This window comes from Nesterenkonia muleiensis (genome assembly GCF_003600155.1).
Lineage (GTDB): Bacteria > Actinomycetota > Actinomycetes > Actinomycetales > Micrococcaceae > Nesterenkonia > Nesterenkonia muleiensis.
On record NZ_QWLD01000012.1, the window covers coordinates 1 to 57671 of the forward strand.

The following is a 57671-nucleotide window of genomic DNA, read 5'->3' on the forward strand; positions in this document are numbered from 1 at the left end:
TACCTCCCCACCCCGGTCAGAGAACCACCCCACCACCACCAGCACTACGGACCAGCAGCCTGAAAGCTCCGGCAGACCCTCGCTGTCTAGCCGACAACCAAACGGTGGGCTGGATGATCCGCCGCCAGACGGGGGCCAGCACCCAACAGGGACTCCCGCAGAGTCACCGGGGTTTGCGGACGCTCGGGAAGCAGACCACGGCGACCCAGCTCCGGAGTGATGTAATGCTCGAAACGCTCGAAATCGGCCGGACGCACTGCCGCTGAGACGTTGAACCCATCCACACCGGAGATTTCCTGGTAGCGGACAAGCTCGTCGACCACCTGGACGGGGTCGCCGACGATGGTGGGACCGCGCCCGCCGATGGAGATGAACTCAGCGACATCGCGCACTGTCCATTTCTTGCTGGGATCCTTGGTGAAGATTGCCAGGGCCGACTGGTTGGCCTCAGTCTGCACATCGGCCACATAGGCGTCCTCATCCAGTCCGGAGAGGTCCACACCGGTCCAACCGCCGAACAGGGTCAGCGCCGCTTCGGTGTCCACGTATTGCCTGTAGCCCTGGAGGCGGGCCTGCGCCTCCTGCTCCGTTTCGCCCACGATGATCGTGACCATGGCGGAGAACTTCACCGAATAAGGGTCCCGGCCGGCCTCGGCGAGCGCGGCCCTGGTGGAGGCTACCTGATCGGCCAGCTTATCCGGCTTGGCGTTGATCACGAAGATCGCCTCCCCATGGTCGACGGCGAACTTCTGCCCGCGCGCCGAAGAGCCGGCCTGGAACAGCAGCGGAGTGCGCTGCGGCCCAGGGTGGGTGAGCATCTCACCGGGCACGGAGAACCACTTGCCGTGATGCTCAATGCCGCGAACCCTCTCTGGATCCACGAACACCCCGGTTTCCCGGTCGGCAACGACTGCCTGGTCATCCACCGAATGCTCGAAGAGCTTGTACATGACCTCCAAGAACTCATCGGCCCGGTCATAGCGCTCATCATGAGGGATCTGCCCGGCAAGCCCCAGGTTGCGCGCTGCAGAGTCCTGGTAACTGGTGACAATGTTCCAAGCGATCCGGCCCTTGGTGAGATGATCCAGTGTCGCAAAACGCCGGGCCAGCAGGTACGGCTGCTCATAGGTGACCGAAGCGGTGATGCCGAAGCCCAGATGCTCTGTGGCGGCCGCCAGTGCCGGGACCATCACCTGCAGATCCAGCAGGGGATACTGCACTCCCCCGCGGGCAGCCGCATGATGGCTGCCGCCGTAGACATCGTAGATGCCCGGGATGTCTGCCAGAAAGAGACTGGTGAACCCGGCGCGCTCCAGTGTCTGGGAGAGTCCGGTCCAGTACTCGAGCTGGTCGAACCGGTCGATCTGGGACTCCGGGTGCCGCCACAGCCCGGGGGTCTGGTGGACCGGCACCAGCATGTCGAAGGCGTTGAAATGCATACTCACTTCTTCGCCTCGCCGATGGCGTTAAGCCCTTCGGGCAGGGTGCCGTTGATCTCATAGTCTCCGATGGCGCGGGCGCGGAAGACAATCGGGTTGTGGGTGGCGATGGTCTGTGCATTGCGCCAGTGCCGGTCCAGCGCCTTGGTGCGCAGAGTCGCCGAGGCCCCCACCGTCTGGAACAGCTCCTGGGTGACCTGCAGGACCAGGTCAGGCACAGTGATCTGGGCTTTCTCCACCGCAATTTCTGAGGCGTAGATTCCCTCCCCTGTTGCCTCCAACGCCTGATCATGAATCCTGGCAACCTCCAAGACCGCCGACTCAGCCACGAAAGTCTTCGAGGACATGCGGCCGATGATCTGTTGGATCAGCGGATCCTGCTTGAACGCCGCGCCGGAGGCGGAGGTGTTGAAAGTGCGGGTGCGCTTGGCCAAGGTAGCCGAAGCATCGCGCACCGCAGCCTTGGCAATGCCCACCTGGGCCGCCAGCAGGTAAAGCTGGAAGAAGGCCGCCTCATGGACCGCCTCATGGGAGCCGGCCACACGGTCGAAGACTGAGATTTCATCCACCGCAACATCATTGAACTCGGTGGTTCCGGTTCCGGTCAGTTTCTGACCGAATCCATCCCAATCGTCGTGGACGGTCACACCACTCCCGTCGGTGGGCACCACGGCAAAGCAGCGGCCGTCCTCACCCTTGATCGAAGCGGAGGCTCGAGTGTAATCGGAGAAGATAGTGCCGGTGGAGTAAAACTTCTCTCCGTTGAGCAGCCACTTGCCAGCATCATTCCGGTGCAGCACAGTATTGAGCGTGCCAAGGGCGTTACCCCCCTTCTCGGTTGACGCGTTGCCGACTGTCTTACCTTCCAGCACCTTGGCATACCAGTACTTCTTCTGCTCGTCGGATTTGAAAGCAAGCGCATCGACGAACCCAAAGTGTCCCCGGTAGAGGTGGGCAATGTTGGAGTCCGCTTCAGCCAGCCGGATCACTTCCTTGACGAGATCCTCCACTGTGCCGCCCGGACCACCGTATTCCCGAGGAACTCTGATGGCGCCGAAACGAGCCTCATCCAGCCATGCGATCTGTTCGAAGGGTAACGTCCTCGTCAGATCGCGCTCCACTGAGCCTTGGGCAATCCTATCGATCAGCTCCTGCGGCAGGGCTGTGGCGCTCACGGGTTCATGAGCTGTGATAGCAGGTTCAGCAGCGGTGCTCATCAATATTCCTTCGTGTATCTGGGCATTGGGCAATGTGGGCAGGAGAGATGACGCTATTTGAGTCCAAGTCCGGCATCCCGGTAGTAACCGCTCTGTAGGTGGCGGCGGGTGGCGGTGGCTGTGCTCTGGCTCAGGCGCTCCACGGTGCGGGCGGCCCACCGGGGATCAAGCCCGTAGCTGCGGTAGTAGTCGCCAATGACCTCCTCGTAATCATCGAGCTCAGCAGCGGTATTTTTGCTGTTGTACTTCTCGTGGTGCAGAACCGCCTCCTGCCGGAGGCGCGGTTTAGTCGACGCAGGCTCCTCGGGGTCAGGATGACCTAGGGCCATGCCGAGGAAAGGGATCACATCCACAGGTAGCTCCAACAGCTCGGCGACGCGGTGTACGTCATTGCGCAAAGAGCCCAACAGTACAGTGCCTAAGCCCATAGACTCCGCGGCGGTCGCCGCATTCTGGGCGGCGATTCCAGCGTCAGTGGCACCGATCAGCAGCGCATCAAGATAGTCCAAGCCGCCCAGCGGCACCTGTGCCCGGCCAGCGATAGTATGGACTCTGCGGAAGTCAATCAGCCAGACCAGGACCACCGGCGCCTGCACAATGTGCTTCTGCTTGGGTCCGCCCACCTCGAACAGCGCCTGTTTGGTGTCCTGGGAACGCACAGCGACGACGCTGATGATCTGATGGTTCGAGGACGTCGGACCGGACTGGGCTGCCGCTATAAGTGTGCGGATGGTCTCATCGTGGATGTCGACATCCAGGAATCGACGCACAGAACGGTGTGCCAGGAGCAGGTCAAGAGTCTCGTTCCACTCTGGGGGCGCCCAGGAAACCTCGTGACCGTAACGCGCCTGCAGACGAAGCCGGGAGTCTTGCAGAGACATGGAGGCGGGATTCTCCTTATTCTTGTGTGGCAGCTGGGAGGTCATAACTGATCAAGAACTCCTCCAGGTCGGAGAGGAGCTCCTCGTAGCCGAAATGGTTGTAGGTGTAGGCGCTTTTCACCAGGGCAGACGATCCGGCGTAGAAGATTTCATACTGCTGATGCCGACCACCGAACTCTGACCCGATGACGTCCCAGGCCAGGCGGAAGAGCTTGATCCGTTCCTTGCTCTCCACGTTGCGTGAGCGGATGTAACGCTCCACGTCCGGGCGGGTCACCGAGCTGACCATATCTGCGACGCTGGAGGGCAGCTGCATGACCCCGCCGCTGGCGATCTCGCGCAGCAGCTGAATGACGCGTGGGTACGTCTCACCCTGCAGACCCATGGCACCGTATATGTACTTGCGCGCGGGCACGTAGGTGCCGTGTTCATCGGGGCCGGCCTCAGCCTGGGCTGCCAGCACAGCGGCCTCCACGGAAGTCACCAAGGCAGCCAGCTCGCCGAGCTTCTCCACCGTTCCGGGAGCTTGATCGGTTTCATTCACCTGAGTGATTCTCCGAGCCACCGAAGCGATGAACTTCAGCTTCTCCACGAAACGAATCTGCGCCTGCCAGTTCATCAGCGGGTGCGCAGGTGTCCTGAAGAAGGGCTCCCGAACGCGCTCCACATCACGGTCCACAAACACCCGATCCCAAGGCACCAGAACGTCGTCGAAGACCACGAACCCATCCGGTTCGTCATAGCGTGAGGTCAGCGGGTAATCGAATTCACTGGTTGCACCGATCGCATAGGGCCGGCGCGATATGAGCTTCAGGCCTGGAGTGCCCAGAGGGATCGCAAAGCTTATCGCGAAGTCTGAGTCCTCTGGCTTCAGCGGCTTCAAGCAGGTCACGAAGAGTTCATCGGCGATTGCCCCACTGGTGGCCAGCATCTGCGAACCCCGAACGATCAGTCCCTCCTCTGTTTCCCGAACCACGCCGACCTGAATAAAGTCATCCCCCCACTGTGAGGCGGTAGAGGCCCGGGAGTACTGGGGCGGGATGATCGCATAAGAGACGAAAAGGCTGTTCCGAGCGATGTGCTCATAGAAGTTCCGAACGTTCTGTGAGAACTTCTTCTTCGGGGTGTCAAAGACCTCCGCGTTGGCGGCGAACCCGGCGAAAGCAGAGGCTAGATGGTCCGGACTGCGGCCGAGCCAGCCATGTGTCCGTTTGGCCCATGCAGCGATCGCGCGGCGGCGGGCATGCAGGTCTTCTGAGGACCTGGGGATGCTATACACCACGTTGATGGTGCTCCCCAACTCCTCAGCGTGGCTCTGCATGCCGTTGGCGGGGTCGGCGGCAAAGTCGAAAAGCTGCCCAACCGTCCCGGCGACGGAGGAAAAAGCAGGGTGTTCTGCGACATTGCCGACGACTTCACCGTCCACAAACACGGTACGGCCGTCATCGAGGCTCTTCAGGTATTCGGCACCGGTACGCATCAATCTGTGGCGAACCCTTCGGAGGTGACGTCTTCCCAGGCCCCATCAATGTCGACGTCGAAAGATGTCTCCATCACACCACCCAGGTAATCGTCATACCACTCCTGCACCTCAGGCGACTGGTATGCACGCTCCAGAGCCTCTGCCTTATCGGTTCCGCGGAACTCGGCCGGTGCGGCCACGACGATGGTGATGGGCAGTGCGAGCTCGTCCTCCTCCAGCACCAGCGCGGAGTTGATGTCAATGTCGTTCTCGGCGGCCAGGCGGACCAGCAGCCAGCCAGCATCAACGCTGCTCATGCTTTGCGGAATCTGCTGAGCCTCCATCTCCACGAAGCTGAAGTTCTGCGGGTTCTCCGTGATGCTGTCCTGAGAGAGCTGGGTATACGGCACCTCAGGGTCGATCTCGATCAACCCTTCATTGGCCAGCAGGCGAATGCCCCGCCAGTTGTTGCCCGGATCCACCGGCAGAGCGATCTCCGCACCGTCCGGCAGCTCGTCTAAGGAGTCATACTCGGCGCTGAAGATGCCGGAGGGTGCCACGTGGACAGCGAACATCGGCTCCAGATCGAGGTCGTTGTCTTGATTGAACTGATTGAGATAGACCAAGTGCTGGAAGTAGTTGGCATCAAATTCGCCGTCAGAGACCGCGTGGTTCGGGCGTACCCAGTCATCCACATAGGTGGCTTCGACGTTCCACCCCTCCTCCTCCAGCAATTCTTGGACGATCTCGGTGGGGTCCTGGAAAGCTGCAGACTCTGTGACGATCAGGGTAATGGTGTCATCGTCGCTGTCTCCTCCGCCTACCAGTCCGCAGGCAGTCAGTGCCAGAGCAGAGGCGGAAAGGATGGCGGTACTGGCAAGGAGCCGACGTCGTGCATTCATATGAGCGCTCTTTCATGAGGGTGCGAGTGTGATGTTTTCTGCATGCAAGGCAGCCCCGTAGCTGCCTGTGCTCAGCGGTAGGCCGCCGAAACTTCAAGGGGTCTAAGCCGTGACGCGCTTGTCCGTGAAACGGGAGGCCCTCGTGCCGCCCCACTGGACCGCAGTCACCAGCAAGATCATGACCAGGATGGATGCCAGCATCACCGGCGTCTCATACCGGTAGTAGCCGTAACGGATGGCGAATTCGCCGATGCCCCCGCCGCCGACGATACCGACCATGGCCGAGTAGGAGATAAAGCTCACCGTGGTGATGGTGACAGAACCGATGATCGCTGGCCTGGCGTCCACCAGCAACACATTGCGGATGATCTGCCCCCTGGTAGCGCCCATCGCCCTCGAGGCCTCGACCGCGCCGGTACCCAGCTGGGTGATGTTCTGCTCTACCAGGCGGGCAAAATAAGGGATCGCATTGACTGTCAGCGGCACGATCGCAGCAGCGGTGCCGACCGTGGTGCCGACCACAAACTGGGTGAATGGAAGGATGGCGATCAGCAGAATCAGGAACGGGAAGGATCGAATCATATTGACGATCCCAGAAACCACCGCATGACTCTTCGGCGTCGGCCTAATGCCCCCGGGAGCGTGTGTGAAGAGCCAAATACCGATCGGTGTGCCGATGAGCACGGCCAGAGGAATGGACACGCCGACCATTGCCAAAGTCTCCACCAGGGCCTGCACCATGTCGGGGAAGCGTTGGACCACCAGTTCCATCAGCGCACACCGCCTTCCACTGCGGCGAAGATCTTTGACTCCCGGTGCTCCGTCCCACTGTGGTGGGGAGGCTGAGTGTGGTCGTCATAGTTCTCCACGCCTTCGGCGGCGACGACGAAAGCCTCCTCCGGGACCGGGGCGCCCTGGCGCTGGACGCTGATCCCGTCGGAGACCAGGTACCGGCCGATCGAGGTGCCGGGGGTGAATCCTTCCCTGCGCAGATCTGTGGCCGGGAACTTCTCCACCACCTGGCCGTTCTCCATCACCGCCACATGGTCGGCCAGTGCTTTGATGACCTCCATCTCGTGGGTGACGATCACCACGGTGATGCCGAACTCGCGGTTGATATCGGCCAGGTACTGCAGCACGGTGGCGGTGGTGAAGGGGTCCAGGGCTGAGGTGGGCTCATCGCAGAGCAGCACTTCGGGCTTGGTGGCCAGTGCCCGGGCGATGGCCACCCGCTGCTTCTGGCCGCCGGAGAGCTGGGCCGGGTAGTTTTTGGTCTTGTCGGTGATGTCGACGATCTCAAGTGCTTCGGCGGCGCGGCGGCGTCGTTCTGCTTTGTCCTTGACCCCGGAGAACTTCAGCGACAGTTCGACGTTTTGCAGCACGGTGAGGTTGTTGACCAGGTTGAAGCCCTGGAAGATCATGCCGATCTGGTGGCGGGCCTGGCGCAGCCGCTCCTGGTTCAGGCCGGTCAGTTCGGTCTCGCCGACCCAGACCTCCCCTGAGGTGGGCCGCTCCAGCAGGTTGATGTTGCGCAGCAGGGTGGATTTTCCGGCCCCGGAGAAGCCGATGATGCCCTGGATGGACCCGCGCGGGATGTCCAAGGACACCTCATTGACCGCAGTGATCGGTTCCTTGCCGCGGGCAGCGAAGGTGGTGGACACACGTCGGAGTGAAATCATGGGGCCTTCTCCATCGGTACTGGCGTTAGCACCTTGTCCTTCTCGGACTGGTTGCTGCGACGTCATCGGGCCAGATCCCTCAGTCGCTCTGGATGGTTGGTATTGCGAGACCTTACTCTACGCTGTGAACATATCCAGTCGTCAAACTGAGTTCACAAATCGTCACGCCCCCAGCAGTGCGAACAGCACCACGGCGACTCCGTCTCGCCTCCGGTAGGCCTGCTGCCCGGTGTTGATCGCCGGTATTTCACACTTTCACATCTACCGTATGAACACTACGAACTCTACCGTTTGAACACCATCTAGTCGCCCGTTCGAACATAGAATCCGGGCTATCCACTGACGGGACATAAAGGGCGCTCTGAGCGCAGGTGCCCTGCAGAGCACCGAGAAGCGGTGAGCGCCGGAAGCCTGCCATGCTGTCAGGTATGAACCACATCGCGATCTCAGTCACCCTTGATGGAATCGACCCCGAGCTGTCGCGGACCGTTCTTGTCCCGGCCACCGCGTCGCTGTAAGAACTGCACCTCATCATCCAGCGGTTGATGGGGTGGGAGGGCGCACATATGCACCAGTTCGCCCGCGGCAAGAATCCTTATCGGGCGAAAACAGTGTATGTCGATCCCATGGCCGCGCAGTTCGACCTGGGTATGGGAACGTTCAGCACAACACGGGAGATACCCGGCGATCAGGTGCCTGTCACTGAACTGCTGCCTTCGGCCACGGCTTCCAAGGCAGCGGGCTGGAGCCCTAGGGACGCCTCGTATCTCTATGACTTCGGCGATGACTGGCTACACCGCCTGCGCCGGATTCCGGTGCCCGACGATGTGCCGATCCTGGAGGCTCACCAAGTGGCCCTACTGACGTCCTCCGGCGGGACGGCAATTGAGGACTGCGGCGGGGTGCCCGGCCGCTTCCAGCTGCTCGACGAGTTCCGCGCACGCGAGCGCGGGGAGACCAGCCAGGACAGGTGGGCGCGCGAACTGTTCGACGACTGGTTCGAAGGAGTCAGCCTTGAGGAGGTACGCGAGGTCCTCGTTGACGTTCCCTTCGCCAAGGTCGCCCGAGCCCTCACGGGACTCTCCGTCGGCGGTGTGGAAGGCGGGGCCGCAAGCGCTGCAGGTGGCCAGGTACGCCCGGAGCTCGCCGAAGTTTTGCGGGCCACCGATGCCACTGGGCAGGGCGTACTGGCACAGGCGGTGAGGGCGCTCGACCTCGACTCGGTTCCTGCACCGGATCATGATGACGCGCTGGCGCTGACCGCAGACATCCGGATATTTATGGAGGCGGTCGGAGACGGACTGGAGCTCACGAAAACCGGGTATCTCAAGCCAAAGGATGCCGAACCGCTGGCGGAGAGACTCCGCCTGGGAGAGGAGTGGGTCGGCAGCCTCAAGCGGGAGAGCGATGTCCATCCGCTGTGGGAATTCCGGCAGGCCCTGAGGCAGCTCAGACTGGTCAGAGTGCAGAAGGAGATGCTGCTGCCGGTGAAGTCGCAGGCCAAGACGGTCACGGATCCGGAGAAACTCGTTGTTTTCCTAGTGGAGCACTTACTCCGCCTCGGCGATGAGGATCTCTCCCTGCAGACCGTTCTGTGGACGGTCGACCGCCTGCTGGCACCGCAGCAGGAGTCGCTTGGCTGGGACTTCAATGCAGTGGTGGGGTCATTGCTAGTCGACGTTCTCGGGGAGTCTGCCACGGCGAAGGCGGTGGTCTCTGACCTCGCGCCGCTCATCTGGTTCCTTGAGCGCATGGGCGTCTTTGAGGAATCTCGGGGGCAGCCTCACTCCGGGCGGGAACTCACCACACCGGGACGCAGGTTCCTTGCTGCCATGCTGCGAGGATGACGGAATGTGACGGCACAGAGCCCATCTGGATGGGTGGTGTTTTCACGCCCAGGTCTTCAGGGCTTTGCGCTCCACGACTCCGAGCAGGGCGTCGGTGAGCTTGCCGAGGATGGCCAGCAGCACGATGGCCAGCAGCAGCCGGTCGGTGCGCCCGTTGTTCTGCGACTCGGTCAGCAGGAAGCCCAGACCCATCGAAGAGGCGATCAGCTCCGCGGCCACCAGGAACAGCCACGCCTGGGCCAGGGCCAGCCGCAGTCCGGAGAAGACACTGGGCACCACCGCCGGCAGCTGCACTGTCCGCAGCAGCCGGAACCCGTGGAATCCGAAGGCCCGCCCGGCCTCCACCAGCTGCGGATCCACATGGCGCAGGGCCGCGTGGACTGAGGTGAACACCGGGAAGAACGCGCCGATGGCGATCAGGGTGACCTTGGAGTCCTCGTAGATGCCCATCCAGAGGATCAGCAGCGGGACCCAGGCCAGCGAGGGCACCGCCCGGAAGGCGCCGATGGTCGGATGCAGCAGCGCATCGGCGATTCTGGACAGACCCAGCACCGAACCGAGCACCAGGCCGACGCCGGCACCGATCGCGAAACCGGTGAGCACCCGCTGCACGGAGATGGCGATGTGCTGATACAGCTCCCCACGGCTGAACAGTTCGGCTCCGGCGCTGAAGACCGACTGCGGGGTGGGAAGCTGCACCGGGCGGAAGAGCCCGAAGACGTCGGTGACCAGCCACCACACCAGCAGAAGCAGCAGCGGAACGACCGCGCCGATCAGGATCTTGCCACCGGGTATCCGCTTGACCGCCCGGGGGCGGGCGATCCTGGCTGGGGTGAACTTCCCGGTGGCCTGCTGCTCCGCAGCGATCGAGACTGCTGTGCCGCTGGCTGCTTCATGCGGGGTGTACAACGGTGCCTGGCTCATCAGTCTTCGTCCTCCTGGATGGTGGCCTCATCGGCGGCACCCTCGGAGCCCTCGGCGTCGGTGGCCTCTCGGTTCTCGGCGAACTCCGGGTAGAAGAGTGAGTCCAAGGCCTCATCGATGCTGTCCTGTGAGGACACATCGCCGGTGTCGATGAAGATCGGCCCGACCTCGCTCAGCACCTGGTACTGGGCGTCACCGGGGACCGGGTCGACGTCGAAGTTCGACCGTTCCTGGATCACAGTCTCGGCGACTTCGAGATCGATGCTGGCGTAGTCGGCCAGGATCTCTGCGGTTCCCTCCGAATTCTCCTGTGCCCACTGGCGTGCCTGCTCGTAGACGTTGACCACCACCTGGGCCACATCGGGGTGATTCTCAATGAAGTCCTCGGTGGCGTTGATCACGCTGTAGGTGTTGAAGTCCACATTGCGGTGGAACAGCTCGGCACCGTCTGCTTCGGCAGCGGCCATGATGGGGTCCAGCCCGGCCCAGGCCACCACGTCGTCGTTGGCCAGAGCGGTCCGGCCGTCAGCGTGCTGGAGGTTCTGCACTTCCACGTCAGAGGGTTCCAGGCCGGCTCCCTGCAGGGACTGGATGAGGAAGAAATAGGGGTCGGTGCCCAGGGTTGCTGCCACCGACTCCCCTTCCAGATCCTCCACTGAGGTCACCCCAGAGTCTGGATTGGTGACCAGTGCGGCCCATTCGGGCTGGTTCTCCACCAGGATGGTGTGGATCGCTGAGTCGTTGGACCGTGCCAGCAGCGCAGCTGAGCCGGCGGTGGAGCCAACGTGAATCGCATCAGCGCGCAGTTTCTCATTGGCATCGTTGGAGCCCTGCGACTGGATCCATTCGACCTCCGTGCCCAGCTCCTCCAGCTCCTCTTCGAGCCAGCCGTGCTCCAAGATCACCAGGCTCAGCGGGTTGTAGGTGGCGAAGTCGATGGTCAGCGTCCCCAGCTCACCGCCTTCACCGGTGCCGGAGCCTTCTCCCTCCACGCATGCACTGGTGAGAAGCAGCGCAGCGGCTGCGGGAACAGCCAGGGCGGGCGTGAGCTTGGCAAAGGGCGAGGAGGACATCAGTGGGCCTTTCGTGTGGTGCAGCAGGACGAGTGTGATGAAGGCGTAGAGGGTCAGTGGGAGTCCACACCGAGGCCGGTGTAGAGCTCTCCGCGCAGCCGTGCCAGCTCAGCGGAGCTACGGTCACGGGGCCGCTGGCCCGGTACGCGCAGCAGCTGCTTGACGGTGGCGCCCTCGGCGACGGATGAGTCCTTGGGGCCCAGAAGCAGGATCCGGTCGGCAAGCTGCAGGGCCTCGTCGACGTCGTGGGTCACCAGCAGAACTGTGGTGCCGGTCTGGGCGTGGAGGTCCAGGAGCAGGTCCTGCATCTTCAGCCGGGTCAGCGCGTCGAGTGCGCCGAAGGGCTCGTCGAGCAGCAACACGCCCGGGCGTCGGGCCAGGGCTCTGGCCAGCGAAGCACGCTGGGCCATGCCCCCGGAGATCTCCCGCGGTCGCAGGTGAGCGCGTTCGGCCAGTCCGACGAGGTCCAGGAGCTCATCGACTCGGGCTGTGCCCTCTGCCTTGCCGATGCCGCGCGGCAGACCCAGTTCGATGTTCTTCCGCACCGAACGCCACGGAAGCAGCCGTGGTTCTTGGAACCCGACAGCAGTGCGTTCGTCATAGGTGGTGACTGCGGTTCCACCGATCAGGATCTCACCGGTGAAGCCGCCGTCGAGACCTCCGACGGCGCGCAGGAGGGTCGACTTCCCACAGCCGGAGGCACCGAGGATCGCCACCACCTCACCTGGTTGAACCTCCAGGCTGACGCCTTTGAGCACGTGGCGGCCGTCGAAGGCCCGGCCGACGTCGCCGAAGGTGACGTTCAGCGATCCCGGGGATGCCGTCACGGGACCGGGGCGGTTGGGCGTGGGCTCAGCAGGCGCAGAGGGCTGCTCAAGCGTCGGTGCAGAAGTCATCAGAAAGTCTCATCTTCCATCGGCACTGGCGTTAGCACCTTGTCCTTCTCGGACTGGTTGCTGCGACGTCGTCGGGCCAGATCCCTCAGTCGCTCTGGATGGGTGGTGTTGCGGGATCAACTGTACCCCTCGAACATATCCACTCGTCAAGCTGGTTTCATAAAACGTCATGCCGATGGGCCGCCGGCCCGGCTCAGGTGTACCAGGTCGGCTCGGGAAGCTGATTCAGCAGCGCGTACTCACCGACTTCCCGCTTCTTGTAGGGAACCGGGTCGTGCAGGGTGTGGGTGCGCAGATTGCGCCAGTAGATGTCCAGGCCCACGGAGTTCGACGACGCCCGGGCGCCGGTGAGCTCGTAGACCTTGGTGGTGGCCTCCAGCCCGTCCTCGGCGATCCGGAGCTTGGCAGCGGCCACCTCCACGGCGATCTCCCCGCGCTGCTGAGGGGTCAGCTCCTGGCGGGGAGCATGCAGGATATGGCTGATCCGCTCTCCGGTCCGGTCGATCAGCGCCTCGGCTGCCCAGACCTTGGACTGCAGCTGGCCATAGCCCTCCAGGATGTACCACTCCTCCCGCGCGTGGTCCTTGTTGTCCCCGCCGTAGGGCCAGGCCCGGGTGAAGTCTCTGGTGTAGGTGGTGGCCTTCTCCAGTGCGCCCTGGACGATGCCCAGGTAGAAGTTGGTGAAGACCAGCTGGATGGCCGGCACGTTCAGCGTGGCGTAGACCAGCGGCTGGAAGACCTTGTCCTGATAGCCCAGCGCGTCCTTCCAGGGAACCCGGACGCCACGGATCTCCACCCCGCCGGATTCGGTGAGGCGCTGCCCCAGGTTGTCCCAGTCGTGGGCGAAGAGGATGCCTTCCTGATGTGTGGGCACCGCGGCGAACACATGGTTCTCGGTCCCCTCCAGCACCCCTTCCAGAATGGTGATGTCGGAGACCACCCCGCCGGTGGAGAAGGACTTCCGGCCGGTGAAGATCAGCTCCTCGCCGTCATCGGTGACGCTCAGATCCGCGTCCCGGGGGTTGACCGCCCCGCCGATCAGCCAGTTGTTCTGGGTGTAGGCCCTGGCGAAGTCTGCCCGTTGTTCATCGGTGCCGACCAGCTCAGCGGTCCAGGACCACAGATAGTGGTATCCCAGCAGCTGGCCGATGGAGCCGTCGCCGCGGGCGACGGTGCGGATCACCTTGTAGGCAGTGTCCCAGGTTTGGCCTCCGCCGCCGTGCTCGGCCGGGCCGAGCAGGGTGACCAGCCCGGAGTTCTTCAGCAGCGCGACCTCCTGGTGGGGACTGCTGTTGGCCCGGTCGCGCTCCACCGCATCAGCGGCGAGGATGTCGGCGACCTCCTGGGCGCGGGCCAGCCAGCCGGCGGCGTCGTCGGGAGTGGGCTGGTGGGTCCAGCGGTTGGTCAGGTCGATCTCGGAGGCAGCGGTGGTGGCAGTCATGATGAGGTTCCTTAATGGGTCAGTGGTGTTTTCGGGGAGAGGAACTGGGCGGCAGCGGTGCCGGCCTCAGACTCCGGCGGGCTGCAGCTGGCCTGTGGCGAGCAGTTCGGCTTCCTTCTCCCGCACGATCGGGATGACCGTCTTGCCGAAGGCCTCGAGCTCCTCCTGGAAGTGCAAGAAGCCGGTGAGGATGAGGTCCACACCGATCTTCTTGTATTCGATGATGCGGTCGGCGACCTGCTCCGGGGTGCCGATGAGCTGGGTGCGGAAACCGTCGTTGTACTGCACCAGGTCTTCAAAGCTGGAGTCGGCCCACATGCCTTTCTTATCGGCGGTGGCCGGCCCGGCCTCCTGGACGGAGCGCCGGAAGCCCTCCACGGAGTCCTTGTCGGCGTGAGCGATGATCTCGCGCAGCTGCTCCCGGGCCTCGGCCTCGGTGTCGCGGACGATCACGAATCCGTTGAGTCCGAACCTGACTTTGCGCCGGTGCGCGGCGGCGACCGCGCTGACCTCCTGGTACTGCTCGCGGAAGCCGTCGAAGTCCTTGCCGTTGGAGAAGTACCAGTCCGAATGCGCCCCGCCGTTGAACCGGGCGGCGGTGGAGTTCCCGCCCTGGAAGATCTCCGGGTACGGGCGCCCCTCCACTCGGTAGGGGGTGGGGCGCAGGGTGAAGTCGTTGACCGTGTAGAAGTCGCCGCGGAACTCCACGTTCTCCTCGGTGAAGAGCTTGCGCACCACCTGGATGAACTCTGCGGAACGGCGGTAGCGCTCGTTGTGCTCCAGCCAGGGCAGGCCCAGTCTGGTGTACTCGTCCTTGAACCAGCCGGAGACCACATTGATCGCAGCCCGGCCCTTGGAGAACTGGTCGGCGGTGAGGATGAACTTGGCCAGCACCGCCGGCTCCCAGATGCCGGGGTGGATGGCCGCGATGAGCTTCAGCCGCTCGGTGGCCAGCAGCAGCGCCAGCGAGGTGGCGGTGGACTCGTGCTGCTGGGCCGCCCCGTAGCTGGAGAGGTAGCGGACCTGGCTGAGCGCGTATTCGAAGCCGACCTGCTCGGCGGTCTGGGCGAGCTTGACGTTGTAGTCATACCCCCAGTCGGTGCGCTGGTCCACCGTGGAGACCACCAGGCCTCCGGAGACATTGGGCACCCAGTAGGCGAACTTGAGGTCCTCAGGCTCCCCGGTGTGGACGGGATTGGCAGTGAGTTCAGACATGGCGTATGGCCCCTTTCCATCGGTCCTGGCGGTAGCACCTTGTCCGGGTGGACTGGTTGCTGCGACGTCGTCGGGCCAGATCCCTCAGTCGCTCGTGATGGTGTGGTGTTGCGAGGCCCCAATGTACGCGGTGAACATATCCCGCTGTCAAACTAAGTTCATATTTCGTCATTGAAGCCCCATGTCTCGCAATATGACACCGACTTTGCCTGCTCCCCCGGGGGCCGCGTACGGTAGAGGGGTCCATCCCGAGCGGCCGAGAGATCTGGCTCGTTGACGCCGCAGCAACCCGGAGACCGCCGGGTGCTACCGCCAGGACCGATGGGAGTGTTCCTATGAGCTTGTCCGCCGCCACACTGGCACGGCCCGACGCCGGAGCGAGACCGCTGGACCCTTTGGCGCTGCGTGCCGCGTTTTCTCAGTTTCCCCAGGGCATTGTGGTGGTCGCCGCGGAGATCGACGGGACGCCCGAGGGCCTGGTGGCCTCCACCTTCACGGTGGGGGTCTCTCTGGAGCCGCCGCTGGTGACCTTCGCCGTACAGCACACCTCGAACACCTGGCCCCGGCTGCGCGATGACGCGTCCCATCTGGGCGTTTCGGTCATCGGGGCTGACCAGGACGGTCTGTGCCGGCAGATCGCTTCTAAGGACCGCGCCGGTCGGTTCAGCGGGGTGGAGTACACCGCGGACGACGACGGCGCCCTGGTCCTGCACCACACCCCGTTGTGGCTGAAGACCCGCGTCTATCACCAGTTCACCGCCGGTGACCATGACCTTGTGGTGCTCGAGGTGCTCAACCTGGGTGTGGACCAGCAACGGGCCGGGCTGGTGTTCCACCAGAGTGCCTTCAAGTCCCTGCCGGCCAACGAGGCCTGAGCCGGGGATGAGCACCCGCGTGAGCGCTGAGCCTCAGCATTCCCCCGCTGAATACCCCCGTGCACTGGATGCTGATGTGCATCACTGGGATGAGCCCACCGGCAGCGACAGGGTGGCCTTCTGGGAGCGGGCGGCTGGACTCCTGGACTGGGACTCCCCCTGGCACACCGCGCATTCGTGGACCCCGCCGAACCCTGATACCCGCCGTGGGCCGGATATTCGCTGGTTCGAAGGCGGCAGGCTCAATGCCGCGGTCAACTGTGTGGACCGCCATGTGGCCGCCGGGCGCGGGGAGAAGGTCGCCCTGCACTTCGAGGGCGAGCCCGGGGACCGCGAGTCGGTCACCTATGCGGATCTGCAGCGCCGGGTCAACCAGGCCGCCAACGCCCTGGAGTCCCTCGGGATAGGCCCCGGCGACCGGGTGGTGATCTACCTGCCGGTGCTGGTGGAGACCATTGTCATCACCCTGGCCTGCGCCCGGATCGGCGCGGTCCACCAGCTGGTCTTCGGCGGGTTCTCCGCCGAGGCGCTGCGCTTCCGGGTCCAGGACACCGGCGCCAAGCTGGTGGTCACCACAGATGGTCAGTACCGCCGCGGTGCTGCGGTTCCGGTCAAGGCCAACGCCGACGCCGCAGTGGAGGGACTCACCGCTGAGACCGGCGGCAGCGTGGAGCATGTGCTGGTGATCCGCCGCACCGGAAGCGAGATTTCCTTCACCCCGGGCCGGGACATCTGGTGGCATGAGCTGGTCGGGGCGGCCTCCGCTGAGCACACCCCGCAGTTCTTCGACGCCGAGACCCCGCTGTTCATCATGTACACCTCCGGCACCACGGGTAAGCCCAAGGGACTGGTGCACACCACCGGCGGCTATCTCACCGGGGCGCTGTTCAGCTATCTGCGGCTGTTCGCCCACCCTGACCCGGACAAGCGCGACGACGACGTCCATTGGTGCACCGCCGACTTAGCCTGGGTGACCGCCCACACCTATGAGATCTACGGGCCGCTGGCTGCCGGGGCCACCCAGGTCATCTATGAGGGCGTGCCCAATGCCCCGCACCCGGGGCGGCACTTCGAGATCATCCAACGCCACCGGGTGACCAGCTACTACACCGCCCCCACGCTGGTACGCTCACTGATGGGCTGGTTCCCCGAGGGCGTCCCGGAGCATTACGATCTCAGCTCCGTCCGCCTGGCCGGCACGGTGGGTGAGGCGGTGAACCCGGAGGCGGCGAACTGGCTGCGTGACACCTTCGGCGGCGTGCCTCTGGTCGACACCTGGTGGCAGTCGGAGTCCGGCTCCACGGTGCTCTCCCCGCGCCCGGAGGCTGCCGCCTTCAAAGCAGGCAGTGTGGCCCAGGACATGCCCGGCTGGGCCGCCGACGTCGTCGACGATCACGGCACCCCCACTCCCCCGGGCGTGCAGGGCAATGTGGTGGTCACCGCCACCGGCCCCTCGATGGCCCGGACCGTCTGGGGCAACCCGGAGCGGTACTACACCAGCTACTGGGAGAAGTACGCCGCTCAGGGCTGGTTCCTGGCCGGGGACGCCGGGCAGCGCGACGCCGAGGGAGACATTTGGATCCTGGGCCGGATCGATGATGCCATCAACGTCTCCGGGCATCTACTCTCCACCATCGAGATCGAATCCGCATTGGTCTCCCACCCGGATGTGGTCGAAGCCGGGGTGGCCCCGGTCCACGATGCCACCACCGGTCATGCCGCAGCCGCCTTCGTGGTGCTCACCGCTGCGGCCCAAGAGCGCCTCAGCCGCGACGGCACCGCCGAACCCGCACTGATAGAGAGTCTGCGCGCCCAGGTCGCCGAGGTCATCGGGCCGGTGGCCAAGCCACGGGCAGTGATCCCGGTCCCGGAGGTGCCCAAGACCCGCTCGGGCAAGATCATGCGCCGGCTGCTGGCCCAACTGCATGAGGGCCAGCCGCTGGGCGACACCACCAGCCTGCAGAACGAACCCTGTGTTCCTGAGATCCAACGGATCTGTCAGACTCGGGGAACAGCACCCGTGAAGGAGTACCACCCCTGATGAGCACTGACCGCCAGTTCGGCTTCCGCACCCGCGCCCTGCACGCCGGTGCGGTCCCTGACGCCACCTACGGCACCCGTGCGGTGCCGATCCACCAGTCCACCTCCTTCGTGTTCAAGGACACCGACGACGCCGCCAACCTCTTCGCGCTGCAGAAGTTCGGCAATATCTACTCCCGCATCGGCAACCCGACGGTGGCCGCACTGGAGGAGCGCCTGGCCTCCCTGGAGGGCGGGATCGGCGCGGTGGCCACCGCCTCCGGCATGAGTGCGGAGTTCCTAGTCTTCGCCGCCCTGTGCGAGCAGGGTGACCATATTGTGGCCAGCTCCAAGCTCTACGGCGGCACCATCACCCATCTGGATGTCAGCCTGCGCCGGTTCGGCATCGAGACCACCTTTGTGAACTCCGATGAGGCCGAAGACTTCCAGGCCGCACTCCAGGAGAACACCAAGCTGATCTTCACCGAGGTGGTCTCCAACCCGGCCAGCGACATCGTGGATCTGCCCGGTCTGGCGAAGGTGGCCCATGACCACGGCATCCCGCTGGTGGTCGACTCCACGCTGACCACCCCGTACCTGTTCCGGCCCATCGAGCACGGGGCCGATATTGTGACCCATTCGGTGACCAAGTTCCTGGGCGGGCACGGCACCACCCTGGGCGGCGTCGTCGTCGAATCCGGCACCTTCCCCTGGGACAATGGGAAGTTCCCGCAGATGACCGAGCATGTGGACTCCTACGGCGGGCTGTCCTGGTGGGGCAACTTCGGCGAGTACGGGTTTCTGACCAAGCTGCGGGCCGAGCAGCTGCGCGATTTCGGACCCAGCCTGACCCCGCAGGCAGCGTTCCAGCTGATCCAGGGGGTGGAGACCCTGCCGCAGCGGATGGCCGAGCACACCGCCAATGCGCAGAGGGTCGCCCAGTGGCTGCAGGATGATCCGCGGGTGGACTATGTGAACTACTCGGGCCTGCCCAGCCACCGGCACCATGCACGGGCTCAGCAGCTGCTGCCGGAGGGGGTGAGCTCGGTGTTCAGCTTCGGGATCGCCGGGGGCCGGGAGAACGGGGCTCAGTTTATTGAGGCGCTGCAGCTGGCCAGCCACCTGGCCAATGTGGGCGATGCCCGGACCCTGATCCTGCACCCGGCCTCCACCACTCATCAGCAGCTGAATGCTGAGCAGCTGCTGGCCGCCGGGGTGCCCGATGACCTGGTGCGGATTTCTGTGGGCCTGGAGGACGTTGACGACATTATCTGGGACTTGGATCAAGCCCTGGAGACTGCGACCAAGGGAGAATAAGGACCATGACGACCACGCCCGTTCCTGCCGCTGAGAATTCCGCCGATCACCCCCACGGGCTGTGGGAGGAGCCGGGTCCTGCCCGCCGTCTGCAGCTGCTGCGCAGCGCGAGGTCGGTGGCGGTCATCGGCATGAGTGATAAGCCCTCCCGGTCCAGCTACTTCGTGGCCACCTATCTGCAGGGCGATTCCAGCTACCAGCTCTACTGGGTCAACCCGCGCCTGGTGGGCAAGACGGTGCTGGGCGAGCCCGGCTACGCCTCGCTGGCCGACCTGCCGGAGCCCCCCGATATTGTGGTGGCCTTCCGCAGGCCTGAGGATCTGCCGGAGCTGGCCGAAGAGGCCGCCGCCGCCGGGGCGAAGACCCTGTGGGTCCAGCTGGGGATCCATTCGGAGGAGGCCATGCAGCGGGCCACTGACCTGGGGCTGAACGCGGTGCAGAACCGCTGCATCAAGATCGAGCACGGCCGCTTCCACGGCAACCTGCATTTGGGCGGCTTCGACACCGGGATCATCAGCGCCAAGCGCCAGCTGCGGGACCACTGAACCGGGGCTACTCTACCTGGGGCGATTGGTATCTTTCTGCGGGACAGGTGTGGTCCCGCTCCTCATCGTGACGCGGGGACCTTCTCCAAGTCTCGTCACATCCTTGATACGCCCCAGTCCAGCGACTAGGCTCCAAAAGTCTTAGGAGATTCAGCCGGAAGGTCGCTGTGGCGATACAGAGTGATGTGCTTCGGTACTTCAAAGAGGTGGTCGATGCCGGCTCTATTCAAACTGCTTCCAGAAACCTGCTCATTGCCCCCTCGGCTCTGAGCAGACAGATCAAGATACTTGAGAAAGAACTGGGAGTAACTCTCTTTGAGAGATCTTCCCAAGGAATGGTGTCCACCTCGGCAGGTATGACCTTATACGATTTTGCCCGCCGCCAAGAGGCTGAAGCAGACGAGCTTAAGCACATACTTGCGGCCGGGGTGGAGAGCGAAAGTGCTGAGTTCTCTATTGCATGCGTGGAAGCCATGCTGCCGAGACTCCTGCCGCAGTGGTTAGGACCATTGAGGCGGCGTCATCCTCAAGTTCGTTTTCTCGTCGATCTCATGTCCTCCACCCAGGTCGCAGCGACAGTAGCTTCCGGCGACGCTGATGCGGGGTTTACTTTTGGACGGGTGGCGAGAGCTGAACTTCGTGAGTTGGCTGCTCTGCACACTCCTATCCAATTGGTCGTGCGCAGGGATCATCCGTTGGCGGATAGAAAAACGGTCTCGCTTATCGAACTGCAGGGAGAGCGGTGCGCGCTTCCTCGCAACCAGTTCGGCATACGTCGTGAAGTTGACCGGGAGTGTGCTCGTGCCGGCGTTGAGCTTGAGATCGCTTATGAAACTAATTCACTGGCCTTTGCCCTACGAATGGTGCAGACCGAAGGAGTAGTCACATTTACTACCTCTGCTCTGCTGGTGCAGGCCGAACACGCCCAGTCAGTTTCACTCATTGAACTCGAGGAAGACGCGTTTAAGTCCACTGCATTTTCGCTGGTTGTCCGCAAAACACCCTCGTCAGCCTTATCTGACTCCCTCAAGCGAGAGCTTTCCCGACTCTGCAAAGCATCTGAGCGTGTGCCAGATCACAAACTTTGAAAACTATTTGTTACGGGACTGTTACAGTGTTCTATTCATTGGAATGACTGTTCACAAACGTGTTCTATGCACGCCCATTGAAACTGAGTAATCTGCTTGAGAAATGGCCCAGTGATTTCCGGGCAATACTCCAGTTTTGAAAGGGTTGATGATGACCAGCGTTGAACGCACTCCATTCAACTACAGCTATATCCCCGGGCCTCTGCAATATTCTTTCGGAGTGCGTGCTGACAGTGGGCATGAACTTGTCCGCGTCCGGGCAGCGCGTACGCCCCCACTCGACGAGGGTTATCGGCTCATCGAGCGATACATGGAGCAGGTTGGACTGCCCGTCCAAGCAGTGTGTGCTCTTGAGCTGCGTTCACCTGAGCAGTTCTCTGAGCAGGGGTTCAAAGAATTCAATGAAGCTTATGCTGCAAAGCTCGACGAATGGAGAATCCTTCTGGATGGCTCCAACCCCGTCGCCCGATCCAACGTCATTCCGGAGAAGCGGACCGTTTCAGGCCCCTCTGTGCACTCCTTCACTTATGTGCGACCGCAGCCCGGGGCCCCGGCTTCCTATGTCATTTCCGGAGAATCGGATGCCCCGGAGGGATTCGATAGTTACAACGATCAACTGATCGCCCCCGGAGATACCTCTCCCAGGGGCATGAGAAAGAAGGCAGAGTATGTCATTGGTGAACTGCTGAGAAGGAAAGAGCTTCTTGGATCCTGCTGGGACGAAGTGACCGATGTCCAGGTCTACACCCTGCATTCCTATGAGAGTATCCACACCGACCTTTCCGGGATGGTCCCTTTAGCGGCGAATATTGCGTGGCAGTACTGCGCTCCGCCGGTCGAAGAGTGGGCATTCGAAATGGATAGCAGAAGAGTGCACGTTGAGGAATTTGTTCAGTAGATTTCTAAAACATGAGTGATCAAAAAAAATGAAAGGGATAGGTTTCATGTCTAGAATCAAGAGATCAATATCAGTATTGGTTGGACTTCCCCTCCTGGTGCTTACTGCTTGCGGTGCTACAGGAGATGAGGGAGACAGTAGTCAGAACAGCAACGGGGAAACAGTCGCAGAAGGGTCACTGCGACTTGGGCACGTAGGTTCCCCCGGCGACGTCTTCGACCAAAGCATGGATATTCTGATCGAAGAGCTGGACGAAGCTACCGAGGGTCGATGGACTATAGAGCAGTATGGCTCAAGCCAACTTGGTGACGAACGCGAACTCATTGAGAGCGTCTCCATGCGGACTGTAGACATGGCTCTGGTGACCAACGCGCCCATCGGCAACTTTGTGCCTGAAGCCCTTTTCTATGACCTTCCTGGGCTGTATCAGGACATCGAGCATGTGGAAGCAGTCAACAATTCTGAAATAGTAAGGGAATATCTTGCTGAAGCCTTGCTGGCTCAAGACTTGAGGCTCCTGGAAGTCACACACGGTGGATTCCGGAACATGACGAACAACAGCGGGCCTGTCGAAACGCTGGATGACCTTTCAGGGCTATCTATGCGAGTTCAAGAGAGCCCTATGATCAACGCAACCTATGCTGCGCTTGACGGTGTCACCTCGGTGCCGATACCGATGAGTGAGGTCTACACTGCTCTCGAACAGGGAGTGGCTAACGCCCAGGAGAATCCCGCCATTATGATCCGGGACTTCGACCTCTACGAGGTTCAGGACTTTATGACCATCACCGAGCACTCGTTCTTCCCCCGTTACATCTTGATCAATGAAGACGTGTGGCAAGGAATCCCAGAGGCAGACCAAGACCTCTTCCTCCAAGCAGCGCTCGAAGCGGCTGAGTTCAAGAACGCCTATTACGTTGATGAGACGGAACAGGCGATTGATGAACTAATTGAGGGCGGGATGAACGTCAATGAACCGCCTGAAGAGTTTCACGAAGAGTTTAGCCAGCTCATGCTGGATGAAGTCTACCCGCAGTTCTATGAACAGATCGGTGGCGGTGACGCAGAAGAGGGTGAGAGAATCATCCAAGAAATTATCGACCTAGCCGACTGATGCTGATGATAAGCAAGATGTTCAATGCTCTGGCTGGGGTTGTCCAGACTGTGATGATCCTCTTGTTGGGAGCTATGACAGCAACTGTCATGTTGCAGATCGTATTGCGCTACTTCTTTGAGCGCCCCCTTGCAGGTGGAGAAGAAATCACCCGGTACATGTTCGTGTACCTGATCTTCATCGGGGCCGCGATGGGAGTCCGTACGGGAATCCACGTGAGCATCGACGTCTTGGTCAGGCGGTTGCCAGGCGGATCAGGAAAGCTCTTAGCGGTTATCGCGCAGAGCATCGTGGGAGTTTTCCTGATCTTTCTTACGCTCTACGGAATCCAAATGTCCATGAACACCATGGGACAAAGTTCACCGGCGCTGGGTATTCCGATTGGCTACGCATATTTTGCGATCCCACTCGGAGCAACTCTTGGGCTGATATTTCTGATTGGCCCAAAACCGGAGAAAACTGCGTCTAACGAGGTGACGGCATGAGCATCACCGTTCTTATCATATGCCTGTTGTTTCTTTTTCTCGTTAGTGTGCCAATCGCCTGGGCTTTAGCTATTTCCGCTTTGATCACGCTAATGGTCTTCGCCGATGTTCCTCTGACTATGATTCCGCAACGTATGTTCACTGGCACGGACTCATTCACGCTCATGGCAATACCGTTCTTCCTGCTTGCCGGTGAACTGATGGAGAAAGTCGGAATATCTGACAAGCTGATTGAATTCTCCCGATCTTTGGTAGGTCACATCCGAGGAGGTTTAGGGAATGTCACTGTCGGCGGATCCATGATGTTCTCCGCAGTCTCCGGGTCAGGTATCGCCACCACTGCCGCAATGGGCAAAATCACCATCCCCGCGATGATCCAACGCGGTTACCACCCGGCCTTCGCAGTGGCAGCCCAATCCACCTCTGGGGCTATGGGAATCGTCATCCCACCCAGCATCATCATGATCCTCTACGCGGTGACCGCTGGGCCGGGAGCATCGGTCTCCGATATGTTCGTCGGTGGGATTATCCCCGGTGCATTGATGGGACTTGCCTTGATGACCACCGGCTATGTGATTTCCCGCAGGAAGAACTATCCCACTGAAGCCCGGGTCGCCGCCCGGAAGATTCCGTGGCGGGCGCTCAAAGCGGTTCCGGCATTGGTCATGCCGCTGATTATTATCCTGGGAATCACTCTGGGCATTGTCACCACTACCGAATCAGCTGTGCTTGCTGTCGGATACGCCCTACTGCTGGGCCTTGTCACCAGGAAACTCAGTATGCGCAAGCTTGTAGACGCTCTCTACAACAGCGCCTCAGCAACTGCCATGATCATGCTGATTGTGGCCAGCGCCAACGTTTTCGCCTGGGTCGTCACCTCAGAGGGACTTCCCAGTATGCTCGCCCGGCAGATGTCAGGCTTGGCTGAGAGCCCCTTGCTCGTGCTCTTCATTGCCGCTGCAATTCTATTGGTCATCGGTATGTTCCTAGACAGTGCGGCAGCACTCATCATCGTGATCCCAGTCATGATGCCGCTGGTCACGATGTCCGGGGTTGACCCAGTTCACTTCGGCGTTGTGGCTGTGATCGCCCTTGCCATTGGACTCGCGACCCCACCGGTGGGACTCAACTTGTTCGTGGCATCAGCTATAGCTGGAATCGACATTCTTGCAGCATTGCGTTATTTGGCTCCGTTTATCATCGCACTGATCGGCGTTCTGGTCCTGCTGATCCTGTTCCCCAACCTCGTCTTGTGGCTTCCTGAGCTTCTTGACTGACCACATTCTTTCTGCCCGATCAACCCATGTATTGAGGAATAGTGAATGAAACTAGTGACTTATGAAGAGAACGGTCGCCAGCTGGTCGGCGGTCTCAATACGGAGACCGAATGCGTGTATGAGCTGAGAACTCCTGAGGATGTATCCGTCAGGTCTATGAGTGAACTCATTAGAACGCATGTCTCAGCAGACACGCCGCCGCTGGAATTCGTGTCCGGAACTGAACGGCTGCTCAACGAAGTGAAAATCCTGGCTCCGCTCCAAGAAGTCCCCCGGGACATTATGTGTGTCGGCAAAAACTACCGGGATCATTCAGCAGAGTTTTCCGCAAGCGGCTTCGACGCCACAGATGCCGGTTCGGTCTATCCAGAGCATCCCATCGTCTTCACAAAACCGGGGAGCACCATAATTGGGCCGGGAGATGGCATCGAACCGCACTCCCAAATTACTCAGAGTTTGGACTACGAGGCCGAAGTCGGCGTCATTATCGGATACAGAGGCAGAAACATTTCGCCCGACTCCGCCTGGCATCATGTGTGGGGTTACACCCTTATCAACGACGTGACCGCACGGGACATGCAATACCGACATAAGCAGTGGTATCTGGGAAAATCATTAGACACCTTTTGCCCCATGGGACCAGTCGTTGTCACCTCGGACGAGCTTGACGGATCAGCGATCGACCTCCAATGCTACGTCAACGGTGAACTGCGCCAATCAACCAACACCCGAGACCTCATTTTCGACATCCCTACTCTGATCAGTGTTATCTCAAGCGGCCGGGAACTCAAACCCGGAGACGTAATTGCCACAGGAACTCCAGCTGGAGTGGGTATAGGCTTCGATCCTCCCCGGTTCCTGAACTCTGGAGATACCGTCACAATTACGTCTCCTCAGATCGGCACACTGCAGAACCAGGTGCTTTAGACAGCACATGGCGCTAGACGGTATGTGGTAGGCATCTTCAGAGCTGGAGGGGTTGCGGGCCGGGACCTCGCAACCAAAGACTCGTGGGTTACCCGGTCAAGAAGACCCTTACCCGGCAGGGTCAAGCCCGGGGTCTCGCAGTTGGGAAAGCTGGTGAAGGCCAGGAGCTCCTCGCGGATCCCGGCCAGGTGATCGGCGACCGTGGATGCTTGCGGTCAAGGCCCCATCACCTGACATGCATTGGAGAATTCGCAATAATAGATGCAAGACAGTTGACGACTGTTCGACGCATAACCCCCGGTCAGACGACCTTGAGCGCTTCTTGGAGGTTCGCAAATTCTCTTCGGGATTGCGGCACACACGTCAGGAGGCCTGGCGTTGGCGGTTATTCCGTCGAAGAAGGAGGCCCTGTCTATCCGTGGCACGGGACCGGGCGGAGACTGAACCGCAGCTATACCTCACAACCAGCATCACCTGTGAGAGTCAGGGGGTGTTATCACTCCCTCGATCATCTGCGTCAGGTGCCACGGATTGCCATGTCGTAGAGGTTCGGGTAGCAACTCTTGCGGAAGGTTCTGATACGCCACCGGGCGCAGAAACCGTTCGATCGCGAACGTTCCCACCGAGGTGGTGCGGCCCTCGGAGGTGGCGGGGAAGGGCCCGCCGTGAACCATCGCGTGCCCAACCTCTACACCGGTGGGCCACCCGTTCACCAGGATGCGTCCCACCCGCTGCTCAAGTACCGGCAGCAGTTCCAACGCGTCGTCATAGGATGCCTCGGTCAGGTGGAGTGTTGCAGTTAATTGTCCTTCCATCCTGGCCACTGTTTCCTTCAACTCGGCCACGGAACCGTACCGCACCAACAGTGCCGCTGCACCGAAGATTTCCCTGTGCAACGCCTCGTTACCGGTGAACGTGCCCAGATCAGTGCCATAGACCGCCGGCGCTGGGGCTGCCTTGTTCGGGCCGGGTTCGCCCTGGCCCACCAGGCTCACATTGTCCTGGCTCGCTAGGGTCTCGACGCCGTGGGTCCAGGAGGTGGCGATCGGCTCGGTGAGCATTGTCTGCCCAGTGGTGGTGCTCAGCGCCCGGCCCACAGCCGTCGCGAACGCATCGCCTTTGATGCCCTCGGGCACGAAGATCAGTCCCGGCACCGTGCACAACTGCCCCGAGGAGCCCGTGACGGAGGCGACGAAGGCTTGAGCAAGGGCGTCCATGTCCTCATCCAGGGCACTGTCGAAGACGATCACCGGGTTGATCGAACTCATTTCGGCGTACACCGGGATCGGTTCGGTGCGCTGCGCGGCGGTGCGCATCAAGGCGGTGCCTGCATCCCTGGAGCCGGTGAAGCCGACTGCCTTGATGAGCGGATCGGACACCAGGGCCTGACCAATCACCGAGCCAGCGCCGTAAAGCAGCGAGAACACACCCGGGTGCAGACCGCACTCCTGCACGGCCTTGGTGACCGCCCAACCAACTAGTTCGCCGGTGCCAGGGTGAGCGTTGTGGGCTTTGACGATCACTGGGCAGCCGGCAGCGAGCGCCGAGGCTGTGTCACCGCCCGCGGTTGAGAAGGCGAGCGGGAAGTTGCTCGCCCCGAACACAACGACCGGCCCCACCGGGATTTTGCGTTGACGGATGTCCGGGCGCGGCAGAGGCTCCCGGTCAGGTAGCGCCGGGTCAATCCGCACCCCGCGGTGATCTCCTCGGCGCACCACGCTGGCGAACAGCCGCAGCTGATTGCTAGTTCGTCTGTGCTCAACCTGCAAACGATCCCGCGACAGCCCGGTTTCGGCCATCGCTCGCTCGATCAGCTCGTCACGCACCGCTTCAATATTCTCAGCCATCTTGTCCAGGAACTGCGCGTGCTCAGACGGATCGAGGTTTCCGAACGATGATGTAGCTTCGTGCGCTGCGGCGGTGGCAATCCGGAGCTGGTCGGTACCCAACTGGTGATAAGAGGGCCCAAGCACGGAGCTGGTGCGGGGATCGACGCCATGAATGGTGCCAGCACCACCTCGGACCGTCTCGCCGCCGATAATTGAGCAACCGGTCAGTTCTGTAGTGGGCATATTGGGGTTTCCTTTTGGATAGGAGTGACTGAGGTGTTTCCGAGTTCGCGATAGAGAATGATTGAAAGAGTCACTGACGAGGAGCAAGCGGAACCTGCCAAGTCCTCTGGGGGCCGCACACATTGTTCAACAGTGCCCAGCCCAGTTCGCCGACAGAGAGCCATACTGTGCCTGACCATCTTTATCGGCTTCCTTGGTCGTGACAAGGACCTCGGGCGCCACGACCTGCCCATCAGGTGCGTGGTCCTAAGTGATCGTCTTCATGGCCCTCACGAGGGTCTCCCCCACTGGCTCCTCGCTAGCCCCGGGGGATCTGCCTAAAAGAAGGTCTCGTACGCAGATACCACCGAGTAGGACTCGTCCACACCAAAGAGATACCTCCATTTATCAAACGTGGTGCAAGGGTGAGAGATCCCGAGCGCCACGATATCTCCCGTGGCAACCGTCGAACCTGGAGGTAAATTCATGGTGACGTGCTGATCGTAGATTTCCTTGACGTCAGTCCCCGGGGGGAATCTACGTGGAATCTCGACTGATGATCCCGGCCGGTGCCATCTCAGCGGAATAGGCAGATGGTTATCATACGAGAGGTCTCTTCGACCTACCGCCAAAACTCCAACGCCAGGCTCTGGAATCGACTGCACGTATGCAAGCACTTCTAAAGCGGGTTGTAGGCCGCCATCTAGGCTGTTGGCCAGGGCAGACCGTTCTCGAATCGCGCGAAAATGTTCCTCATACAAATGATTATCCTGCGCAATATAACATCCACTACGAAGCACGATTCGCAGTCGCTCTCTCGCCAAGGATGCAACACTGTCTTGAACCACGTCGAAATACGCCGATCCTCCGAGCGATAGAATGGCTTCTCCCGTGAACCAACCAGATACTAACCCCTTACGCACCGCGGCTATCACTTTATCCAGATACTCACGAACCGGGTGCACGTTCGCCGCGCAAGCGCCAGGAACGAGACCTTCGAATCCCTCAATGCCCCGGAGAACCAAGTTCGAGCACGATATGGCAAACTGCGCAAGTTTCTCAACGGATTCCGCGTCACGTACACCCGTTCGACCGCCCGGAACTCCTACCTCGATAAGAACCTGCAAGCGCACTTTTCCACCAAGATGTGTTAACCACTGGTCTAGGAACTGTGCACCCTCGATAGAGTCTATTAGGCAGTAAAACTCAAAGGAAGGATCGGCGAGCAGCGTATGATATAAATACGCTAAAAACTGAGGATCCATTATTTGGTTAGCTAAGAGGACTCTGTTGACTCCAAAGTCTCGCGCCACAGCAACCTGATGTGCTGTCGATAGAGTGATGGCCCAGGCCCCATCATCAAGTTGACGCTGGAATATTTGCGGGCACATCGTTGTCTTACCGTGTGGTGCGAGACTGAAATCTGAGCGCTTAGAAAAATCACTCATCCATTTACTATTAGCGCTCAAAGCAGACTCCTTCAGTACCGCGATCGGCAACGGTAAATCTTGCCGCAGTACATTCCAGCCTTTCTCTCCAATGTTAACAGGATTCGAGCGTCCAGCCAGAAGAGGATAGCCCTTAATGTGAGCATCAATCATCTGGACTGAGTGTGTTTCATAATTCACGTTCCACCTCATGATGAAGACTTTTCAGGATGAGTGAATTTAGTTCACTCGGAATGCCGTCAACAGCTGGTATTCGCTCCCCACTTTCCCCTTCGACAGCGCCGGCCCTCACTACATCTTCACGCAGTCTCGTTTCCTCCGCGATTGAGGGAAGGAGATTAAATCCGGTACGCAGTGATAAAGCCGCAATTACCCCATAGCAAGCCCAGTTCACTACCGAACCCAAGACGACGCGGTCGGTGGCCACGATGCAAGGACTCGCGGGTAAGCCGCTGACATCGGCTACATGCTGGGCGACAGAACCAACTCCGATTTCGTTGCCACCATCGATAAACCCGATGCTTGGTATCCCCTGTCCAAAAAGGCGATCAGTCTTCCCTGTCATCTCAGTTATATCCGTACCGTCGAATTGCAGGTACTTGCCGTCACGGTCCGGACCACAGCGTTCCACAGCGAGCAAGAGCGAAGGGTCAGCCGCGTATAATATTGATTGGGCGAAACGTTGCACAGATACATCGTCGATGTCCGTAGGCATGACATGCACGGTAGCCTTGGGAACAATCATCTCCATCATCTCTGCGCAACGATCATCAGTCACGAACTGGACGTCATAACCCAATCTGCCGAGAGCTTGCCCTAGAGTCACTGCACCCGGCGGCCCATCAGTTTCCGGCCGTTGCGCATTCGCCACGACAAACCCAGTGTTTATTAACACTGTGTTGCTATGATCAAGTATGTAGTCCGCAGCGACCTCACACAGGTCGTTGCCAAGCCAATGTCTTAGGCGACCAATCCGTCTCCGGTCGTATCGCAACACTATATTGTCAATTGATGACATATTTGATCTCCATTCATGACCCGCCGACCTTGCGCCCTATGTATTGGTGAGCAACTGACTCAGCAAAGTAATCCATATAGCGATCACTCGCAGCCGCGTTGTTTGGCATTATTAATAGATTAGAGCAACCCCATAGTGGGCTAGACTCGTGCAGTGCTTCTGGTTGGTCAGATTCACTATCAGTATTGGGTCCAAACGTGTCAACTGCTGCTCCCGCTATTTCTCCCTCCTCTAGAGCATTAAAAAGGTCGATATCGACGACGTTGGCACCTCTGGACACGTTAATGAAGTACGCTGACGGCTTCATCCGACGGAACATAGCTTCGTCAAACATGGAAGCCGTGTCGGGTGTGCTCGGAGCGCACAGTACAACGAAATCAGCAGAAGCAATGATCTCTTCGTTACAGGACGGCGGCTGCACTATATGGGCGTGACCACCATGAGTATTGAATGTTCTCTTTGACGCGACCACTGTCATCTCAAACGCCCGAGCGAGTTTAGCCACTCGCTCTCCAATGGCGCCAAGTCCGATAATCCCTAGTGTCTTCCCACGCAACTCGACCGCGCTGAAAGTACACCATCGGCCTTCGTCCTGTTGCCGAACCGCCCGTGGCACCCCTCTTACCAAAGCAAGGGCCATAGCGATCACATGCTCCGCCGTTGCGACACTGTTGACACCTGGTGAATTGATGACTTCCACACCACGATGCTCGAAATCGGATTCCAACAAGCCGGACGCAGCGAAGAAGTGATCCTTTCCAGATCCAGGAAACTGAACCCATTGCAGTAGTGGCATCCGTTCAAGTAACGGTTTATCGACCCGTCCCGCGAGCAACTGCGTTACGTGGTGCAAGTCGCCATACGAAGCCTCCTGCTCATTCAATAGTCTAATGGGGGTGTCGGGCAGAAGTCTGGAAAGCGACTCTTTAGCACGCTTCGCGCTCCAACTATTCGGAGGGGGACCTTCACGGTCATGATATTTATGAATGGTGAGATTGGGATGTATAGTGATCTCCACGGCGATCCTTCCACTTAGAGAATTATGTTTGACTCGAGATCATATCTAGCACGATTACGATTTCAATGATTTTATTATAGATATTGCATTATCGAGCCAAATAGCGCGCAACTTTTCCAGTCACATAATCAAACATTCAGGATCAGGCGAACGACATCAATTAGTTGCTCCATCCAATAACATTGTTTTTGGGCCCATGGAAGTCGAAAGCTGCTGCCTACCCCCCAAGAACTGATGGGACCCACAAATATATTTCCGGGAAGTAAGTCACCACAATTAGAAGAATCAACAACGCAGGATAGAAAACAAAGACTTGACGAAAAACTCCTTCCGCTGGAATCTCCCCGATCGCACTTACCACGTAGACCATTTGACCGAAAGGTGGAGTAAGTGTTCCAACCAATATGTTCACAATGATAACGATAGCAAAATGAAGCGGATCGACCCCCATCAGCGAAGCGACAGGCGCCAAGATTGGCGTGATTAGAATTATTAAGGCAACAGAGTCGATCACCATACCAAGCACTAAGATAGAAAGATTGACAATAAGCAAGAAAACCAAGGGGCTTTCACTCACATTACCAACAAATTCAGCGATCCTCTGTGGTAAATGTTCAATCGTGATCAAAAATGTCAGAGGTGCAGATATGCCTACTATAATCATCACAATACCGGTACTCACACCGGAGGAAATCAGCACATTCGGCAATTCACGTAGTGAGAGTTCTCGGTAGACGACGAAACCAAGAAAGAGCGTATACATAACACCAACTGCTGCCGCTTCAACTGGCGTGAACACTCCCAAGCGTATTCCGCCAATAATGATGACAGGCAGCGCGAGAGCGGGCAAGGCGCGAATTAAGCTACGAAACACCACGCCGAGAGACTCTCTACGCGCAGCGGGCAGGTACCGGCGCTTGCGGGCAACTATATACACAGAAGCGATCAGCAAGCAGCCCAACATTAGACCCGGGACTATGCCAGTAATGAATAGTGCTCCGACAGAAACATCCGCTAGAGACCCATAGATGATCATAGCCACACTTGGTGGGAGGATGATGGCAATCGTCGAAGCCACCGCAGTAACAGCACCCGAGAAGTCCGCAGGATAGCCCTTCTCGACCATTCTGGGAACGAGGATCTTTGTAGTCAGCGCGGCATCAGCCGAGGAGGACCCTGATAAACCACCCATAAACAGACTCGACGCTACGTTGACCTGCGCAAGACCTCCCCGGAAGTGACCGACAAGATTCTGGGCGAGATCAAGAATGCGAGACGTGACGCCACTTGCATTCATTAACGATCCCATGAGGAGGAACAAGGGAATAGCAGCTAAAGATGCACTCCCCATTCGACCGGTCAGGCTCTGTGCTAAGACCGCAAGATTGACGTCACCGCGAATGGCCATTCCGAGCGCGGTGATAACAGCAATTGCAACGACTACACTTATTCCTGCAAATATGAGTATAACAAAACCAATTAGAAGAGCAATAATCATAAACTATTCCAGTCTTGTACGCGAAGTCGAATCGGCCAAAACCATCCTCCTCATAGCGAGTCGAGATCGTCAGGCAGCGCAGCGGCCGACGACTTGTCGTTGCGAGCATGGTGCACCATCTCGACTAGACTGTAGGCAGTCATCCACACCCCACTAACAGGTACCACGGAATATGCAAGTCCGAGGGACAATCCGAGAACAGGTGTTGTCTGCGACGCGAGACCGTCAACCATCACCCATCCGAAAGCTACAAGCCCAATACCAAGCCCAATAAAACCTATTGTATTGATAATTTCAAGAGCATAACGTAAACCACGGGGCCCCTTGTCCAATAGCATCCCGAGACGAAAGTGTGCTCTGAGCCGTACGCCAACGGCAGCGCCGAGAAACGAGAGCCATAGAATCATAATTCTTATGATCTCGCTTGACCAAGGCATCGAAAAAAGCCCTGTATATCGTGCTATGACGGACGTAAACATCACGATAGGAATTCCCAGTCCTAAAGGTACGCACAACATGTCTGGAAACCGCCATATAATCGTCCCCACTCGGGATGCGTATCTGAGATTCTTAGGCATAGCTGTCTCCGTCCGGCGGTGGCTACACTATCCGGTGTGCTCGTAGATATGGATGCCAAGTGGCTTTGGGTAGCCGCCATTCGTGGTAGCCAGCGTAGGTCCAGCGCTATCATCGGCCGGGCAGGCAGAAATATTTACGATGCAATCCATCTCAGCAAGAAATTCCACATAATCTCCTTGCTTTGCGTCGGATTCTTCAACAAACTGACGTCCGTCTTCATCCACTCCTGCCTTCTGAAACAGAGTAAAGGAGTCGTGGGTGTCATCGGCGGTCAAGCCATAGGAGGCGATTGAACGCGCTAAAGAATCCTGGCAACTTGGATGGCCCTCGGTGTTGCCCCAAAGTCTGTAGAGAAACTCGGTGCATCGCGGAAATATCATGGAGTGCCCATGGGTACCTCGGCGTCCGGGGCTATGTGCAACGGTGTCTTCTATGATACGTAGCATGACCCTATCGCGTCCAGGATTTGACCATAGTTCGCCGCCGGTGCTTAGATAGATCCCCTGCAAACGACGTGTGGCAGCGGCCGAAAAGTGTTCTGCATGATCTTCACTTGAATAGATGTTTAAGTCTGCAACTTGCAATCCCTCGACTTCTATTACACGTATCGATTGTCCGCGGCGCAACTCGTAAGCCTTTGCGGTACGTGCTGGTATGATCTCGTCTAAAATTTTGGCCATGAATTTATCTTTCAATTTTTATATTATTATAATTACATTATTATTGAGCTTAGTTAATTCCTATTGCATCTTCAACCATTTCCATTAACTCGTCTCCAATCTGTTCCCTATATGCATCCCAAGTTGGGCGAACGATGTCAGCCATCTCCTCGAATTTATCTTCGTCAATCTCGTTAATTACCACACCATGATCAGCAGCCAGGTCTAGTGCTTCCTGTTCACGGGCTTCGGTCTCTTCAGTGACCCACTCAGCTGCTTCGGTCGCCGCGTCTTCTATGATGGTCTGAAATTCTTCGGGAATTGTTTCCCAAATATCTAGATTGACAGTATGAAGCATCTGCGAATGAGCATGGTTCGTCAATGATAGGTAGTCAACGACTTCGTGAAGATTGTTTCCAGTAGCGCTCACAACCGGATTCTCGAATCCTTCTACGACTCCTTGCTCCAAGGCAGAATAGAGTTCCGTGTATTCGAGTGGGACCGGGTTGGCAGCAAGAGCGTCGAAAGCGTCGATATGCATCGATGTTTCGGTGAGTCGAATTGTTTGGCCCCTGAGATCCTCGGCACTTGTGATCGGTCGTACGTTGCTGAATACGTGTCGGAAACCCTGATCTTGCCAGCTGAGGATCTTGACGCCTTGTTCCTCCATCGCCTCTTCGATATGAGCTGTCACGTCACTGTCTAATACATTCCGCACCTCCTCGGTTGTACCAAATAGATAAGGTAAACCCATCACTGCGATCGATGGTAATACTGACTCAAGCTCAGCACTAGTGTTATTTGTCATGTCAATTATTTGCGTCTGCACCTGCTCGAGATTTTCTTGAATTGAGCCGAGTTGCCCACTATGATAGACGTCTATCGTTACTTGTCCGTCAGTCCTTTCGTCGACGAGGTCGGCAAAGATCTCCATTCCTTGCGTAACGGTATCCTCAGGTTGCAGACCTGTCGCATACCTGAGAGTTATTTCATCGTCCGCACCGCTGGTGGTGGTGGTTTCTGTATCATTCCCGCACGCTGCCAAGATCAATATCGACGCAGACATACCGAGTACTATTGACTTTCTCATGCGATTTTTTGGTTGGAACACTAGTCTCTCCTTTGAATCGGTTTCAAACATCACTGTGGCTTTGCATCTTTATGAATCGGGTTGCAGTGCGAATCTTTGTGGGGATCTGAGTTCGGTGTTTCCTGGAGCCGGCATCGCCTCAGTGGATCCAATTCGGTCAAGGTGGTCAAGACACAAGCGCGCGCGGCGCACACGCTCCCTTGCCAGATTCTTGGCCGTACTGATTAGGTGCTGACCTACCGGATACATCGGTGGAGCATTGCGGACACCAAACTTCAGGTAGACGGGGGCCGCTACCCGGATGATCTCAGCTACTTCATAATGCCGAACAAATCCGCCTAAATCGTCGGGTGATTCGATATAGATGTCTATGACGGTCTCCATTGCCCTCCTCAACTCCGCCAAGTGGGAGATCGTCATGTCGCCTGGCACATTTATGGAGTCCGCTCCAAGGCCTGAAATGACTTGGAAGCTGGCGGGATTACTCGGTCCGGTAAGTGCGGAGAACTTGAGTCGTAAGTCAGCCGGAATATCGCCCTCTCTGCGCATTCGATGCAGCGTCCAGAGCACGCCCTCGTCAGCGACAAGTAGGCAACGTACACCTAAGTTGACCGCTCGTTGTGCTTCCGCGATCGACTGACCAAGTTGGTCGTACCCGCGAGCGCGCGGACCGGCACCGGTGGTCGCACGGCCTGCGCCGATGTCCCATAGTGCTCTCGGCCCGAGGAATAGGCAAACCTCTATGTTCTCCTCACGAGCGAGGTCGAGCATCTCGATGATCTCTGCGTCTTGGAGCATCATGACTCCGCTGCCTTGACTGATGCGGTGAATGGTAACGCCACAGCGCTTGGCCTCGTCTAAGGCTGCGCGCATAACCTCTGGGCCTTCGAGCGACGGTATCTCGATTCGGTATGAGCCGCCATCAGGAAAGCGAGTAGTCGAGGAGCCGGGGGAAGCCATCTGTCGGCCAATACCAAGTGTCGCGAGTTCGTCTGCTCCCGGCAAGCGCGGATCGGTATGTACCAGAGCGTTTGTGTCCAAAATAACTCCTCATGTTGTTCGATATATAGGCATATGATCTGTATTTAGAACAACTTAGGCGGTAGTGCGCCACCTGTCAAGGCGTCCATGGCTTTTCAAGATCCACTGAGTTTGGCGGCGAGTTTGCGATTGCGTCAGTCGTGGCAGATTGCTCGTTTGATGTTGTTTTTTCTTTTATGGTGCAGTTTTATGATGACCAAGTTCCGTAGTGAGGCCATCATGTGGACGGCGGTGCTGGTCCGGATCGGGCTGGTGCCTTCGTGGGCGGTGAATGAACTGTTTGTTCGCGCTGAGCAGGCCGCCGTGGGGTGCCCGTGGAATGATCGCCGGCGGACCTTGGAGGGTGTCTTTCGGCGGTTTAGGGCTGCGAGGCGCCCATGAGCAGATTGTAGATCGTCAAGCGTTTCCGAGAGGTCGGTGTCGTTAAGACCTCTCTGGCGATAAATCGTTTCAAACAGCGCAGGTAAGGGCGTCTTTTTGAGGCCGTCATCACGACGTCAGTCCATGCAGGCGATGGTGTTAGGGGTCTCAGCCAACTGCAGCATCGACATCAGGACTAATTGAGAAAATATCGACACATGGCAGAAACACATCGACGGTAATATGCGAACACCATTGGTTGCCGAAGCAACGCCCGTGGTGTTCCAACCGAACAATCAAGGAGGAAGTGCACACGATGGCATTGAACGAAAAGTCCAAGAAGCTCGCAGAGCCTCAGGATAACGCGGGAACCTCAAAGATCGAGACCTTAGCCTGAATCCACCGATGTGCCCTCTGGTAAGTAGCTGAGATTCGGGAATCTCAGGGAGCATCGATGGTGGGCAGGAGGTTGGACGTCCCGGGCTTGCATCCGGTCTTCTCCACGGGTCTGCTTCTCGTCAGCCTTTTGCCCTTCTGGGGTGGGGTGATCCTGGCCGCTGTGGGCGGTACCACTGCGGCGGCCAACAACCGGTCGAAAGCTTGGTCCTTTTCTAAACTTGGCGTAGGTGCAGGATCAGCCGTAGTGAGCGATGCTGATGATCCACTGCCGAAGAGTCAGCGCTCAAGTCCGGGATAGCTGTCCTCAGATGATGGCTGCGGCCATGCGCATCAGGTTACGCGCCAAGGCGCTGACGGTGGTGAAGAATCCGTGGTGGTAGACATCAAAGATGGTCTCCTGGCCAGGGGCCAGCTTGGCTTTGTTCTTCTCCGGTACCTAGCGGATGATCAGCACTTACATAACCACCAGCCCACCTAGCCCCACTGACACTTAAATGGACGCCTTTCTTCCGGAATCTCAGTAACTCATCAGACGTCACAGCGGTGGATTCAGGTTTAGCCGCGCTTTCGCTGGTGTCGGTGGATCAATCCACTGTTACACCCTTCCCCTAATATCCGAGTATGGTAGCGAGTTCCGATGTCGCGTCGACGACCATGGACGCAAGTTGCGCAGATCGCTCATCGTCCCACCTGGTGGTCGGTACAGAAATGCTCATAGCTGCTCTAACGGTTTTTGATCTGTCGTAAACCTGAGATCCGACGCAAGCGAGGCCCTCGCTAGACTCATTAGCATCAATGGCCCAACCCCGTTCGCGCACCAAGTTGAGTTCTCGGCGCAACTCCCCCAGGTCGCCTATACTGCACCTCGTGATTTTCGGAAGCTTCTCATTAGGATAGAGCGCCGTCACTTCGTCGTCCGTTAGTCCCGCCAAGAGTGCCTTACCGATTGCCGTACAATGTGCAGGCAATCGACGGCCGACGTCCGAAACGAGTCGAACGGGACGAGACGACTCGACCTTAGCTATGTATACAACGTCGGATCCGCTGAGAATACCTAGTTGCACAGTCTCATTGCACCGCGCTGACAATTTTGTTGCGATTTGTTTACCTTCGCGAACCAAATCCAGCCCAGTTTCGTATGCGTTTCCAAGTTCCAAAGTCCGCACCCCTAGCGAAAACCGATTGGAGGTCGGTTCGCCGACGGGCCGAAGGTAGCCACGATCAATTAGCGTGGTGACGAGTTCATGCGCGCTTGTCCGGGGGAGCTGCAGTTGCCGAACAATCTCTGGCACAGTCAGTTCCGTGGGACCATTCACAAACAGTTCGAGTACATCCAGCCCCCGGCGAAGAGCTGGAGAAGAAAGCCGTGCCACGTCAACTCCTAAGACATAGGTCCAAAATATCGGTCATTGCGCTACAGTATCAACACAATCCAAGGTCACCGCCCTATGAGGAACACGATGAGGGACTGTCGACCTTCGGGTGACTCGTCGTCAAGAAACTCAACGAGCTTGGAATGTTAATCGATCTATCACATGTCGGCGAGCAGATTTTCTTAGACACTATCGAGCTTTCTAAGAACCCTGTAGCGATCACACACGCCAACCTTAGGGAATTTTCCAGCCATGCCCGCAACAAGCCTGAGCCGATAGTTCGCGAGTTAGTTGCGCGTGGCGGTGTCATCGGAGCTAACGCATTCCCCCGGTTTCTCCCTGGTGGCTTCGATGCCACAATTGACGCCTTCCTCGACGCCATCGACAGTCTAGTTCAAGTCGTAGGACCGGACTCGGTGGCAATCGCAACAGATTTCTGCGAAGGCCAAGACATGGACTACTGGCATTATCTCCGCAGACTTCACGGAAAAATCCCGGGTGCCCCACCCAGTGTGCCTCGACCCGACCCATCGTTACGTGGGCTTGATACCGGTAGGGAAATGCCAAACATCGAATACGGCCTCCGCGAACGCGGCTACGATGAAGAGAGTATCACCAAGATTCTCGGAAAAAACTGGATGCGACTATATCGTGAGGTGTGGGGCGCGTAATGCTGACCCGGAAAAAACAAAGTCGTAAAGGCAATATTTCTGTTGAATTAGCGGCAAAGTCTTCGCCCTTCGACTCAAGTAAGCTGTGGGAGGCGACCACACATTACCCAACAGGCGTTGCAGTGGTTACGGCGGCACCCTCTAATGGCGAACGCGTCGCGATGGTGGTGGGCACTTTCACCTCCATCTCATTGGAGCCAGCACTGGTGGGGTTCTTTGCGTCGATGGAGTCAACGTCATACTCCCGGCTTCGTGATTGCGATGTTTTTACAATAAACGTCCTGTCTCATGCACAGGAAGATATCGCTCGGGCCTTGTCCCGGAAGGACGTTTCAGACAAGCTCCAAGACATCCCATGCCACGAATCTCCACTTGGGGCCCCACTAATCGATGGTGCCGTAGCATGGTTCGAATGCCGCATAGCATCTTCATTCGGTATTGGAGATCATGATCTGGTTGTCGGAGCTTTACAAGCTATGGACGTTCCGAACCCTGTTCTTCCGTTGTTGTATTTCCAGCGCAGTCTGGGACAGTATCGCTCAAAGTCGTTCGTCATCTCCGGGGAAGAGGCACTCCTTCCGGCGGTCTCGGCTGTCGAACGTGCTCGCTCTTTACTTGAAGAGCTTGCGGCTGAACTTCAGCGAGAAGTTGTCGTATTCACCAGACTCGGCGAAGAGGTCATTGCGATCGCTTCAGCGGGTGAGCAGCCAAACCGTAAAACCAGCTTACTTGGCCGACGGTTTCCATTCGCACCACCTTTCGGCGCTCTTCTCCTCGATTCAGAAGAGGAAACGAAAGCGTGGATCGACCGTGCACGCAGCGGATCTGAGCCTGCCCGCTGGCGCGATCGACTCTCCAGGCTTCGGGAGAGGGGAGCCTCATTAGCCATGCTGTCAGAAGGTCACCGATCCTTCGATGAAGTTGTAGAGCAGTTTTCCCAGGGGATACACACTCCCCAACAGAGGCGTCACCTGCTCGCGCTGATGGGGGAGCTCGAGGCTGAGTACGAACCCGAGGACACGTCGCTTGAGACCGGGCGTGATTTACGTCTTACACAAGTCCGCGCACGGATTTGCGGAGTTGACGTTCTCCTATCTGTCCATGGAATGTCGCAACCAATTCGCTATGACGAAGTACACAGCATCATCGAGACGATGAGGTCCTATATAGACCGAATGGAGAGAAAGGTAACCTAGTGAACTGTCGCCTCAAATTTAGAGCTCTCCTGACTGATGTGTAAGTCACTGGGTTCTACCTGGCAGTTTCGAATTCAGGCCTGAGAGGGTGATCAGGGCCATCGCGATCAAAGCCATGGCGGAATGAAATCTGAAGGCTACTCGGGTCATCATTCGGATCTTGGTGTGACTGATTTGATGTGCCTGTTTGAGAGCCCGACGCCGGGTGGTCAGGCGGTTATGGAAACCACCAGCTCGCGGAAACTGGAGGCCTGAAAGACCAGGGGCTCGATACCGGACTGAGTGCTGACGCTCTTCACCTCCATGACCACCACCGTGTGATCTCCTGCCAAGTGCTCTCCCACCACCTGGCAATCCAGCCACACCGGAGCGTCGTCAATCAGCACGGCCCCCGAATCAACGATAGTGGTGGCCAGATCGGCAAACCTATCGCGACCCTTGGAGGCCAGCTGGAGGCAGGCGGCGGCGTGGTTACTACCCAGCACAGAGATCCCAACGCGAGGCGCTTGCTTTAGCACCGGCCACGTGGTGGAGCTGTTCTGGACGGCGAACATCACCATTGGCGGGTAGAAGGAGACACCCACGGTGAAGGACGAGGCGGCGATGCCCACCAGCTCGTCATCAATTTGTGCGCAGAGCGCGGCGACACCCGAGGGGAAGGCCGCGAAGGCGTCCTTGATGATTTGACCACCTTCGCCCACGGACTCCAGAGTGCGTTCGCCGGTATCGGTGGTCTCGTTCTCCAAGAAGCTCATCGGTTCTCTCCCGCAAGTCGTGAATATCCACACTGCATACGTAAGTCATAATTGAGGAACATGTCTCTCCGAAAGATACGCGAGGGATGAGTCGCGAAACTGACGAGCCTGTTACCATGGTGTTACACGCGCCGCACCTCTGAGGGCCTTGATGTTATCTTGGACAAAGGCGACCAGACCCGGTTCGCCTGTGATAACAGCACAAACAAGGAGAATTGATGGCCGCTACGGCCCCAGAAAGCCGGAAGGTTGACTACACCCATCTCACTGCTGAGGAATTCAGGCTCATCCGGATCCTGAGCGACTTTGAGACTCCCACTGGCGCCCGAGTCGTTACCCGGCGAGCCCTGGATGAGGGTGTCGAGTTCAGCGAAGCCACCGTCTCCCGCATTCTGCTACGTCTGGACCGGATGGGACTGACCACTAGGGTCGAGCGCAAAGGCCGCATGCTGACGAACGAAGGTCGGCAGCTGGTGGAGGATACCCAGCAGAGCCGCCTGGTGCACGATGAGCTGCGTCAGGCGCTGAACATCACCGACGTGAACCAGCTGGTGGACCTGCTGCGCGCACGTCGCGGCCTCGAGCAGGAGGCTGCCATCCTAGCCGCCCAGCACTCCACCGCCGAGGACCTGCAGGCACTGCGGAGCAATGTTGACCTCTACCGGAGGACTATCGGAACACGGGCGGGCACCAACCCAGGGATGGAGTTTCATCGGCTGCTCATCCGTGCAGCCCACAGCCCCCTGTTAGAGGCCATCGCCCGCACGATCCTCTATGACCCGGTGGAGAAGTTTGAGCCGGCGCTCTCCGCCATCGTGGGCGAGCACGGCGATCTTGAGCAGGCGGTGAATCAGCATGCCGAGATCGTTGACGCCGTGGAAGCGGGCGACGCCGAGGTGGCGCGCCGTCTGGTCCACACTCATCTCAGCGACTTCCTGGAAGAGGCAGACGCCTTCACCAAGCACGCCAACCCCTCCGTGGTCCACCGGCTGCTCGCTCTGATCCGTTGAACCTACACCGCCTCCTTACTCATCAAAGTCGGGGGTATGAGAGCGGGAAGTGCTCCTCCACGTCCCGTTCGGCCCAGTCATGTGCCGGCCAGCTCCGCCAGACCCTCTCAGAGGCCTGCTGAACATCTGCAGCAGCCTGCTTGACATCGATCGTCGGCACTGTTCCGTTGTCGACCACTGTCTTGCCGTCTACCAGGACGGTCTTCACATCTGTGGGCTGGGCGTAGTAGACGATATTGCGGACGGGATCGCGCAGCGGCTGCATGGACAGCGTGTCGGTGCGCCAGAAGACCATATCCGCCTTGGCGCCCTCGCAGAGCCGACCGAGGTCATTGCGGCCCAGCGCCTCTGCCCCCTCGATCGTTGCGGCGGCGAAGACCTGACCAGCCGTCACGGCATGAGAATGCTTGTCCATCAGCTTACCGATGATTGAGGTCCATCGGCAGGACTCAATCATCGACTGAGCCACAGTGTCCGTACCGAGGGAGATCCGGACTCCCCGGTCCCGGTACTTCTTGAAGGACTCCAGAGCGATCCCGTTGCGGGCGAAAACCCAGGCATTGTAGGCCACGGTGGCCTCTGTTTCGGCGAGCAAACCCAAATCGTCGCCCGGGAAGTTCACCCAGGAATTTCCGGTGGTAAAGATGACGTGTCCCAACACCGGCTGATGCGCCAAGAACCCGATGTCGTAGAGCCACTCCACCGGAGTGCGGCCGTAACGCTGAGTGATCTCGTGGAACTCGAAGACACTCTGGGCTACATGGGTGGTCAGCGGGAGGCTGTATTTCGTAGCTGCCTCAGCACTGGCCATCAGCAGGTCCTCGGTACAAGTGTCCGCCTGCGCCGGGTAGAAGGCACCCCGGATGCGGCCGTTGTCCAGATTCAGCGACTCGGCCAGCTCCTTCGCGTGCTCAAAACCATCCCAACCAGCCTGCTCGTCCCACTCGTACTCGACCTTTCTGCCGTTGCGGGTCAGCCAACGTCCGGAGCGGTAGCTGTGCCCTACATAGGAGCGGATGCCGTGGCGTTCGGCCTGTTCGGCGAAAAACTCCGCCTCGCTGCCCATCTGCAGCACAGTCGTGCAGCCGGAGAGCAGCAGCTCAGCGATAGAGTACGTCACCGACGCGCGCTGACCCTCGACGTCCAGCCCTTTCGCCTTTGGCGGGAGGATGTCAGCCAACGTGCTGGAGTAGAACTGGCGACGCTCGGAGTCCTCCGCTAGCGACTTGTCGACCGGGGACTCCTGCAGATGAGCATGGGTGGAGACGAAGCCCGGCGTAAGCACCGCATCGGTGGTTACCGTCTCGTCTACTGGACCCGTGTAGTCCTTGCCCACCCAACGGATGCGGTCGTCATCCACCACCACGCAACCGTTCTCCAGCAAGCGGTGACCGCTGTCCTTCCCTTCTCCCGCCGACTGGTATGCGATAATCCAGGGAGCGTTGTATCGCGTAATCATGTCAATCCTGCCTTGTCAGTTCGGCTCTATCTAGTCTTGCCCAGGGTAGAGCGGGAGCAGTTTCTCCGCGAGGCGGAAGAGGGTGCGTTCTTGGCCCGGCCGGGCGATCAGCTGGACACCGAAATGCCGCCCGTCCGGATACCCGCGCACCGGTACGGACAGAGCAGGATAGCCCATCAGATTCACCCAGGACATGAAAGCGCTGAGTGCCCCGGGGCGGGCAGGCTCTCCGCCCACCGTGGCAGGGGCACCCGCATTGGCCGCCCATGCTGCGGTCGGAATCACCGGCATCATGTAGACATCAGCGTCGCCCCAAGTTGCCGAGATTCTGCGCCGCACCGCAGAGACCTGAGTGACAGCGTCACCGTATTCGGCCGATGAGATCTCCGCAGCCCCGTCGGAGAGCTTCTTAACTGTGTCAGTGAGTTCAGCCTCAGGAGTGGGAGCGTACCGCAACGCCGCAGCGGAGCCCACGGCCGTTAGTATCTCCCAGAGCCACCGGATCTCCTCGACGTCATAGGGCGCCTGCCCGGGTCCCACCAGGACATCACCTGCTGCGGAGAGCATCTCGAATGCCTCCTCCAGGCACTCCAAGGCCTCAGGATCCACCGGTTCCCCGTTGACCTCGCGCACCAGAGCGACTTTTACCTGGGGGCGCGGAAGATGAGCGGGGACCAGAAGCGACGCCGGATCGCGGACGTCTGGTCCTGCCAGCAGGCTGAAATACAGCTTCAGCGTGGCCAGGGTCTTGGCTATCAGACCAATGACCTGAAAGTCCAGGGCCATCGGCGGGAAGCCGTAGGCCCGAGGAACCGCACCGTTGGTGGGACGCAGGCCGTAGATGCCGGTCAGCGAGGCGGGAGCGCGGATGGAGCCACCGGAGTCGGTGCCCACGGCGAATTCAGTAATGCCTGCGGCGACAGAGGCCGATGCTCCGCCGCTGGATCCGCCCGGCGTCAGCTCCGTGTTCTGCGGGTTGCGTGTGATACCGAAGAGCGGATTGTCTGTATTGGCGCTCATCGCGAACTCCGGAGTGTTCGTCTTGCCCAGGATCACCGACCCGGCGGCGCGCAGCCGCTCGACGACAATGTCGTCCTGCTGTGGAACAAACCTCGCCCATTTCCTTGACCCCCAGGTGGCGGGCATCCCGCTGACGTAGAGGTTGTCCTTGATGGAGGTGGGGACGCCGTCGACGGCAGACAGCGGGGTCCCAGCCGCGCGCCGTCGGTCGGACTCCGCCGCGGCCCGGCGCGCACCCTCGGCGTCGACGTGACAGAAGGCGTTGAGCTCAGCGTGGGTTTCCAGCGCGGAGAGCGCCTGCTCCGCCTGATGCACTGCAGTCAGCTCAGCCCCAGTCATTGAGGTTCTCCCGGAAGGTGCCCTTCTTGTACGTGTCGCGGATGTAGCCCTTCTTTTTCAGCGCGCCGCACAGGCCGTCGGTCACCTCGGCCAAGTTCTTGCGAGTGATCTCATCCTCAGTCCCGTAGATAAGGTACCCATCGGGACCGTCAGTGGCTTCGATCGTCTCGTTCATCTGCTCCGCGACGTTGTCCGGAGAGCCGATGAACTCGATTCCCTGCATTTGACCCTTCTCCATGATGACGTCCCGCAGAGTCTTCTCCTCCGCACCCTCAGTGACGTGCTTCATCGTGGAAACTTGGCCATTGCCCAGTTCCTTGGGGAAGGGGCCGTCGAGGTCGTACTTGCCGTAGTCAATCTCACCGCCGGAGAAGTAGGAGAGCATCCACAACTGGGTGTCGATCCAGGCCTGGCTGTTCTTGGCCGCCTCGGCAGCTTCCTTGCGGCCCTGAGCCTCACGGTCGTTGAAGCCCAGAATCGGTTTTGACAGGAAGAAGATGTGGAACTCCTCCGGATTACGGCCGTAGGACTTCAGACGCCGGTTCATGTCCGAGCGCAGCTCGGCCATTTGCTCGGGGTTCTTGGCGATGGAGAGCATTGAGTCGGCATGCTCCGCGGCCAGGTTGCGGCCTGCGGGCGAGGTGCCAGCCTGCGTAATGACGGGGCGGCGCTGGGGTCCCGGAGGGTTGTTCAGTGGGCCACGGGTCTTGTAGTGCTTGCCCTCAAAGTTCACGGGATGGACCTTAGTGTGGTCCGCGAAGCGAGGTTCGTCCATGTCCAGTAGGAGGGCGTCGTCCTCCCAGGAGTTCCACAGGGCGGCGCAGGCATCCATCCACTCGTGAGCCATGGCGTAGCGCTCTTCGTGGTCGAGCATCTTGTCCATCCCGAAGTTCTGCGCGACGCGGTGGCTCACGGAGGTGACGATATTGAACCCGATGCGCCCTTCGGTGAGGTGGTCCAGGGTGGTGCCGAGCCTGGCGGCCAGGTAGGGGTGGTACTGCAGGGTGGAGATAGTGGAGACCACGCCGAGGTGTTTGGTGGCCTGGGCCAGCAGCGGCATCAGCGGCATGGGGTCGTTCTTCGGGGCCTCCAAACCGTATTTCAGGGGAGCCTCCATGGTGCCGTTGTAGGTGTCGTCGATCATGGAAGTGTCCTCCATGAAGAGCATGTCGAAGCCTCCGCGCTCGAGGGAGCGAGCGATATCTACCCAGAAGGCGGGCCCCAGCCACTCCTTGCGGTGATCACCGGCCCATGTGCCCCGCCATGTCTGGGGGCGGTAGCCGTCTACGAACCAGCCGAGCTTGAACATGCATGTTCCTTCCTTGGTTGACCTGCGTGCATCATTATTGATGTATACGCGTTATATAAAAGGAACATACATGCAAGGTGAGTCACGAACGAAACAGGTTTGTTTCCACCGTGTTACACCTCAGTCGGACCAGATGAAGGCCCCGCAGCTCCCGGAGAATCCAGGTGAGATGACATCGATGAAACAACACGTCGGGCATTGATGCGGTACTTATTTGTGCGAAGAGGAACTGCCTGCAGGGATCTCCCAACGAAGAGGGGTTCTACACATGAGCCAGACTGCATACCGCGTCCCTTGGATCATCGCCTACCAGAACTGTGCCCATGTCGTTGCTGCAGAAAAGTCGCGTGGTGGTCCATGGTGACTCCATCACTCACGTCGGCTATGAAGTGCCCAAAGGTGTGGAGGAGATCATCGAGACCAGCTCGATCATCAGCCTGGGATTGATCGGCACCCACTCCCACACGCGAGTTCCAAGCGGCCAATACGGTTGTAGAGGACACGAGTAAGCGGCAGTTCTGGAACACCAGCCTCAGCAGCTCGTAGGCTATAGAAGTTCCGACCGGCCTCAGGACATCGATCTCCACTACTGATCCAGGAGGAACATCTCGGAGTCCTCCATAGTCCGTAGTTCGAGGACTACGCCTCTGCTACCTCAAAGGAAATCTCGTTGAAGGCGATGCCACGGCTGAGGAGGTTGGCGTAGATGTCTTTGGTCCACCATGAGAACAAATGCGCTGGCCAGCGCCGTGTCAGATTACTGGCCCTCGTCGATGTAATTCTAAAGTGTGCAGCCCCAGATCTGGGTCAGCGAACATCACTGAACAGTAGACGGTGACCACGCGGGGATGATCCTCAGCTCATCGTCGGCCTCACACCTCGGCACCAGTATGATGGAGGTTACCGTGCCGATGGCCACTTCGTGATTGAGCAGCAGGTTCAAGTACTGGTTCTCCTCCACGGTGAGACCGGTGGGCTCAGGACTGCTGGTCATTCCGACATCATCGAACCACCCCTCCTCCATGCCGATGACCCAAAAGGCTCCGTCCGCATAGCGAACTCGACCTCTATCTTAGGAATGCCTGGGCCCCAGAGGGCACCATAAGCCGCCACGTCTTGCCCCCAGCAGCGCCTCCCCCGCCGGCATCACCACAGCCACCGTCACCTTCCCCGCACAGGCCAGGCCCAGCAGCACGCTGCCAAGAACACCCGCTCAATTAAGTGACCTGGATTTCAGTTCTAACCTCCAGCGGGGAAGGCACCTCGTGCCTACCGGCCCATAGAAAAGTCGGTCCACGCGCTGGCGACCAGAACCGACATGTGACGCGAAGTCAGACATTCAACCAATCGCGCCCCGCGCCAAGGAGCATCTGTTGTAGTTATGTTTCATATTAATCACATACGAGGAACGTTTATCAAATCAGCTTGTCAGAAGATATACTCGACCTCATGACAAGGATTGGTTACATTCTCGGCAGCGTTGCAGAAGGCTCCATCAATCAGAAGTTGGCTCAGGTGTTAGTTGCTCAGTCCCCGGATCGAGCCGAGCTGACCTACATCGACATTCACCACCTGCCCCTCTATAACCGGGGAATGGATGGAGACTTCCCCCAGACAATGAACGATTACAAGAAGCAGGTCTGGTCCCATGACGGGCTGCTCCTCGTCACACCTGAGCACAACCAGAGCTTCCCTGCGGTAATCAAAAACGCCTTAGACATCCTCACTCGACCATGGGGTTCAAGTGCGGAAGGCCTCAAACTGGGCATAACCGGAGCCTCGCCGGGTCGTTTCGGCACTATCAACGGCCAAGCCCAGCTACGTCAGTTCCTCCCGCCACTTGGCGTCAGAGTTATGGGATCACCAATATTGGCTGTGCACGCCACCAAAAACACCTTCAACGGGGACGGGACCGCGGACGAGACCACCACTAAACGGGCTGAGCAGTACATGGAGGCCTTCACTCAGTTCGTTGAAAGTTAATGCCAATAAGTCTTGTCTCAAGACATGAGCGACATGTTTAGCCTGGCGGAATCTACCACGAACCCGCCAAAGCCCACGCGTGGTACAGCCCACGCCCTCGCAGCTTGACGAAAACTAATGAGTCTAGAGGTAGCTGGTCCGGGACCGGCTGGCAGAGTTGGTGCCGGTTGCCTCACCATGGTTGTGACTCACCACAGGTATGCCTTGACGAGATCGGCAACTGAGGTCTCAGAACTCTCCGAGGACTTCCTTCAGGGTCTTGCCCGTGTAGGTACTCCGGGTAGCCCCCGCTTTCTGAAGAACCGGAACAATCCCCTTGGTGACCCCTTCAATATAAGCAGGGGAGGTGAGATCAGGACCGTTGATAAGAAAACCATCACCGCCGATCTCATCCATAGCCTGCATCATCTTCTCCGCGATGCTCTCAGCAGGGCCCACCAGCTCGAACTCATCAGCCCCCATTCCATGGGCCACCACTGCTCCTCGCAGCGTCTTCCCTGCCGCTCCATGCCGCTTCAGTTCCTCCAGCACACTGGTGTGGCCATTTGCTGTCACGTCCTGCGGAAATGGCCCGTCAGGGTCATAGACGGACAAGTCAATGTCCATAAAGGAGGAGAACATTGCCAACAAGTACTCGAAGTGGGGCTCAGGGATGCCCTCCTCCTCTGATTCTGTAATGACCGGGGAACAGATGAAGAACACCTTGCTGTCATCCGGGTTCCGGCCGGCTCCGGCAGCGCGTGCCCGGATATCGTCCCGCTTGGCCTTCATTCCCTCCACTCCACCAGCTGTATTGGCAACGACGACGTCGGCATACTTGGCAGCCAAGTTCTTACCCCGAGCTGAGGCGCCAGCCTGCGCGATGACAGGATATCCCTGGGGTGGCCTCAAGGTATTCAGCGGGCCCTGAGACCGGTAGTACTGACCTTTAAAGTTCACTGTGTGAACCTTCGTGTAGTCCACGTAGGTCCCGCTCTCTTCGTCCTGCAGCAATGCGTTTTTTTCCCAGGAATTCCAGAGACTCTTTGTGAGTTCAATAAATTCGTCCGCCCGAGCATAACGCTCCTCATGGCTAGGGAGGTCCTCCATGCCGTAGTTCCGTGCCGCGTTGGCCTCGCTGGAAGTCACCACGTTCCACCCGATCCGCCCTTCGCTGAGGCCATCAAGTGTGGCAAACAGCCTAGCTAGGAGGAAGGGGGGATAAAAGGTTGTTGAGGCGGTCCCGATGAACCCTATGCTGCGGGTAGCTGCGGCCAGGACCGACAGCAGTGGCAGAGGATCATGTTTCGGGGAATAGAATGCGTGTTTAAGGTCCAGGGCCATGGAACCACCGAAGGTCGTGGAGACCGTCTGCGTGTCCTCGAACAGCAAGAAGTCAAAGCAGGCACGCTCCAGGCGTTGCGCCAGGTCGATGTAGACCCGTCCGTTAGGCCAATCAGCGCCATAGTTGCGATCCTCACCAGCCTGCCAAGCAGGGGGCCCGAACTTCGCGAACCACCCCAGATGAAACTGCTGCTTGCCCATGTTCTTACCTACTCCCCTGTAGCTTCTTACCTAATCTGTGCGTAGGAATTCACGTCGCTAATCGTCGCTTAGGAACCCACCCGGGACGCGGAAGCGCATCCCGCAGACCGCGGGTATAGTCGGAATCGGGATCAGTTAGGATCTTTTCTGTTGGCCCGGTCTCCATGATCTTGCCTTCTGCCATCACGATGGTTCGGTCACAAATCTGGTTCACCACGGCAAGGTCGTGAGTGATGAACAAGTAGGTAGTTCCTCGTGTCTCGCGGATATCGGACAGTAGATTCAAGACCTGCGCCTGCACTGAGACGTCCAGGGCTGACACAGCCTCGTCCAGGACGAGTACGTCAGGTCGCGCAGCCAGTGCGCGAGCAATGGCGACTCGCTGCCGCTGACCCCCCGAAAGCTGCGTGGGGGACATAGGCGCATGGTGTTCTTCCAAACCGACCTCAAGCAGAAGTTCGCGGGTCCGTTCTGCAATGTCCTTCTTGCTGAGCTGTTCGAAGAGCGAAATACTCGACGAAAGGATGGCTTGCACACTCATTCGCCTGTCCAATGACAGGTAGGGGTCTTGAAAGACCATCTGCACCTGACGTGCTTTTTCACGTCGAGCTTTGGCCCCTCCCCGAGCTTTCCGCCAGGACCCTCTAAACAGGATCTGTCCAGAAGTTGGAGTTTCAAGTCCGACAATCATGCGGGCCACTGTGGTCTTTCCCGATCCGGACTGCCCTACGATTGCTACAGATTCGCCTTCCTCAATCTCGAAGGACACATCGTCGACAGCGGTGAAACTCCCGCCGGGGACAGAGAAAGCCTTTGTGACATTCCTGACTGAAAGAATGCTCATGGCAATTGCTCCTCCGACATGTCAACCACCGGCAGCCGGTGTCTCCGTTCGGCGACACTGGGTCGTGCTGCGAGCAGCTGTACGGTGTAAGGATGTTCAGGACTATCGTGCAGTTCTTTCGACGTGTTTACCTCCAGCACCCGACCCTTATACATCACTGCTGTGTGATCACAGGTAGCCGCCGCCAGTTCAAGATCATGAGTAATAAAGAGCATGGCCAAGCCCTTCTCCTGGCGCATCTCCATGAGAATCGCCATGACCTCCTCCTGCGTAGTCACGTCAAGCGCAGTGGTCGGCTCGTCCGCTAGGAGAATCGCCGGTTCATCAGCCAAAGCTCCGGCAATCATGACGCGCTGAAGAAGACCCCCTGACAGCTGATGGGGGTATTGGTTCAGTCGCTCCTTCGCGTTAGGAATGCCCACATCCCTGAGAAGCTGTGCAGCGCATTCTTCAGCATCTTTCCTCGACCATCCAGAACTCACAATGAGCGTTTCGGTAAGGAAGTGTCCCACTGTCCGGACAGGGTTAATGTGGGCACGCGGGTCCTGGAAAATCATTGCCACGCCGGAGCGGCGTACTCGACGCAGCTCCCGGGAAGATGCCCCGACGATCTCTGTCCCGTCCACCTTCACACTTCCGGAGACCTTCGCGCCTCGCGGAAACATTCCGAGGATCGATCGAGCAGTAATCGATTTTCCAGAGCCGGACTCTCCTACTAGAGCAAGGCTTTCACCGGACTGCAGCTGCAGGTTAACTCCGCGAAGGAGCTCCTTCTCGTCTTCTCTTCTTTGTGGGATGGAGATCTTCAGGTCGTTAATCTCTACGGCACGACTCATCGCTAAACCTCAAATCGACGGGACAGGTGGTTACCCAGAACATTAACCGAGCCCGCGAAGAGCACAATGGCGAGCCCTGCGAAGAGAGACTCGTAAGGTCTTCCGGAAAGCAGGCCATCGATGCCATTGCGGACCATCACGCCCCAGTCTGAGTCAGGGGACTGCACACCGAGCCCTAGGAAGGAAAGGGCCGTAATGTCAATGATCGCCAACCCGAGTGAGGCGATGGACTGAGTAAGGATCAAGGGTGAAATGTTCGGAATGATATGACGGCAGACAATCCATAGGCCTGACCGACCTTCCAGCCAGAGTGCATCCACATAAGGGAGGCTGCGTTCCTTCATAGCGGCACTGCGAATGAGTCTGGCATAGTAAGGGACATAGGCAATACTCAAGCCAATGACCACGCCGGTCAATCCAGCACCGGTCAGCATCACGACGATCAGTGCCACTATGATGGTCGGTACAGAGAACATCACGTCAATGAACCGAGCGATGATCTGATCAACGATCCCTCCGCACCATGCGGCCACCATGGCGATAGATACCCCGAGGGTCGTCGCCACTGTGATAACCAGCACCGGCCCAAAAATGGTTGACCGTGCACCATGCACCATTCGTGAGAACAAATCACGGCCTAGGTTGTCTGTGCCTAACCAATTTGTTCCGGTCGGTGCGGACTGGGTATTGAGAAGATCTGGCTCGTTGGGGTTGTGCGTGGCGATCCAGGGGGCCAAGATCGCCGCGGTCGTGAAGACCACGATGATCAGGACTGAGACGACGACTACAGGACTGAATCGACCAAAAATTGCCACGGGATTATTCGGAGCTGCAACAACAGCAGTCATGTTGATCACCTTGCTCTTCTAATGCGTGGATCAAGGACAAAGTACAGGGTGTCCACGAAGGCGTTGACCAGGACGATGAATACCGCAATGAACAGCAGAATCCCTTGAGCCAGAGCGAAGTCACTTTGCAGAATTGCCCGGACTAGGAGGGATCCAACCCCGTCGAGGGCGAAGATGGTCTCGATGATTGCTGACCCCGCAACCAACGTGACAGCCGAGTTCCCGGCGACTGTCACCATCGGGATCAAGGCATTCCTCACTACGTGAGTCCGAATTATGTAGCCCCGTGAAAAGCCTCTTGATTCTGCAGTCTCTACGTGCTCCCTGTTCAGCTCTCCCCTGACCGAGGAGTATGTGATACGAGAAAGGTAGGCAGCAGCCGGGAGACTGAGCGCAATGACGGGAAGCACCATGTGCCAAATACCGGTTATGAGATCGCTCCCGGAGCCAAATGCTGGGAACCAGCCGAGGACTACCGCGAAGAGGTAAATAAGACCCACAGAGGTAATGAACACCGGGGTCGAAAGCAGCACTGTGGAAATCGCCAGGTGCACATTACTCCAAGCCCCGCGGCTGATCCCCGCCCTCGTGCCCCACGTGAAGCCAATGATCACGATGAACAGTGTGGAAAGACCAACAAGAAGCAGGGTGGTGGGCACCCTCGCGAGGATCATGTTGAAGACACTCTGCTGGTAAACCATGGAGCGTCCCAAGTCACCCTGTAGAACACCCCAAAGCCATCCGGAAAAGCGTTCGAAGAACGGGTCATCCAGGCCGTACTGTTCTCGCAGTAGTTGGACCTGCCCCGGAGTGGCACTCTGTGGCCCTAGGAGCGCCCCGATCGGGTCGCCGGGTGCCAGGTACAGGAGTGTGTAGACCAGGAAGACAGAGAAGAACAGAACGACTAGAAGTAGGAGTATGCGGAGCAGTATCCGTCTCATTAAGTATGGCAATGATGCCCCTTCACAAGTGCGTGTCAGCCCGATGTGATGAACGGCGGTCTACCTGCCGGCGAACCCGCTTTTCATGTTCACTGGGAGGCAATCCTGAGGACTTCACCCCTTTTTTTTACCAAGCAACGAGGCGAGGTTGTTCACCTAAGGCTCATTCAGCAGTTCCAATGCTGATAGCCCACGGAGAGTACATGTAGGAGAAAGATGCGGTGGCACCGGTGATGCTGTTGTTCTGGAACAGCGTGCTAGGCACGTAGTTCAGTGGCAGCCACAGATTATTGTCAACGAATTCTTCCTGAATCTCAGTCACCAGCTGCGCACGCTCCGCATCGTCCAGAGCCCTACGGGCCTCGGTCACCAAATCCGACATGTCGTAGTAACCGGGGTAGTTCTGCACCTCGTCCTCCACGAACATGGAGTACATGTCAAGGGGATCCGCCACACCGAACCAAGTTCCGAAGAACATGTCGACGCCTTCCTGCGCCTCCGCCACAGAGTAGACCTCAGCCATCTGTGTACCAGGCAGACCATCCAAGGTCACCTCGAGCCCAATTGCCTCGCCGGCCGCCTGGACAAGGTTTGCGGAAGCCTCGTGCGAGGGCTGATCTGCTGAGTAGGTGAGCTGCAGCGGCCGCATTTCTACTCCGTCGGCCTCGGCTTCTGCCACGAGCTCCTGTGCACGGTCAATGTCAAGCGCGACGTCAGGGAACGCATCATATGCATCCGAGAAGACATCCTCTTCATATGTCCAATATTCAGGCGAATCATGGGTTTTGGCCGGAGTCGCGGAGCTGAAGAAGACTGCCTCCGCAATGCCCTCGCGGTCCATGGCAAGAGAGAGCGCCTCCCTCACCCGATCGTCACCAAGAGGACCCTCATGGCCGGAAAGCAGCAGATCCCAGACCTGGAGGGACTGACCGTGGATGAGTTCACCGACCCCTGAATCCTCGAGAGTATCCATGATCTCAGGCGGCCAGATGAAGTACGCTCCATCAAGGCTCTCGCTGGTCAACCCGTTGGCGAGAGTGGACTCATCTGTGATGAAGTTTATCCGCAGGCCGGAGGACAGGGCTGCACCGTCTCCGTTCCAGTAGTTGTCATTCCGGCTCATCTCGACAAACGAACCTGAACGCCATTCCTCGAATACGAAGGGGCCTGTGCACTCCACCCCAGTCTCTGCGTTGCCGTACTCATCCCCAGCTTCTTCCACTGCCGCCTGAGACGTGACGATTCCCGGCCCCTGCGCCATAGCACTGAGGAAGAGCGCGTCAGGCTGATCAAAGTGCACAGTGACTTCATAGTCACCCGTCACCTCCACCGACTCCACGTGTGCAAAGTACCTACCCCACCAAGTATCCGGTGTGAGGTGACGATTAAGACTGAAGGCAACATCCTCAGCTGTCATAGGATCACTATTCCAGAAGGTCACACCTTCCTGAATAGTGAACACTAGCGTAGTTTCATCAATGTATTCCCAGGATTCAGCCAGACCTGGAGATGTGGAAAAGTCATCCTCTTGATGGAGGAGAGTCTCACACATGTTCGCGAGGACCATGCTCGGTCCGTACTCAAACGATTGCAGTGGATCGAGAGTGTGGGGCTCAGAGTTGTAAGCCCATTCGATGACCCCAGCATCCTCCACGCCAGGCTCAGTGGTCAGTTCCAGCGCATCCCAGTCGAAAGCCTGTGCTGCGCCACTGCCTCCGCCGTCGTTGTCGCCACCGTTGCCATTATTGCCGCCGTTGTCTCCACAAGAAGCAAGAAGGAGTGCCAAAACGGCGACCCCGACTACTCCCACACGCGTGCCCTTATTCCTCATCATAAAATGACGCCTTCCAAAATTGATGTACGAGTGTTGACAGCGACTAATCTAAGCCACTTGTGCATCAGTGACGTCACGTAAATGTTTCCGACCAGTTAAACATCGATCCACCAAGGGGCTCTTTGCTAAGCCCGTGAAGCATTGTGGATGCGGGGGTGGAGCCACGTGAGCACTGTGATGGCTCCCTGCCTTACATCCTGCCCCTGACCACGTGCGGTTTCCGAGAGTCTCCTCTTCTTCCCTGCGCTTCAAATGTCCGGGTGCGGACGCTCAACGCTCGGGCACGAGCGAGGGCAATGCTGATGATCGCTGCATTGGCCCGGATGAATCGGCCTGTTTGGTGGAGGGCATTGTTAGGCGCATCAGCCAAACTACCCATCGATCCGGTGATCCGGCCTCGTTGAATCGAGGAACCTAGGAGGCCCGCTTTAGTGCCGATAAGTAGGGATTTTCTCGAGACCCAGCCCTGGCGCACTCGAGATGAGCTGCGGTTGAGGATTGTGCGTTGGATCGTGAGAACCTATCACCGCAGGAGGAAACAAAAGACACTGGGGAAGTTGACCCTGATCGCCAAAGAGAAGAAACCGCTCACTCAGGCCCTGACCCTAACGGCCTGTACAAGGAACCGAGTCACCATTGCTGCATCAGCCCCTCTCGTTGACGTAGAGTAGTTGCTTATTGGCGAACTCATCCATACCCAAAGGCCCTAGTTCGCGGCCAAAGCCCGAGCGCTTAACGCCCCCGAACGGCATATCAGATGCTTCTGAGCCACCCACATTTGCATTGGTCATGCCGGTATGAAGCTGCTGAGCCAGCGCAACCGCCTCGTCCAAGTCCGCCGAGAACACGGCACCACCCAGTCCGTAAGGAGAGTCGTTGGCGATAGCAAGGGCTTCCTCCGCGCTGCTCACCGAATAGACCACCACAACTGGCCCGAAGAGCTCTTCTTTGTAGGCATCCATTTCTGGCGTGATATTGGAAAGCACAGTCGGTTCTACCCACGCTCCCAACTGGTCTGGCCGACCACCTCCAGCATGCAGTACAGCACCCTGCTCAACAGCTCGTTTGATCTGTTCAGTGAGCCTCACCGCAGCAGCCTCGGAAGACAGCGGGTAGTAGCTTCCTTCATCCGGCTTCAGGGGATCACCCGGAAGCAGCTCTGACGCGGCCTTCACCACTTCTTTAAGAAAGCCTTCATACATGTCATCCATAACAAGCAGGCGCTTATTCGATGTGCAGGCCTGACCCATGTTGTTCATGCGCTTAGAAAACGCTGCCCGCGCGGCTTCATGCGAATTCTTCGCCGAGAGATAGATATGGGCATCGGAGCCACCCAGCTCAAGCACGACCTTCGTCAGGTTCCGTCCGGCTATCTCCGCTACTGCAGAACCTGCTCTTTCGGATCCAGTCAGCGACACGCCCTGAATCCGGTCATCAGCGATAATCTCAGCCACCTGTTCATGCGTGGCAAACAGGTTTTGGTACGCACCTTGCGGAAAACCTGCCTCACGGAACAAGTCCTCGATAGCTAAGGATGACTGCGGGCAAGTTTCCGCGTGTTTGAGCAGCAGAGTGTTACCCAGGATCAAGTTGGGAGCCGCAAATCGCGCCACCTGGTAATAAGGATAGTTCCAGGGCATGATCCCCAACAGCACGCCTAGCGGGCGGGAGCGCAGTACAGCTTTGAAACCACCCTGATGCCTAATGACTCGATCAGCAGTTAGGTCAGGCGCGTTATCCGCGTAATACCGAAAAATGTTGGCGCATTCTTTGGCCTCACCTATTGCTTCGCCGAGGGATTTTCCCATCTCCAGAGAGATGATGCGAGCCAGTTCCTCGGCTTTTCCATCAAAGAGATCAGCAATCCGATGGGCAGCAGAGATGCGCCCATCCATCTCCAACTTGCCCCCGGCGGCATAGGTCTGGTGCGCAAGATCAACCGCAGCCCAGACTTCTGCATCCGTAGTGTAGTTAAAACGTGCTTCGACTTCATTGGTCGCAGGGTTCTGTGTCCGAAAGCCAGATTCTGCGGCGGGGTCCACTGTGTGTGTCACTCTTTCTCCTCAAAGTTATGGGCCATCAGCTTGGCTGAAGACCACTACCGAACGAGGTCCTTCAGCTTTCGGAAGGTTTTGAACAGCCGTGGCTGCATCCGAGAGCTGGATGCGCTCGCCAACCAGCTTGGCCAATGGGAGCGCTCCGGAGAGTCGCGCCTCGGCCAGCTCAACGAAATCCCTGTGCGGAACAGATGAGCCGTAGTTCGAACCCAGAATGGTGATTCCGCGCCCCACCAAGGACCAAGTTTCAAAGGAAGCGTGAGCCCCCTTGGCAGGCATTCCCACCAGCACCAGCTTTCCCCCTGGCCCCAGAAGTTGGCTGAGCTCTTCAGTGACAGATGGGGCGCCCACTGCGTCAAAGGCGTAGTCGAATCCACGATCAGTAGTGAGGGCCTGGACCTTCTGGGAGCTGTCAAAAGCAAGGGCCGTCTTCGTAGCCCCCAACTCCATCGCAAGGTCGAGCTTCGCTTGACTACGGTCGATCACCACAATCTGCTCCGCACCAGCCTGAACCAGTCCCATGATGATTGCTTGGCCCACTCCACCACACCCTGCGACCACCACCGTTGTTCCAGCCTCCACCTGAGCAGTGTTGCGCACGGCACCGATGCCGGTGGTGACCGCACAGCTGATGATGGCGGCCTCCTCTACTGAAACCTCGGGTGGGAGAGGCACCACAGCCCTCTCCGGGAGAACTGCATATTCCGAAAAAGCCCCCACACCCAGATATGGATGGACAGGCTCGCCCGCCGAATCAGCCGAAATAATGGGAGTAGAACCATCCGGCATGGCATTCCGGGGTGAGGCACTCTCTCCGCAGAGCCAGGGGCGCTGCTTCTGGCATTGCGAACAGACGCCGCAGGCTGCAAACCAGGTCAAGGCCACCAAGTCTCCTGCAGTGACACCGGTAACGCCTTCACCGATAGCTGCCACATAACCAGCGCCTTCATGGCCAAGCACTAAGGATGTAGCTTGCGGCCAGTTCCCATT

At 58.6% G+C, this 57671-nt stretch carries 50 protein-coding genes, 3 pseudogenes and 4 riboswitches (1 of these 57 running past the window's edge); of the genes and pseudogenes, 16 read left to right on the top strand and 37 right to left on the bottom strand.

Annotated elements, in window-relative coordinates:
* Positions 1–86: 86 nt before the first annotated feature.
* The 7 genes from DVO78_RS03675 to DVO78_RS03705 all read right to left on the bottom strand — a co-directional run bounded on the left by DVO78_RS03675 (position 87) and on the right by DVO78_RS03705 (position 7580).
* Complete coding sequence (locus tag DVO78_RS03675; RefSeq protein WP_120003464.1) at positions 87–1439, bottom strand: LLM class flavin-dependent oxidoreductase; 1353 nt, start codon at positions 1437–1439, stop codon at positions 87–89.
* A gap of 2 nt (positions 1440–1441) precedes the next feature.
* Entirely contained in the window at positions 1442–2656 is a 1215-nt protein-coding gene (locus DVO78_RS03680; RefSeq protein WP_120003465.1) for an acyl-CoA dehydrogenase family protein, read from the bottom strand.
* A gap of 53 nt (positions 2657–2709) precedes the next feature.
* The gene (locus DVO78_RS03685) at positions 2710–3537 is read right to left on the bottom strand and encodes an NADPH-dependent oxidoreductase (RefSeq protein WP_157983845.1); all 828 of its coding nucleotides are present in this window, start codon (positions 3535–3537) and stop codon (positions 2710–2712) included.
* A 16-nt stretch (positions 3538–3553) separates the two neighbouring features.
* Positions 3554–5017, bottom strand: coding sequence for a 4-hydroxyphenylacetate 3-hydroxylase family protein (locus tag DVO78_RS03690; protein WP_120003467.1), 1464 nt, complete (start codon positions 5015–5017; stop codon positions 3554–3556).
* Positions 5017–5901 carry a MetQ/NlpA family ABC transporter substrate-binding protein gene (locus DVO78_RS03695; RefSeq protein WP_120003468.1) on the bottom strand — a complete coding sequence of 295 codons (885 nt, stop codon included), beginning with the start codon at positions 5899–5901 and terminating at the stop codon, positions 5017–5019. The genes DVO78_RS03690 and DVO78_RS03695 overlap by 1 nt, the downstream gene beginning before the upstream one ends.
* A 102-nt stretch (positions 5902–6003) precedes the next feature.
* Positions 6004–6672 carry a methionine ABC transporter permease gene (locus tag DVO78_RS03700; RefSeq protein WP_120003469.1) on the bottom strand — a complete coding sequence of 223 codons (669 nt, stop codon included), beginning with the start codon at positions 6670–6672 and terminating at the stop codon, positions 6004–6006.
* Positions 6672–7580 carry a methionine ABC transporter ATP-binding protein gene (locus DVO78_RS03705; RefSeq protein WP_120003470.1) on the bottom strand — a complete coding sequence of 303 codons (909 nt, stop codon included), beginning with the start codon at positions 7578–7580 and terminating at the stop codon, positions 6672–6674. The genes DVO78_RS03700 and DVO78_RS03705 overlap by 1 nt, the downstream gene beginning before the upstream one ends.
* 7 nt (positions 7581–7587) lie before the next feature.
* Positions 7588–7679, bottom strand: a riboswitch (SAM riboswitch).
* Positions 7680–8110: 431 nt separating this feature from the next.
* Between DVO78_RS03705 and DVO78_RS03710 the strand changes: the two genes are divergently transcribed.
* Entirely contained in the window at positions 8111–9427 is a 1317-nt protein-coding gene (locus tag DVO78_RS03710) for an IS1096 element passenger TnpR family protein (RefSeq protein ID WP_338016560.1), read from the top strand.
* Between the two features lie 42 nt (positions 9428–9469).
* Here DVO78_RS03710 and DVO78_RS03715 read toward each other — a convergent pair whose 3' ends face one another.
* From DVO78_RS03715 to sfnG, 5 genes are all read right to left on the bottom strand, one after another.
* The gene (locus tag DVO78_RS03715) at positions 9470–10351 is read right to left on the bottom strand and encodes an ABC transporter permease (protein ID WP_120003472.1); all 882 of its coding nucleotides are present in this window, start codon (positions 10349–10351) and stop codon (positions 9470–9472) included.
* A complete protein-coding gene (locus DVO78_RS03720) occupies positions 10351–11424 on the bottom strand; it encodes an aliphatic sulfonate ABC transporter substrate-binding protein (protein WP_120003473.1) in 1074 nt (357 codons plus the stop codon). The genes DVO78_RS03715 and DVO78_RS03720 overlap by 1 nt, the downstream gene beginning before the upstream one ends.
* A gap of 53 nt (positions 11425–11477) precedes the next feature.
* Entirely contained in the window at positions 11478–12320 is an 843-nt protein-coding gene (locus DVO78_RS03725; protein WP_120003474.1) for an ABC transporter ATP-binding protein, read from the bottom strand.
* A gap of 13 nt (positions 12321–12333) precedes the next feature.
* Positions 12334–12425, bottom strand: a riboswitch (SAM riboswitch).
* Positions 12426–12513: 88 nt separating this feature from the next.
* Positions 12514–13761, bottom strand: a complete 1248-nt coding sequence (locus DVO78_RS03730; RefSeq protein WP_120003475.1) for an acyl-CoA dehydrogenase family protein — start codon at positions 13759–13761, stop codon at positions 12514–12516.
* A 66-nt stretch (positions 13762–13827) separates the two neighbouring features.
* A complete protein-coding gene (sfnG, locus tag DVO78_RS03735) occupies positions 13828–14976 on the bottom strand; it encodes a dimethylsulfone monooxygenase SfnG (protein ID WP_120003476.1) in 1149 nt (382 codons plus the stop codon).
* 13 nt (positions 14977–14989) lie between these two features.
* Positions 14990–15080: riboswitch (SAM riboswitch) on the bottom strand.
* A gap of 136 nt (positions 15081–15216) precedes the next feature.
* Positions 15217–15304: riboswitch (SAM riboswitch) on the top strand.
* A gap of 7 nt (positions 15305–15311) precedes the next feature.
* On the opposite strand from sfnG, the gene DVO78_RS03740 reads away from it, so the two are divergent.
* The 10 genes from DVO78_RS03740 to DVO78_RS03785 all read left to right on the top strand — a co-directional run bounded on the left by DVO78_RS03740 (position 15312) and on the right by DVO78_RS03785 (position 25521).
* A complete protein-coding gene (locus DVO78_RS03740; protein WP_120003477.1) occupies positions 15312–15851 on the top strand; it encodes a flavin reductase family protein in 540 nt (179 codons plus the stop codon).
* A gap of 7 nt (positions 15852–15858) precedes the next feature.
* A complete protein-coding gene (locus DVO78_RS03745) occupies positions 15859–17892 on the top strand; it encodes an acetate--CoA ligase (RefSeq protein WP_120003478.1) in 2034 nt (677 codons plus the stop codon).
* Positions 17892–19187 carry an O-acetylhomoserine aminocarboxypropyltransferase/cysteine synthase family protein gene (locus tag DVO78_RS03750; protein ID WP_120003479.1) on the top strand — a complete coding sequence of 432 codons (1296 nt, stop codon included), beginning with the start codon at positions 17892–17894 and terminating at the stop codon, positions 19185–19187. The genes DVO78_RS03745 and DVO78_RS03750 overlap by 1 nt, the downstream gene beginning before the upstream one ends.
* Before the next feature lie 5 nt (positions 19188–19192).
* Entirely contained in the window at positions 19193–19732 is a 540-nt protein-coding gene (locus DVO78_RS03755) for a CoA-binding protein (protein WP_120003480.1), read from the top strand.
* 167 nt (positions 19733–19899) lie between these two features.
* Complete coding sequence (locus DVO78_RS03760; RefSeq protein ID WP_120003481.1) at positions 19900–20820, top strand: LysR family transcriptional regulator; 921 nt, start codon at positions 19900–19902, stop codon at positions 20818–20820.
* Between the two features lie 148 nt (positions 20821–20968).
* On the top strand, positions 20969–21718 hold the full coding sequence (gene cnbZ / locus DVO78_RS03765) for a 2-amino-5-chloromuconate deaminase CnbZ (RefSeq protein WP_120003482.1): 750 nt from the start codon (positions 20969–20971) through the stop codon (positions 21716–21718).
* Positions 21719–21764: 46 nt separating this feature from the next.
* Positions 21765–22832 (top strand): TRAP transporter substrate-binding protein, encoded by a 1068-nt coding sequence (locus tag DVO78_RS03770; protein WP_157983846.1) that lies wholly within the window; start codon positions 21765–21767, stop codon positions 22830–22832.
* Between the two features lie 17 nt (positions 22833–22849).
* On the top strand, positions 22850–23317 hold the full coding sequence (locus DVO78_RS03775) for a TRAP transporter small permease (protein WP_157983847.1): 468 nt from the start codon (positions 22850–22852) through the stop codon (positions 23315–23317).
* Complete coding sequence (locus DVO78_RS03780) at positions 23314–24594, top strand: TRAP transporter large permease (RefSeq protein ID WP_120003485.1); 1281 nt, start codon at positions 23314–23316, stop codon at positions 24592–24594. The genes DVO78_RS03775 and DVO78_RS03780 overlap by 4 nt, the downstream gene beginning before the upstream one ends.
* Before the next feature lie 45 nt (positions 24595–24639).
* Complete coding sequence (locus DVO78_RS03785; RefSeq protein WP_120003486.1) at positions 24640–25521, top strand: fumarylacetoacetate hydrolase family protein; 882 nt, start codon at positions 24640–24642, stop codon at positions 25519–25521.
* Between the two features lie 470 nt (positions 25522–25991).
* On the opposite strand, the gene DVO78_RS03790 is transcribed toward DVO78_RS03785, so the two are convergent.
* The 10 genes from DVO78_RS03790 to DVO78_RS18330 form a co-directional block, all read right to left on the bottom strand.
* Positions 25992–27593: an aldehyde dehydrogenase (NADP(+)) gene (locus DVO78_RS03790; RefSeq protein WP_120003487.1), complete on the bottom strand. Its 1602-nt coding sequence runs from the start codon at positions 27591–27593 to the stop codon at positions 25992–25994.
* Positions 27594–27910: 317 nt separating this feature from the next.
* A complete protein-coding gene (locus DVO78_RS03795) occupies positions 27911–29173 on the bottom strand; it encodes a type III PLP-dependent enzyme domain-containing protein (RefSeq protein ID WP_162301559.1) in 1263 nt (420 codons plus the stop codon).
* Positions 29174–29189: 16 nt separating this feature from the next.
* Entirely contained in the window at positions 29190–30038 is an 849-nt protein-coding gene (locus DVO78_RS03800; RefSeq protein ID WP_120003489.1) for a glutamate cyclase domain-containing protein, read from the bottom strand.
* Positions 30039–30051: 13 nt separating this feature from the next.
* Positions 30052–31056 carry an NAD(P)-dependent oxidoreductase gene (locus tag DVO78_RS03805; RefSeq protein ID WP_157983848.1) on the bottom strand — a complete coding sequence of 335 codons (1005 nt, stop codon included), beginning with the start codon at positions 31054–31056 and terminating at the stop codon, positions 30052–30054.
* Positions 31057–31273: 217 nt separating this feature from the next.
* The gene (locus tag DVO78_RS03810; protein WP_120003491.1) at positions 31274–32554 is read right to left on the bottom strand and encodes a TRAP transporter large permease; all 1281 of its coding nucleotides are present in this window, start codon (positions 32552–32554) and stop codon (positions 31274–31276) included.
* Positions 32555–32604: 50 nt separating this feature from the next.
* Positions 32605–33132: a TRAP transporter small permease gene (locus DVO78_RS18325; protein ID WP_120003492.1), complete on the bottom strand. Its 528-nt coding sequence runs from the start codon at positions 33130–33132 to the stop codon at positions 32605–32607.
* A 27-nt stretch (positions 33133–33159) separates the two neighbouring features.
* Complete coding sequence (locus tag DVO78_RS03820; protein WP_157983850.1) at positions 33160–33828, bottom strand: DUF1989 domain-containing protein; 669 nt, start codon at positions 33826–33828, stop codon at positions 33160–33162.
* Between the two features lie 34 nt (positions 33829–33862).
* Positions 33863–34858: a TRAP transporter substrate-binding protein gene (locus tag DVO78_RS03825; protein WP_157983851.1), complete on the bottom strand. Its 996-nt coding sequence runs from the start codon at positions 34856–34858 to the stop codon at positions 33863–33865.
* A 93-nt stretch (positions 34859–34951) separates the two neighbouring features.
* Positions 34952–35923, bottom strand: a complete 972-nt coding sequence (locus DVO78_RS03830; protein ID WP_157983852.1) for a hypothetical protein — start codon at positions 35921–35923, stop codon at positions 34952–34954.
* A 1367-nt stretch (positions 35924–37290) separates the two neighbouring features.
* Positions 37291–38055: an IclR family transcriptional regulator gene (locus DVO78_RS18330; RefSeq protein WP_120003497.1), complete on the bottom strand. Its 765-nt coding sequence runs from the start codon at positions 38053–38055 to the stop codon at positions 37291–37293.
* A 128-nt stretch (positions 38056–38183) separates the two neighbouring features.
* Between DVO78_RS18330 and DVO78_RS03845 the strand changes: the two are divergent.
* Together DVO78_RS03845 and DVO78_RS03850 are read left to right on the top strand one after the other, a co-directional pair.
* Positions 38184–38726: pseudogene (locus DVO78_RS03845) on the top strand (dipeptidase); the annotation flags it as partial.
* Positions 38726–39922, top strand: a complete 1197-nt coding sequence (locus DVO78_RS03850) for a flavin reductase family protein (protein WP_120003499.1) — start codon at positions 38726–38728, stop codon at positions 39920–39922. The pseudogene DVO78_RS03845 and the gene DVO78_RS03850, both read left to right, overlap by 1 nt.
* A 45-nt stretch (positions 39923–39967) precedes the next feature.
* Here DVO78_RS03850 and DVO78_RS18335 read toward each other — a convergent pair.
* Together DVO78_RS18335 and DVO78_RS03855 are read right to left on the bottom strand one after the other, a co-directional pair.
* Positions 39968–40119, bottom strand: a pseudogene (locus DVO78_RS18335) (ISL3 family transposase); the annotation flags it as partial.
* A gap of 12 nt (positions 40120–40131) precedes the next feature.
* Positions 40132–40677 carry a flavin reductase family protein gene (locus tag DVO78_RS03855; RefSeq protein WP_120003500.1) on the bottom strand — a complete coding sequence of 182 codons (546 nt, stop codon included), beginning with the start codon at positions 40675–40677 and terminating at the stop codon, positions 40132–40134.
* 218 nt (positions 40678–40895) lie between these two features.
* Here DVO78_RS03855 and DVO78_RS03860 point away from each other — a divergent pair, with 218 nt between their 5' ends.
* Positions 40896–41687, top strand: a complete 792-nt coding sequence (locus DVO78_RS03860) for an FCD domain-containing protein (protein WP_120003501.1) — start codon at positions 40896–40898, stop codon at positions 41685–41687.
* Between the two features lie 22 nt (positions 41688–41709).
* On the opposite strand, the gene DVO78_RS03865 is transcribed toward DVO78_RS03860, so the two are convergent.
* From DVO78_RS03865 to DVO78_RS03875, 3 genes are read right to left on the bottom strand one after another with little or no spacing between them, the layout of a single operon-like run.
* Entirely contained in the window at positions 41710–43146 is a 1437-nt protein-coding gene (locus DVO78_RS03865) for an amidohydrolase family protein (RefSeq protein WP_120003502.1), read from the bottom strand.
* A gap of 30 nt (positions 43147–43176) precedes the next feature.
* Positions 43177–44505: an amidase gene (locus DVO78_RS03870; protein WP_120003503.1), complete on the bottom strand. Its 1329-nt coding sequence runs from the start codon at positions 44503–44505 to the stop codon at positions 43177–43179.
* Entirely contained in the window at positions 44492–45814 is a 1323-nt protein-coding gene (locus DVO78_RS03875) for an NtaA/DmoA family FMN-dependent monooxygenase (RefSeq protein WP_120003504.1), read from the bottom strand. The genes DVO78_RS03870 and DVO78_RS03875 overlap by 14 nt, the downstream gene beginning before the upstream one ends.
* A 323-nt stretch (positions 45815–46137) precedes the next feature.
* On the opposite strand from DVO78_RS03875, the gene DVO78_RS03880 reads away from it, so the two are divergent.
* On the top strand, positions 46138–46323 hold the full coding sequence (locus tag DVO78_RS03880) for a hypothetical protein (protein WP_120003505.1): 186 nt from the start codon (positions 46138–46140) through the stop codon (positions 46321–46323).
* Between the two features lie 308 nt (positions 46324–46631).
* Here the strand turns inward: DVO78_RS03880 and DVO78_RS03885 are convergent, their stop codons facing one another.
* The gene (locus DVO78_RS03885; protein WP_157983853.1) at positions 46632–46808 is read right to left on the bottom strand and encodes a hypothetical protein; all 177 of its coding nucleotides are present in this window, start codon (positions 46806–46808) and stop codon (positions 46632–46634) included.
* Positions 46809–47263: 455 nt separating this feature from the next.
* Here DVO78_RS03885 and DVO78_RS03890 point away from each other — a divergent pair, with 455 nt between their 5' ends.
* Positions 47264–47797: an NADPH-dependent FMN reductase gene (locus DVO78_RS03890; protein WP_120003507.1), complete on the top strand. Its 534-nt coding sequence runs from the start codon at positions 47264–47266 to the stop codon at positions 47795–47797.
* A 228-nt stretch (positions 47798–48025) separates the two neighbouring features.
* Here DVO78_RS03890 and DVO78_RS03895 read toward each other — a convergent pair whose 3' ends face one another.
* The 9 genes and pseudogenes from DVO78_RS03895 to DVO78_RS18340 form a co-directional block, all read right to left on the bottom strand.
* Positions 48026–49321 (bottom strand): NtaA/DmoA family FMN-dependent monooxygenase, encoded by a 1296-nt coding sequence (locus DVO78_RS03895; protein WP_120003508.1) that lies wholly within the window; start codon positions 49319–49321, stop codon positions 48026–48028.
* A 49-nt stretch (positions 49322–49370) separates the two neighbouring features.
* Positions 49371–50165, bottom strand: a complete 795-nt coding sequence (locus tag DVO78_RS17900) for an ABC transporter ATP-binding protein (RefSeq protein ID WP_120003509.1) — start codon at positions 50163–50165, stop codon at positions 49371–49373.
* Positions 50162–51001, bottom strand: a complete 840-nt coding sequence (locus DVO78_RS17905; RefSeq protein ID WP_120003510.1) for an ABC transporter ATP-binding protein — start codon at positions 50999–51001, stop codon at positions 50162–50164. The genes DVO78_RS17900 and DVO78_RS17905 overlap by 4 nt, the downstream gene beginning before the upstream one ends.
* 2 nt (positions 51002–51003) lie before the next feature.
* A complete protein-coding gene (locus DVO78_RS03910) occupies positions 51004–51849 on the bottom strand; it encodes an ABC transporter permease (RefSeq protein WP_157983854.1) in 846 nt (281 codons plus the stop codon).
* A 5-nt stretch (positions 51850–51854) separates the two neighbouring features.
* Complete coding sequence (locus DVO78_RS03915) at positions 51855–52790, bottom strand: ABC transporter permease (protein WP_120003512.1); 936 nt, start codon at positions 52788–52790, stop codon at positions 51855–51857.
* A gap of 163 nt (positions 52791–52953) precedes the next feature.
* Positions 52954–54444, bottom strand: a complete 1491-nt coding sequence (locus DVO78_RS03920; protein ID WP_157983855.1) for an ABC transporter substrate-binding protein — start codon at positions 54442–54444, stop codon at positions 52954–52956.
* 824 nt (positions 54445–55268) lie between these two features.
* Positions 55269–56678, bottom strand: a complete 1410-nt coding sequence (locus DVO78_RS03925; protein WP_238385127.1) for an aldehyde dehydrogenase family protein — start codon at positions 56676–56678, stop codon at positions 55269–55271.
* A gap of 15 nt (positions 56679–56693) precedes the next feature.
* Entirely contained in the window at positions 56694–57356 is a 663-nt protein-coding gene (locus DVO78_RS17910; RefSeq protein ID WP_238385128.1) for a zinc-binding dehydrogenase, read from the bottom strand.
* A pseudogene (locus DVO78_RS18340) lies at positions 57357–57671 on the bottom strand (alcohol dehydrogenase catalytic domain-containing protein) (its annotated part continues 168 nt past the right edge of the window); the annotation flags it as partial.

Excerpts from the sequence above, each read along its gene's own strand:
- DVO78_RS03675 (WP_120003464.1), bottom strand. The coding sequence starts at position 1,439 with ATGCATTTCAACGCCTTCGACATGCTGGTGCCGGTCCACCAGACCCCC.
- DVO78_RS03680 (WP_120003465.1), bottom strand. The coding sequence starts at position 2,656 with ATGAGCACCGCTGCTGAACCTGCTATCACAGCTCATGAACCCGTGAGC.
- DVO78_RS03685 (WP_157983845.1), bottom strand. The coding sequence starts at position 3,537 with ATGTCTCTGCAAGACTCCCGGCTTCGTCTGCAGGCGCGTTACGGTCAC.
- DVO78_RS03690 (WP_120003467.1), bottom strand. The coding sequence starts at position 5,017 with ATGCGTACCGGTGCCGAATACCTGAAGAGCCTCGATGACGGCCGTACC.
- DVO78_RS03695 (WP_120003468.1), bottom strand. The coding sequence starts at position 5,901 with ATGAATGCACGACGTCGGCTCCTTGCCAGTACCGCCATCCTTTCCGCC.
- DVO78_RS03700 (WP_120003469.1), bottom strand. The coding sequence starts at position 6,672 with ATGGAACTGGTGGTCCAACGCTTCCCCGACATGGTGCAGGCCCTGGTG.
- DVO78_RS03705 (WP_120003470.1), bottom strand. The coding sequence starts at position 7,580 with ATGATTTCACTCCGACGTGTGTCCACCACCTTCGCTGCCCGCGGCAAG.
- DVO78_RS03715 (WP_120003472.1), bottom strand. The coding sequence starts at position 10,351 with ATGAGCCAGGCACCGTTGTACACCCCGCATGAAGCAGCCAGCGGCACA.
- DVO78_RS03720 (WP_120003473.1), bottom strand. The coding sequence starts at position 11,424 with ATGTCCTCCTCGCCCTTTGCCAAGCTCACGCCCGCCCTGGCTGTTCCC.
- DVO78_RS03725 (WP_120003474.1), bottom strand. The coding sequence starts at position 12,320 with ATGACTTCTGCACCGACGCTTGAGCAGCCCTCTGCGCCTGCTGAGCCC.
- DVO78_RS03730 (WP_120003475.1), bottom strand. The coding sequence starts at position 13,761 with ATGACTGCCACCACCGCTGCCTCCGAGATCGACCTGACCAACCGCTGG.
- sfnG (WP_120003476.1), bottom strand. The coding sequence starts at position 14,976 with ATGTCTGAACTCACTGCCAATCCCGTCCACACCGGGGAGCCTGAGGAC.
- DVO78_RS03740 (WP_120003477.1), top strand. The coding sequence starts at position 15,312 with ATGAGCTTGTCCGCCGCCACACTGGCACGGCCCGACGCCGGAGCGAGA.
- DVO78_RS03745 (WP_120003478.1), top strand. The coding sequence starts at position 15,859 with ATGAGCACCCGCGTGAGCGCTGAGCCTCAGCATTCCCCCGCTGAATAC.
- DVO78_RS03750 (WP_120003479.1), top strand. The coding sequence starts at position 17,892 with ATGAGCACTGACCGCCAGTTCGGCTTCCGCACCCGCGCCCTGCACGCC.
- DVO78_RS03755 (WP_120003480.1), top strand. The coding sequence starts at position 19,193 with ATGACGACCACGCCCGTTCCTGCCGCTGAGAATTCCGCCGATCACCCC.
- cnbZ (WP_120003482.1), top strand. The coding sequence starts at position 20,969 with ATGATGACCAGCGTTGAACGCACTCCATTCAACTACAGCTATATCCCC.
- DVO78_RS03770 (WP_157983846.1), top strand. The coding sequence starts at position 21,765 with ATGTCTAGAATCAAGAGATCAATATCAGTATTGGTTGGACTTCCCCTC.
- DVO78_RS03775 (WP_157983847.1), top strand. The coding sequence starts at position 22,850 with ATGTTCAATGCTCTGGCTGGGGTTGTCCAGACTGTGATGATCCTCTTG.
- DVO78_RS03780 (WP_120003485.1), top strand. The coding sequence starts at position 23,314 with ATGAGCATCACCGTTCTTATCATATGCCTGTTGTTTCTTTTTCTCGTT.
- DVO78_RS03785 (WP_120003486.1), top strand. The coding sequence starts at position 24,640 with ATGAAACTAGTGACTTATGAAGAGAACGGTCGCCAGCTGGTCGGCGGT.
- DVO78_RS03790 (WP_120003487.1), bottom strand. The coding sequence starts at position 27,593 with ATGCCCACTACAGAACTGACCGGTTGCTCAATTATCGGCGGCGAGACG.
- DVO78_RS03795 (WP_162301559.1), bottom strand. The coding sequence starts at position 29,173 with ATGATTGATGCTCACATTAAGGGCTATCCTCTTCTGGCTGGACGCTCG.
- DVO78_RS03800 (WP_120003489.1), bottom strand. The coding sequence starts at position 30,038 with ATGTCATCAATTGACAATATAGTGTTGCGATACGACCGGAGACGGATT.
- DVO78_RS03810 (WP_120003491.1), bottom strand. The coding sequence starts at position 32,554 with ATGATTATTGCTCTTCTAATTGGTTTTGTTATACTCATATTTGCAGGA.
- DVO78_RS18325 (WP_120003492.1), bottom strand. The coding sequence starts at position 33,132 with ATGCCTAAGAATCTCAGATACGCATCCCGAGTGGGGACGATTATATGG.
- DVO78_RS03825 (WP_157983851.1), bottom strand. The coding sequence starts at position 34,858 with ATGTCTGCGTCGATATTGATCTTGGCAGCGTGCGGGAATGATACAGAA.
- DVO78_RS03850 (WP_120003499.1), top strand. The coding sequence starts at position 38,726 with ATGCTGACCCGGAAAAAACAAAGTCGTAAAGGCAATATTTCTGTTGAA.
- DVO78_RS03855 (WP_120003500.1), bottom strand. The coding sequence starts at position 40,677 with ATGAGCTTCTTGGAGAACGAGACCACCGATACCGGCGAACGCACTCTG.
- DVO78_RS03860 (WP_120003501.1), top strand. The coding sequence starts at position 40,896 with ATGGCCGCTACGGCCCCAGAAAGCCGGAAGGTTGACTACACCCATCTC.
- DVO78_RS03865 (WP_120003502.1), bottom strand. The coding sequence starts at position 43,146 with ATGATTACGCGATACAACGCTCCCTGGATTATCGCATACCAGTCGGCG.
- DVO78_RS03870 (WP_120003503.1), bottom strand. The coding sequence starts at position 44,505 with ATGACTGGGGCTGAGCTGACTGCAGTGCATCAGGCGGAGCAGGCGCTC.
- DVO78_RS03875 (WP_120003504.1), bottom strand. The coding sequence starts at position 45,814 with ATGTTCAAGCTCGGCTGGTTCGTAGACGGCTACCGCCCCCAGACATGG.
- DVO78_RS03880 (WP_120003505.1), top strand. The coding sequence starts at position 46,138 with ATGTCGTTGCTGCAGAAAAGTCGCGTGGTGGTCCATGGTGACTCCATC.
- DVO78_RS03885 (WP_157983853.1), bottom strand. The coding sequence starts at position 46,808 with ATGACCAGCAGTCCTGAGCCCACCGGTCTCACCGTGGAGGAGAACCAG.
- DVO78_RS03890 (WP_120003507.1), top strand. The coding sequence starts at position 47,264 with ATGACAAGGATTGGTTACATTCTCGGCAGCGTTGCAGAAGGCTCCATC.
- DVO78_RS03895 (WP_120003508.1), bottom strand. The coding sequence starts at position 49,321 with ATGGGCAAGCAGCAGTTTCATCTGGGGTGGTTCGCGAAGTTCGGGCCC.
- DVO78_RS17900 (WP_120003509.1), bottom strand. The coding sequence starts at position 50,165 with ATGAGCATTCTTTCAGTCAGGAATGTCACAAAGGCTTTCTCTGTCCCC.
- DVO78_RS17905 (WP_120003510.1), bottom strand. The coding sequence starts at position 51,001 with ATGAGTCGTGCCGTAGAGATTAACGACCTGAAGATCTCCATCCCACAA.
- DVO78_RS03910 (WP_157983854.1), bottom strand. The coding sequence starts at position 51,849 with ATGACTGCTGTTGTTGCAGCTCCGAATAATCCCGTGGCAATTTTTGGT.
- DVO78_RS03915 (WP_120003512.1), bottom strand. The coding sequence starts at position 52,790 with ATGAGACGGATACTGCTCCGCATACTCCTACTTCTAGTCGTTCTGTTC.